This window comes from Cellulosimicrobium cellulans (assembly GCF_016907755.1).
In the GTDB taxonomy this organism is placed as follows: domain Bacteria; phylum Actinomycetota; class Actinomycetes; order Actinomycetales; family Cellulomonadaceae; genus Cellulosimicrobium; species Cellulosimicrobium cellulans_D.
The window spans coordinates 1,490,302-1,547,972 of the sequence record NZ_JAFBCN010000001.1 but is presented as its reverse complement, the minus strand read 5'-3'; the positions used below and the strand labels follow the sequence as shown (position 1 = coordinate 1,547,972).

The window sequence follows — 57,671 nt, the reverse complement described above, 5'->3', positions numbered from 1 at the left end:
CGACGGCTCGGGCGCCGCGACCGCGTCGGCCGTCGCGTCGTCGGCGGTGCCGGACGCGTCCGGGCCGTACGGCGAGGCGGACGACGCGCCGGCGCCCGCGAGCACCTCGGCGCGGTCGGCGTCCTGCACCCGGGCGTCGGCCCGCTCGCCGGCGCGCACGGTCGTCGGCTCGGCGTCCACGCGTCCGGCGAGGCGCGCGAGGTCGATCGCGAACGCCACCAGCGCCACGGTCAGCGCGGTCGCCGCGGCCCAGACGAGGTCCTGGCTCAGCTCGGCTACGGTCATCGGTCAGCCTTTCGTGCGCGGTCGCGCGGTCGGGTCCTGTGCGGGACGCGCGGTGGGACGGGTGCGGTCGGCCGGTGCGCGTCCCGGCGACGAGGTGAGGTCACCCTCACCCGATGGTGCCACGCCCGGGAGCGCGGCGAGAAGCGAGTCCACCTCGCCCTGGAGCCCGGCGTCGTCCCCGCGGGCGAGGCCCGCGACGGCGACGACGGTGCGCTCGCGCGGGGCGTCCTCGCCCGTCCCGGGCACCTCCTCGCGCCACGCGCGCACCCACACGCGGCGGCGCGGGGTGAACAGCGAGACGGCGAGGCCGGTGAGCGCGCCGAGCGCGAACACGAGCACCCACGTGAGCGACGGGTCGTGGCGCAGGTCGAGCGCGACGTAGCGCGGCAGCGAGTCGAACGTGATCGTGCCGAGGCCGTCGGGCAGGTCGACCGTCTCGCCCGGGGCGACGAGCAGCTTCACGCGGTCGCCGTCCTCGTCGACCGACGGCGTGAGGTCGTCGGTGTCGAGGCGGTAGACGTTCTGGGGCAGGCCCTCGTCGAGGCCCAGGTCGCCCCGGTAGACCTCGAGCACGAGCAGGGGGTTGATCGGCTGCGGGTACACCGACGCCGCGGTCTCGCCGTCCTCGCTGAGCTGGGCCGTCGGCAGGAAGTACCCGACGAGGCCGATCTGGTCCAGGCCGGAGGACACGTCGGGCACCTTGATGACGCCGCGCGAGGTGTACATCGTGTCCTCGGGCAGGAACGGCACGCGGCCGGAGAACGCGACCTCGCCGTCGGCGTCGTGCACCGTGACCTCGGGCGCGAACCCGTTGCCCTGGAGGTAGATCTTGGCGCCGCCCGCGGTGAGCGGGTGGTTGACCTTGATGGTCTCCTCGTGGGACTCGCCGTCGGGGTCGCGCACGGTGACCGTCGCGGTGAAGTCGCGCGACTGCGCGAACGCGACGGAGTCCTGGGCGAACTCCGACTCGAACGCGTCGAGCGTCATCGAGAACGGGACGAGGGACGACGGCCGGAACCAGGCGCCGTTCTCGAACGTGTCGTAGTCGACGACCGCGTTCGCGAACCCACGCCCCTCGGTGACGATCGCCTGGCCGCGGTAGTGGAGAAGCTGACCGGTCGCGACGGCGACCAGGAGGCCGACGAGCGACAGGTGGAACAGCAGGTTCCCCGTCTCGCGCACGTAGCCCCGCTCGGCGGACACCGTGCGTGCCGCGGGACGCGCGGCGGCGCGACCCCGTGCCGGGGCCGCCTCCTCGGTGCCCGTGTCGACGCGGAACGTCGGCAGCCGGCGCAGGCGGCCGCGCAGGTGGGTGCTCGCCGCCGCGACGACCTCGTCCGGGGACGCGTCGGTGACGGCGCGCGCCTGCGCGGGGAAGCGGTCGAAGCGCCGCGGCGTGCGCGGGGGGCGCGTGCGCAGGGCCTGCCAGTGCGCCTTCGTGCGCGGCAGGATGCACCCGACGAGCGAGACGAACAGCAGGATGTAGATCGCGGAGAACCACACCGACGCGTAGACGTCGAAGAACCCGAGCCGGTCGAGCCACTCCCCCGTCGTGGGGTTCTCCTGCAGGTAGCGCAGCACGGCCGCCGGGTCCTGCGGACGCTGGGGCAGGACGGAGCCGGGCACCGCCGCGACCGCGAGCAGCATGAGGAGCATGAGCGCGACGCGCATGCTCGTGAGCTGGCGCCAGGTCCAGCGCAGCGTGCCGCGCCACCCGAGCCTCGGGAGCGCCGGGGCCGCACCGGGTGCCCCGTCACCCGGGTTCCGACGACCGCCGTCGTCGCCGCCCGTGGAGAACGCGTCGTCGATGCCCTCGGGGTGGTAGCCCACCGGCCCGCCGGCCTGGTTCCCCGTCTTCTCGGCCTTGCCGGTCCGCTCGGTCATCTCACACCACCGTCACGTATCCGCCGATCCAGCCCTGCAGCGACGTCGTCCACGTCGTCCACAGGCCCGTGACCAGCGCGAGGCCGATGAGCACCAGCAGGCCGCCGCCGATCCGCATGATCGCGAGGCGGTGCCGACGCAGGAAGCCGAGCATGCGCTGCGAGCTCTGCAGCCCGAGCGCGATGAGCAGGAACGGCACGCCCAGCCCGAGGCAGTAGGCGACCCCGAGGACCGCTCCCCGCCCCGCCGACGCCTCGCTCAGCGAGAGCGCCTGCACCGCGACGAGGGTCGGGCCGAGGCACGGCGTCCAGCCGAGCCCGAACACGACGCCGAGCAGCGGGGCGCCCCAGAGCCCGGCCTGCGGGCTGAGGTGCAGGCGCCGCTCGCGCTGCAGGAACGGGACCGCTCCCATGAATGCGAGGCCCATGAGGATCACGACCACGCCGAGCACGCGCGTGATGACGTCCTCCCAGCGGACCAGGTGCACGCCGATCGCCCCGGCCGCGAACATGAGCGCGACGAACACGAGCGTGAACCCGGCGACGAAGAGCCCGACCCCCGCGAGGACCCGGCCGCGGCTCGGCGCCGCGACCCGGGTGGCCGTCGTCGTGCCCCCGGACGCGCCGCGAGCGTTCCCGGCGTTCGCCGCGGCCATGCCGGAGACGTAGCCCACGTAGCCGGGCACGAGCGGCAGCACGCACGGCGACGCGAAGGAGACGAGCCCGGCGAGGACCGCCACGGGGACCGCCAGCAGCATCGACCCGCTCCAGACCGTCGTGGCGAACGTGTCGCCGACGCCGGTCGCGGCGGGGGCCGTGGCGGCGAGGGAGCCGGCGAGGGACACGAGGGTGACCACGGTCAGCCGGCCGCCTCGTCCTCGGCGAGCACGTCGTCGACGAGCGCGCTCAGGGTCGAGCCCTCGGCGAGCCCGATGACGCGCGCCGCGACGCGGCCCTCGCGGTCGAGCACGACGGTCGACGGGACGGCCTGGAGCGGCACGGTGCCGGAGAGCGCCGCGACGACCTCACCGCTGCGGTCGTCGATCGACGGGTACGGCACCTCGAACCGGCGCTGGAACGCCTGCGCGGCGCCTGCCTCGTCGGTCGTGTTGATACCGAGCACCTGCACGCCGTCGTCGGCGCGGTCGTTCGCGAGGGCCACGAGGTCGGGCGCCTCCGCCCGGCACGGCGCGCAGGCGGCGTACCAGGTGTTGAGCACGACGACGTCGCCCAGCCAGGCGCTCGTGTCGACCGCCTCGCCCTCGTAGTCGGTGCCGGTGAGCGCGACGACGTCCCCCCGCTCGCCCGCGTCCCAGGTGCGGACCGAACCGTCGCCGGAGACGTAGCCCTGCCCGACGACGTCGGTCGTCGCCCCGGAGTCCTGGGCGCAGGCCGCGAGGCCGAGCGTCGCGGCGAGCACGACGCCCGCCGTGAGCGCGCGACGGAGGGGCGGGAGGGCGCGCGCGTCACGCGCGCGCGAGCTGGCGGTCACAGCGGCATCACGGGAGGCACCCTGCCCGGGGATCCTGGACGCCACCTGGGAGACGTGACCTCCGCCACTCCCGAACGGGACGGTTCGGGCGTCCGGACGGCGCCGACGGGGCGAGACATGACCGACGTCACGCCCCCGCGACGGTCGCGGCGCCCGGGAGGAGGTCGGCGACCGGCTCGGAGTAGTGCAGGCCGACGAGGCGGTCGTCCTCGAAGTGCAGCGACGTGAGCGACGCGAGCGAGCACTGCCGCTTGCGCGGGTCGTGCCACAGGCGGCGGTTCTCGAAGCTCAGGCGCGTGAGCCACACGGGGAGCTGGTGGCTCACGAGGAGAGCCTCGTGGCCCGCGGCCTTGTCCCGGGCGTCGGCGACCGCGGCGCGCATGCGCGCGACCTGCTCGGTGTACGGCTCGCCCCACGACGGACGGAACGGGTTCCACAGGAAGCGCCAGTGCTGCGGGTGGCGCAGCGACCCGTCCCCGACGCCGAAGGTCATGCCCTCGAAGTGGTTCGCGGCCTCGATGAGCCGGTCGTCGGTGCCGAGCTCGAGCCCGAACGCCTCGGCGGCGGGCGTGGCCGTCTCCTGGGCGCGCTGGAGCGGCGACGCGACGACGACGGTGAGGTCCGCGCGCGGGCGCGACGCGCCGTCGGGCCCGGGCTCGCCCGCGAGGTGCGCGGCAACGCGGCGGGCCATCTCGTGGCCCCGCTCGGAGAGGTGGTAGCCGGGGATGCGGCCGTAGAGGACGCCGTCGGGGTTGTGGACCTCGCCGTGGCGCAGGAGGTGGACGATGGTGGAGACCATGCGCACCAGTGTCCCGCACTCCCGGCCCTGACCGGCACCTGCGGGGCAGCGGCTCCCGGAGCGACCCGGGTCAGGTGTCGCGGTCGGCCTTGCACGCCTCGGCGACGGCCGCCATCGCCTCGCCGAGCGCGCGGAACTGCTCCGGCGTGAGCACGTCGACCATGAACCGGCGCACGGCGGCCACGTGCGCCGGCGCGGACGCCACGAGCACGCGGTAGCCCTCGGCCGTCATCTCGCAGTTGACCCCGCGGCGGTCGCCCGTGCTCGCCGAGCGCCGGACCAGGCCGCGCGCCTCCATGCGCGCCACGGTGTGGGTGACGCGGCTCCGGGACCGGGCCAGCCCGTCCGCGAGCGCGGACATGCGCAGCGTGTGGTCCGGGCTCTCCGAGAGCCGGACGAGCAGCTCGTACTCGTTGAGCGACACGTCCGACCGCTCCTCGTGGTCGCGCCCCAGCGACTCGATGAAGCGCACGGTCCCGTCGAGGTAGGCGCGCCACAACCGCTGCTGCTCGGGATCGAGCCAGCGGGGCTCCTCGCTCGCGGTCGCGGCGGTGCTGCGGGCGGTCGTCGTCGGCTGGGCGTCGACGTCGTTGCTGGTCATAGGTCCTCGGGCGCTGGCGGACGGGGGCGGGTTCAGGGGTGGAACCTCGCCGAACATTGTTCCATCCCACCGGGAATAGACGGATCACCCCCTGCTGTTGATACGCTCGTACGAAGTTGAACCTTCAACCATGTTCGGTCCTCCGGGACCTCGACCCCTTCAGGAGCACCCATGGCCACGCCGCTGCCCGCCGGGCTCAACGCCGGTACCTACGCCCTCGACTCGTCCCACTCGCAGGCGGCCTTCACGGTCCGCCACGCCGGCATCTCCAAGGTGCGCGGCACGCTCGCCATCACGGCCGGCACCATCACCGTGGGCGACGACCTCGAGTCGACCTCCGTGACCGCCGAGCTCGACGCGGCGTCCGTGAGCACGGGCGACGCGAACCGCGACAACCACCTGCGCAGCGCGGACTTCTGGGACGCCGAGAACAAGCCGACGTGGAGCTTCACGTCGACCAGCATCTCGGGCGACGGCGACGACTTCGTCGTGGCGGGCGACCTGACCATCAACGGCGTGACCAAGCCGGTGGAGCTCGAGACCGAGTTCGCGGGCACCGCGACCGACCCGTTCGGCAACCCGCGCGCCGGGTTCGAGGCGAAGACCGAGATCTCCCGCAAGGAGTTCGGCCTCACCTGGAACGCCGCGCTCGAGACCGGCGGCGTGCTCGTGGGCGACAAGATCAAGATCGCCCTCGACGTCTCGGCCATCAAGCAGGCCTGACGACCGTCCCCCGGGACCCTTCCCGGGACGACCGGCACCCCCGGCAGGGGTGCCGCCCCGAGGGGCCGCGTGCGCGAGCACGCGGCCCCTCGTCGTCAGCGGTCCTGGGCCTCCGCGAGCGCGCGGGCCTGGGAGTGGAACGCGAGGATCTGCAGCTCGCTGCCGACGTCCACGCCGCGCACGTCGACGTCCGCGGGCACCTGCAGCGCGCGCGGCGCGAAGTTGAGGATCTCCCGCACGCCCGCCGCGACGACCCGGTCCGCGACGGACTGCGCGTGCGCCGCCGGCGTCGCGAGGACCACGATCGACACCTCCTCGCGCGCCACGACCTCCTCCAGCGCGTCGACGTGCTCGACGACAAGACCCGCGGCCCGCGTGCCGACGACCTCCGGCGACGCGTCGAGCAGTGCCGCGACGTGGAAGCCGCGCTGCTCGTACCCCGAGTAGTTCGCGAGCGCGTGCCCCAGGTTGCCGATCCCGACGATCGCGATCCGGTGCTCGTCCACGAGCCCCAGCGCCTCGGTGATGTACTGCGCGAGCGAGTCCACGTCGTAGCCGACGCCGCGCGTGCCGAAGGAGCCCAGGAAGGACAGGTCCTTGCGGAGCTGCGCCGGACCGACGCCGGAGAGCTCCGCGAGCTCGACCGACGACGTCGTCGCGACACCCCGGGCCACGAGGTCCCGCAGCGCGCGGAGGTAGGAGGGCAGCCGCGCCACCGTCGCGCTCGGGATCCCCGGCGCCGTCACCTCACCGACTACCTGCTCAGCCACCCGTCACCCCGTCGTCCTGGGACCGTCCTCGTCGACGGTCGCGCTCCACCGCGACGAATCATCCCAGGTCCGCGCGCGCCGTCGAAATCCGACCCACCGCACGAGCGAGCCGGCGCGCGTCCACCCGCCAGAACCCCTGCCGGACACCCCCCACCGTGACGACCGGGACGTACTCGCCGTACTGCTCGCGCAGCGCCGGGTCCGCGCCCGGCGCGTCCACGTCCACCTCCGCCCACGCGACCCCCGCCTCGGCGCACACCGCCTCGACGACGGCCCGCGCGTCGTCGCACAGGTGGCACCCCGCGCGGCCGTAGAGGACGACGGGAGGTGCGGGGGCGTCAGAGGTGGTCACGACTCCCAGGGTACGAGGGACCGCCCCCGGGACGGTCCGGCGACCGCCTAGAGTGGGGTCATGGCGACGTCTTCCGGTCCGGGCCCCGTCCCGACCCCCGGGTCGACGGACCCCGAGGACGCACCCACCGCCGGGCGCACGCCGCCCGCTCCCGCGCACCGCACGGCCGCCTTCTTCGACGTCGACAACACCATCATCCGCGGCGCGTCGTCGTTCCACCTCGCCCGCGCCCTGTACCAGCGGCAGTTCTTCTCGACGCTCGACATCGCGCGCTTCGCCGTGCACCAGGCGCGCTACCTCCTGTTCGGCGAGAACAAGCAGCAGATCGACCGCATCCGGTCGCGCGCGCTCGCCCTCATCGCGGGGCGTTCCGTCGCCGAGGTCACCGCGATCGGCGAGGAGGTCTACGACACCGTCCTCTCGCTGCGCATCTACCCTGGCACGCGCCGCCTGCTCGACGAGCACCTCGCCGCCGGCCACCAGGTGTGGCTCGTCTCCGCGACCCCCGTCGAGATCGGCGAGCTCATCGCCCGCCGTCTCGGCACGACCGGTGCCCTCGGCACCGTCGCGGAGCACGAGGACGGCTTCTACACCGGCCGCCTCGTGGGCGACATGATGCACGGCCGCGCCAAGGCCGCCGGGGTGCGCGCGCTCGCCGAGCGCGAGGACATCGACCTCGCGGCGTCCTACGCCTACGGCGACTCGCTCAACGACGTCACCATGATGGAGACGGTCGGCCACCCGTGCCCCATCAACCCCGACGCGCGCCTGCGCCGGCACGCGCAGGACGTCGGCTGGCCCATCCGCGAGTTCCGGGGCCGACGCCGCCGCGTCGCCCGCAGCAGCGTCCGCACCGCGAGCTGGGCCGGAGCCGCGTGGGCGGCCGCGCTCGTCCTGCGGTCGGTCCGCCGCGCCGTCGACCGCCGCATCACCCGCCTCTGAAGGCCTCTCCCCCGAGCCAGCACCCTCGTCCCCGCACGCGAGAAACCTAGCCTGCCGAGGGAGGGGCCTGGCCTCGACCTCCGCCTACCAGGGCTCTCCCTCGGCGACCGTCGGGAGACGCGTCGAGCCCGGTCCCTCGGGAGGGGCCGGGCTCGACGACGGGTCGGCGCGTCAGGACGCGCGCGACGTCACTTCTTGTTGCGACGCTGGTGACGCGTCTTGCGAAGCAGCTTGCGGTGCTTCTTCTTGGCCATGCGCTTGCGGCGCTTCTTGATGACGGAGCCCATACGGTCCTCGCAATGCTCGAGCGGCGTGTCGGTCGGCGACCGGTCGACCGGCCGCGTGTGGTCCACGGTTGATCGGGGCGCCCCGGCGACCACGAGGGCGCCGCGAGCCGACCAACACGAGAGAAATCCGCCCCCTAGACTACCCGCTCGCGCTCGTGCCCCGGTACGCCGCCCGCCGCGCGGGCTCGCACGACGCCACGGCCACCGGGGCGGGGCGACCGCGTCAGTCGAAGTGCGGGTCGAGGCCGAGCAGCGGGAAGACGGCGCGGCGCGTGGCCGCGACGGCCCGGTCGACGTCGTCGTCGGGGTCGTAGCCGCTGCTCCAACGCCGCACGTCGACGGGCGGGCCGAACGCGAGCGGGGCGTCGAACCCGGCGACCTCGGCGACGCGGGCGCGCCACTCGTCGGGGAGCGGCTCGCCCGCCGTCACGGGCCGATGGACGACCTCCCCCACGACCGCCGTCCACACGAGCGGCACGACGCGCGCGATCGCGTACCCGCCGCCGCCGAGCGCGAGCCAGCGTCCGTCGGTGAGCTCGTGCGCGAGGTCGTGCACCCAGGCCAGGGCGGTGCGCTGCGCGTCGACGGACACGTCGAGGTCGGAGAGCGGGTCCTCGCCGTGCGCGTCGCACCCGTGCTGCGTGACCAGGACCTCGGGCCGGAACGCGCGCAGCACCGGCGGCACGACGGCGTCGACCGCGCGCAGCCAGCGCGCGCCGTCCGTGCGGCGCGGGAGCCCGACGTTGACCGCGGTGCCCTCGGCGCCCGCGCCCCCGACGTCGGTCGGGTGCCCCGTGCCGGGGAAGAGCGTCGTCCCGCTCTGGTGGACGGACACGGTGAGGACGCGCGGGTCGTCCCAGAACGCCTCCTCCACGCCGTCGCCGTGGTGGGCGTCGAGGTCGACGTACGCGACGCGCGCGACGCCGTCGTCCAGGAGGCGGCGGATCGCGACGGCCGCGTCGTTGTAGACGCAGAAGCCCGACGCCGCGCCCGCCTTCGCGTGGTGCATGCCCCCCGCGACGTTCACCGCGTGCCCGACGCGCCCCGCGGCGATCTCCCCCGCCGCCTCGTAGGAGCCCGCGACGATCCGGGCGGCGGCCTCGTGCATGCCGGGGAAGACCGGGTCGTCCTCGGTGCCGAGCCCTCGGCGCGGGTCGGGCGTGCCGTGCTCGGACGCGGCCCGCACGGCCGCGACGTACGCCGCCTCGTGCACGAGGCCCAGGACGTCGTCGCTCGCCGGCTCCGGCCGGACGACGCGAGGCGCACCTCGGGGCGCACCGTCGCCGTCGAGCAGGCCGAGCGCGCGCACCAGCCCCATCGTCAGGTCGAGCCGGGCCGGGGACATGGGGTGCCCGGGGCCGAAGTCGTACCCGAGGAGCTCGGGGCTCCACACGACGCAGGATCCGGGCGCCGCGGCACCCGCACCGACGGGGGCGGGCGACGACGTGGGGTCGGTCGTGGGCATGGCTCACGGTAACGCCCGACGGCGCGCACCGGCCCCGACGGACCGGTCGCCGGACCTCGGTGCGGCACGCGCGCCCCGGAAGCGGCATGATGTCCCGGCGCCGGAGCGGCGACATGACGGGGCACCGGGCCCGTGGCAGAGTGACGCGAGTGGTGAGGGAGGCTCCATGCCGACGAGCATGACCGGGCGCCTGTTCAAGGGGCGGGAGATCGTCGACCGCCTCGCCCGGCAGTCGCCCGCACGCCTCGCCGTCACGGTCTTCGCCGCCGTCATCGCCGTCTTCACCGCTCTCCTCATGGCGCCCTGGGCGACGGTGAGCGGACGGGCGGCGCCCTTCGTCGACGCGCTGTTCACCGCGACGTCGGCGGTGTGCGTCACGGGCCTCGTCGTGGTCCCGACCGGCACGTACTGGTCGACGTACGGGCAGGTCGTCATCCTGCTCGGCATCAAGATCGGCGGCCTCGGCGTCATGACGCTCGCGTCGATCCTCGGCATGGCGGTGTCGCGGCGCATCGGCCTCACGCAGAAGCTCCTCACGGCGTCCGAGACCAAGACGACGCGGCTCGGCGAGGTCGGGTCGCTCGTGCGGGTCGTCATCATCACCTCGACGTCGCTCGAGCTCCTCATCGCGCTGCTCCTGCTGCCCCGCTTCATCGTCCTCGAGGAGACGTTCGGGGAGGCGGCGTGGCACGGCATCTTCTACGGCATCTCCGCCTTCAACAACGCCGGGTTCATCCCGACCGAGCAGGGCCTCATGCCGTACGTCGGCGACTGGATGCTGTGCCTGCCGATCATCCTGGGCGTGTTCATCGGCTCCCTCGGCTTCCCCGTGATCCTCAACGTCATGCGCAACCGCAAGCGCGTGTCGAAGTGGAGCCTGCACACCAAGCTCACGCTCACGACGAGCGCGATCCTCGTCGTCGTCGCCACGATCCTCTTCGCGGCGTTCGAGTGGACGAACGACGGGACGCTCGGCCCCCTGTCGCTCGGCGAGAAGCTCCTCGCGTCGCTGTTCGCGGGCGTCATGCCGCGGTCCGCGGGGTTCTCGACCGTGGACACCGGGCAGATGCACGAGGCGAGCTGGCTCATCACCGACGCGCTCATGTTCGTCGGTGGCGGCTCGGCGTCCACCGCCGGCGGCATCAAGGTCACGACCCTCGCCGTCATGGTCATCGCGATCGTCTCCGAGGCGCGCGGCGACCGGGACATGGAGGCGTTCGGGCGGCGGATCCCCCGCGACACCCTCCGGCTCGCCGTCGCCGTCTCGTTCGTCGGCGCGACGGCGGTCCTGCTGTCCAGCCTGCTGCTCCTCGAGATCACCGGCGAGTCGCTCGACGTCATCCTGTTCGAGACGATCTCCGCGTTCGCGACCGTCGGTCTCAGCACCGGGATCACGCCCGACCTGCCCGACATTGGCAAGTACGTGCTCGTCCTGCTCATGTTCGTCGGGCGCACCGGGACCATGACGTTCGCCGCGGCGCTCGCGCTGCGCGACCGTCGCCGCATCGTGCGCTACCCCGAGGAGCGCCCCATCATCGGGTGAGCGGCCCGCCCGCCGCGCCGGACGCCGTCGGGCACCGCCACCGACCCTCCCCGACCACACGAGAGGCCCCACCGTGACCGACCCCTTCTCCCGCGGCGCCGACCCGCGCCCCGCGCCGGTGACCGGGAGGGACGCCCTGACGGCAGACCCCGTCGCGCGGCGCATCGTCGAGCGCGGACGCGCCGAGCGGTCCCGCCGCGACGAGGCGAAGGCGCCCCGCAAGGACGCCGGCGTGCTCGTCATCGGTCTCGGGCGCTTCGGGACGGCCATCGCGGCCACGCTCGACCGCCTCGGCCAGGACGTGCTCGCCGTCGAGCGCGACCCCGAGCTCGTCGCCCAGTGGAGCGGTCAGCTCCCCCTCGTCGAGGCCGACGCGTCCAACCCCGTCGCGCTCGAGCAGCTCGGGGCGCGCGACTTCCCCGTCGCGGTCGTCGGCGTGGGCACGTCGCTCGAGGCGAGCGTGCTCATCACGGGGAACCTCGTCGACATGGGCACGCCCCAGATCTGGGCCAAGGCGATCTCCGCCGAGCACGGGCGCATCCTCCAGCGCATCGGCGCGCACCACGTCGTGTTCCCCGAGGCCGACGCCGGCTCCCGCGTCGCGCACCTGGTCTCCGGCAAGCTGCTCGACTACATCGAGGTCGAGGACGGGTTCACGATCGTCAAGATGCGCCCGCCCAAGGAGGTCCAGGGCTTCACGCTCACGCAGTCCAAGGTCCGCGAGCGCTACGGCGTCACCGTCATCGGCGTGAAGTCCCCCGGCGAGGACTTCCTCTACGCGACCCCCGAGACCCGCATCAGCGCCAACGACCTCCTCATCGTCTCCGGCCACGCCGACCTCCTGGAGCGCTTCGCCGCCCGCCCCTGACGGGCCGACCGGACGCTCAGGACGGTTCAGGACGGCGGGCGGTGCAGGAGGAACAGCCCGCGGTGGAGGGGGCGGTCGAGGCGCTGTTCGTCGGTCGCGACGTACTCGTCGAGGACGGCGAGGATGCGCCGGTCGAGCTCGGCGACGTCGTCGTCGGAGAGGTGGAGGCCGAAGGTCGCGGCCGTCGAGACCGCGTCGGGGCCGGCGGCGAGGGCGTCGTCGAGCGCGGCGGCGAAGGGTCCGAACCGGACGTCGGGCGCCGTGCCGCGCAGGGGGTCGTCGAGCCACCAGGTCGCGCCGGTCGCGCGGTAGGGGCGTTCGAGCGCTCCCCCGGCGCCGGTGCGGACGTCGGCGGGCTCGAGGAGTCCGGCGCGGACCAGGAGCCGGACGTGGTGGAGGGCCGTGCCGGGGGCGACGCCGAGGTGGTCGGCGAGCTCCTTGTTGGTCATCTCGCGCGTGCCGCACTGCCGGACGATGCGCTGGCGCAGGGGGTGGGCGAGGGCCTTCGCCTCGAGCGCCGTGGGCGGACGCCGTCCGGGCACGGCGGGCGGCGTCGCACCCGCGGTCGCTGCTGGCTCCTGCGGCGTGGGCTCGGCGCTCATGGCACCCATCGTACGTCGATCGATCGAGATCCACCGATCGATTGGGATTTCTCGATCACTGTGCCATGCTGGCGCCATGGCCCTCGCACCCCGCCGACGACGGACGGTCGGCACGCCCCTGGGCGGGCCGTTCCGGCGCCTCTGGACCGCGTCGACGGTCTCCAACCTCGCCGACGGCGTGCTCAAGGTCGCGCTGCCGCTCGTCGCGGTCCGCTACACCGACTCCCCCGCGCTCGTCGCCGGGCTGACGTTCGCCCTCACCCTGCCCTGGCTCCTCTTCGCGCTGCCCGCCGGCGCGCTCGCCGACCGGCTCGACCGGCGTCACGCGATGATCGGCGCCAACGTGGCGCGCGCGCTGCTCGTGGTCGCGCTCGCCGCCGTCGCGCTCGTGCCCGACGCCGGGAGCATCGCCGTGCTCTACGTCGTGGCGTTCGGCGTGGGCGTCACGGAGACGCTCTACGACACCGCCGCGCAGTCGATCCTGCCGCAGGTCGTTCCGCGCACCGCGCTCCCCCGGGCGAACGGACGCCTCTACGCGGCGGAGCTCACCGCGAACCAGTTCGTCGGCCCGCCGCTCGGCGGGCTGCTCGTCGCTGCAGGGGCGGCGGTGGCGTTCGGCCTCCCGGGCGCGCTGTGGGCGCTCGCCGTCGGGCTGCTCGTCGGGCTGCCCGGGGCGTACCGCCCCGAGCGCACGGCCCGCACGACGCTGCGGGCCGACATCGCCGAGGGCCTGCGCTTCCTGTGGCACGACCGGATCCTGCGCACGCTCGCCCTGATGGTCGGTGGCATCAACTTCGCGAGCAACGCCGCATTCGCGATCTTCGTGCTCTACGCCGTCGGCCCCGACTCGCCCCTCGGGCTGTCCGAGCCCGCGTACGGCGTCCTGCTCACGACGACCGCCGTCGGCGCGTTCGCCGGGTCCTTCGTCGCGGAGCGCGTGGTCGCGCTCGTCGGCCGGGCGCGCTCGCTGGCGCTGACCGTGCTCAGCACGGTCGCGCTGGTGGGCGTCCCCGCGGTGACGACGGACCCGTGGGTCATCGGTGCCGTCTACGCCGTGGGCGGGGCGGGGATCGCGGTGTGGAACGTCGTCACCGTCTCGCTCCGGCAGCGGATCACGCCCGACGCGCTGCTCGGTCGCCTCAACTCCTGCTACCGGCTCGTCGCGTGGGGGACGATGCCGCTCGGCGCGGCGGTCGGCGGCCTGCTCGGCGAGCTCTTCGGGCTGCGGAGCGTGTTCGTCGTCATGGCGGCCGTGTCGGCGGCGACGCTGCTGGGCATGCTCGTCGTCGACGACCGCGCGATGGACGCCGCGGAGCGCGCCGCCGACGAGCGCGACGCGCTCCAGGAGAGCGAGCCTGCGGCGGACGCGGTCACCGAGGAGTAGGGCCGCCGACTAGGCGGCGGGCTGGTCCTTGTGCGCCCGACGGCGCAGCACGGCGCCGGCCGCGACGGCCAGCCCGGCGAGCACGGCGACCCCGACGAGCCCCGTGCCGGTCGTGGCGAGGCCCCCGGGGCGCGGGGAGGCCGACGTCCCGCCGCCGGTCGTGCCGCCGGTGCCGACGGACGGCGTGCCGCCGGGCTCGTGCGGCTCGCCCGGTGCGGCGAGGACGACGAACGGCTCGGACAGCACGTCGGCGCCCTCGCCCGGGGCGACGAGGCGGATGTGGTGCTCGCCCGGGGCCGTCCCGACGGGGATCGTCGTCACGAGCTCGAACGCGCCGTCGGCGTCGGTCGTGACCGTGCCGAGCAGCACGGGCTCGCTCTCGAGCCAGACCTCGTACGTGGTGTGCGGCGCGAGGCCGGTCCCGCGGACCACGAGCTCGCCGCCGACGACGAACGGGCCGTCGCCCACGACGACGACGCGTGGACCTGCGGGCACCTCCCGCTCGCTGATCTCGACGCTCACGCGCACGCCCTCGGCCGGGTCGGGGACGGCGGCCGTCAGCGCGGTGGCCGAGGCGGCGCCGGCGGGGACGACGAGGGAGCCGGCGATCACGAGGGCGGCGAGCAGCCTGCGGGTGGTCGTCACGCGATGAACCTCTTCGTCCGGCCCGGGGTGGGCGCTGCTGGGTCCCCCCGAACCCGGCTGGACGATCGTCCAGCCGCGATCATCTTGCCATCTTGGACGCTCGAACTGAACATCCGTCCAGGTTGTTCACCCGGCCGTCGTCGTCTCGCCCCCTCCGGCAGCACGAAGCTCGGCCCCCGCCGCTCCGAGGAGCGACGGGGGCCGAGCCGGACCCGGACGGTGCCGGCACACCGCCCGGGGGTCTGTGGTCACCCACCGTGGCGAGGTAGAGGCGTGGTCACGACCGCACCTCTACCTCGCGGCACCGGGGCTCTACCTCGGCGAGGTGGGGCGACGGGTCAGCCGCAGTCGAGCGCGACGAACGGCGCGTCGACCGTGGCGGTCACCTCCTGGGGTCCGTCGGGGCCGTCGACCGTGGTGGTCCCCGTGACGGTCGCGGTGCCGGCCGGGGCCGACGTCGCGCGCGTCGCGAACGACTGGTAGGCGTTCCTGCCGGGCGCCACGTCCGCGAACGCCCTCTCGCCGTACGGCGTGGCGAGCGACACCGACACCGGGACGTCCTCGCCGTTCGTGACGCGCACGGCGACGTACGCCTTGCCGGCGAGGCAACGGGGCGACACCTCGACGTCCAGCGCGAGCTCCGGCTCGTCGCCGAGCGCGGGCAGCACGACCTGCTGGCGCACCTCCTCGTTGCCCGCCGCGTCGGTCGCGGCGAACTCGATGACCTGCGGCTCGTCGGTGAGCGCGCGCGTGAACGGCTCCGTGTACGTGCCCCAGAACGTGCCGGGGCCCTCCCACTGCACCTTGTCCACGCCCGAGCCCGCGTCGGTGGCCGCGAGGGTGATCTCGACGCTGCTGCCGACCTCGCGCAGCGTCGCGACCGTCGCGGGCGCGACCGTGTCCACGCGGAGCTCGCGCGAACCCGTGCCGACGTTGCCCGCCGCGTCCGTGGCGCGCGCCTCGACGGTGCGCACCCCGTCCTCGTCGACCGCGAACGGTCCGTCGTACGCGGTCCACGCGCCGCCGTCGACCGAGACCTCGACCGCCGGGGCCGGGTCGCGGTTGTCGGACGCCACGACCGTGACGGTCGGGTGCTGGACGTACCAGCCCGACGTCGCCGCGCCGGGCTGGGCCGTGACGGTCACCGTGGGCGGTGTCGTGTCCTCGCCGGTGTCCGGCGCGATGACGAACACGACGGCCTCGGCCGGCACGTCCGTCCCCTCGACGTCCCCGTCGACGAAGAACAGCCCGTCCGGCTCGGCGTAGTCGGCCGGGTCCACGGCGTCCCACGTCACGGGGATGCGGCTGTCCTTGGACGCGTCCTCGTACTCGGCCGTGACGGTCGCGGGGAGCGCCGGGGCCGTGCCCGCGAGCGTCACGACGCTCACGTTGTCGACGGCCGTGATCGCGCCCGGCTCGCCGTCGCGCACGTGCACCGTGCCGCTCACCGGCTCGACGAGCTCGTCCGACGTCCCGGTGACCTCGAACGCCCCCGCGGCGGCGACGTCGTCGGGCGTCACGTCCTCCCAGTCCACGGCGACGGTCTCCACGCGGCCGTCGGTGAAGATCGCGTCGATCTCCGCCGGCAGGTCGGGCAGGACGCCGACGTCGGTCGGGACGTGGACCGGCGAGTAGTCGATCGGTCCGTTCGGGTCGACCGGCTCCGGCTCCTCGACGCCACCCGTGCCCCAGACCTCCCACTCCGACACCCCGACGCCCGAGTACGTCGCCGCCGTGGTGCCCCGCAGCGCGTCGAACGTCGCGCGCAGGCGCGTCGTCGTCACCGCGTCGAAGGTCGTCTCGTTGGTCGTGAGGCGCTCGGTCGGGTAGCCGCTCGGGTTCGGGACGTCGACGAACGCGCCGGTGTCCGCGTCCCAGTACTGGAGCTTCCACGACGCCGGGACGCGCACGTTGTCGCCGTTCGCGTCGATGCCGTCGGACCAGAACCGGACGACGGAACGGTCCACCGTGACCGGTGCGGGCCACGAGTACTCGAGCCACTGCGTCGCGGGTCGGTCCCCGCTCCACGTCGCCCAGGTCGCGTCGTGCGCTCCCCCGGTGCTCACGCCCGCGCCGTCGTTCACGGCCTCGACCTTGTTCCACGACGCCGTGTAGCTCGCCTCGGGCGTGCCGAGCAGCGCCACGTTCGACGGCGCCTCGTCGGCCGCCGCCAGGACCTCGTCCCCGGTGCCCGAGGTCGCGGCCCACGCCCCGACGCCCGCGCCCGTGAGGGCCAGGGCGAGGACGGTCGCGGTGGCGACCACGCGCCGTCGGGCCCGGGGTGTCCCCGGCTCGTGCCCGAGCGGGATGAGCACGGCCGAGCCCGCGCCCCGCGATGAGTGAGTGCGCGCGCTCATGCCAGCCTCGCCTTCCCCGCCGTGACCAGGACCTTCTGACCGTCGCGGCGGCTCAGGAGGCCGTCCGCGGTGAACTGCTCGACGGTGCGCTGGACCTTCTGGAGGAAGGCGGCGCGGTCGGCGAACCCGCCGTCGCCCCACACGACGTCGAGGAACGTCGTCCCGTTGGGCCGGGCGGCGTTGGCGACGCCGCTGTCGAGCCCCGCGAAGACGACGCGCGGCTCGGAGCGCTCGACGTACATGTGGTACTGCGTGTCGTCGCCCGACCACGCGGGCTCGAACGTGAGGTCCCCGAGGCGGAAGTACCCGTTCCCGGTGTCCGTGAACGCGCCCTCGAGCGTGCCGTCGAGGCCCATGTGGGCGTAGAGGGACAACTTGAGGTACTCGCGCGACGCGCTGCGCGCGAGGAGGACCGTCGGCCCGTTCTCGATGCTCTGGATCGCGGGGTTGTCGATCGTCGGCACGGCGCGGATGCTCAGCGGCATCGTCACGTCGACGACGTCGCCGGGCGACCACGAGCGCGACACGCTCGCGTACGTCCCCGGGACCGCGTCGAGGTCCTGCTCCACGCCGTTGACCGTCACCGTGAAGCCCTTGCGCACCCAGCCGGGCACGCGCAGGCGCAGGTCGAGCTGCCCGGAGCCGTTCACCGTGAGGCGGGTCGCCCCTACCTTCGGGTACTGCGTCTCCTGCACGACCTCGAAGCCCTTCTCCGCCCACGTCAGGGTGGAGGCGAGGTAGAGGTTGACGTAGAGCACCTCGCCGTCGACCGACCGGAAGTAGACCGAGTCGCGGTACTTCACGTGGTTCTCGAGCCCGGTGCCGCCGCAGCACGTGCCCGTGTTGCCGTACTCGCGGCGCGTGCCCGGGTTGACGCCGTACATGTACGTGACGTCGGGGCTCGTCGTGGACTGCGAGTTCTTCTTCGAGCCGACGACGTGGTTGAGCAGCCCGCGCTCGTAGTACTCCATGTACTTCGGGTCGAGCGAGTGGAAGTACAGGAGCCGCGAGAGCTTGAGCATGTTGTACGTGCCGCACGTCTCGGCGTTGCGCGCGCCGATGTCGCCCGCGACCGTGTTCGGCGGGCCGAACAGCTCGCCCTCGCCGTGACCGCCGTGCGCGTACGTGCGCCCGGGCACGACCATGCCCCAGAAGCCCTCGACGGCGCGGAGGTACCGCTCCTCGCCCGTGAGGTCGTAGACCTTGAGGTACCCCGGGAACTGCGGGATGTGCTGGTTCGCGTGCTTGCCGTTGAGCGTGTCCGTGCCCGCGGCGCTCGCGTCCACGAGCGTGTTGAGGTCGAACAGCTTCGCGGTGGCGACGTACGTGTCGTCGCCCGTGATCGACGCGATGTCGGCCAGCACCTCGTTCATGCCGCCGTACTCGCCCGCGATGTAGATGCCCCACATCCGGTCGAGCTGCGCCTGCGGCAGGACCGACAGACGGCTGTGCACCCACGCCGCCATCGAGGACGCGAGCTCGAGCGCCTGGTCGCTGCCCGCGAGGCGGTACGCCTCGAGGAGTCCCGCCATGATCTTGTGGCACGTGTAGTACGGCGCCCAGATCTCGCCGTACGGCGCGTACTTCTCGAGCTGGCTGAACTGCCACTCGCCGTACGCCGCGAGGAAGCCGGGGTGGCTGAACCGGCCCATGGCCGCGAGCGCCGTCTGGACCTCCGCCAGACCCTCGACGAGATGGTCCACCTTGTCGCGGAACACCGTCTCGCCCGTGCTCGCGTACGCGAGCGACACCATGGACAGGAAGTGCCCGCCGTAGTGCCCCCGCAGGAGGTTCGCGGTCTGGGTGTTCGCGCGGCCCGGGTAGTCGTCGGGGCCCCACGGCTGCTCGTTGGCGTGGCCGAAGCCCTCCCAGCCGCCGGGCGCGGACGCGCCCTTGGTGTCGAGCCCGGCGTTGCGCCGGAACACCGCGAGGACGCGGTCCACGGGGTACTCGCGCGCGAGGTGCAGGATCTGGTCCTGCGAGCGCGTCGCGACGCTCGGGGCGAGCGTCACGTCGGACATCGGGAACGGCTCGGCGGCCCAGCCGTCGAAGGTCACCGAGCGGTCGAGGGACCGCAGGAAGGCCCGGCTGACGGGCGGTCCGCTCGGGACCGTCAGTGCCGGGACCGGCGGCGCGGCGAGCGCGCTGCCGCCGCCCGCGAGCGCGACGGCGCCGGTCGCCCCGGCGGCCAGCGCCCCGAGCCGCAGGACGGCCCGCCGCGAATATCTGGAGTCGTGCACGTGCATGAGCTGTCGCTCCTTCTCACTCGTCGTCGAGTGGTGGAAGCGTCGTCGGCGGCAAGGAGGGAAGCCCCGCGTCCGACGCTCGTGCTGGTTCCGCCCGGCCGCCACGTCGCCGAGGGAGAGCTCTGGTCCGTCGAGGGAGAGGCGTGGTCGTGACCACGCCCCTCCCTCGCGGTACCTCGCCTCTCTTCCTCGGCGGGGTGCGACCTCGCGGGTGTCAGGCGCAGTCGAGCGCGTCGACCTGCGCCTCGCGCGTGGTCGTCACCTCCTTCCCGTCGAGGGTCGCGACGCCGGTCACCGTGACGGTCCCGGCCGAGACCGTCGTCGCGCGCGCCGCGAACGACTGGTACGCGTTCTTGCCCGGCGCGACGTCGGCGACGGTCTTCTCGCCGTACGGCGTCGCGAGCGTCACGGTGACGGGGACGTCCTCGCCGTTGGTCGCGCGGACCGCGACGTACGCCTTGCCGGCGAGGCAGCGCGACGTCGCCTCGACCGCGAGGTCGAGCTCCGGCGCCGGGGGCTGCTCGCCGTAGGCCGCGAGCAGCGCGGCGTGCTCGGCGGCCGTGATCGGCAGCACCGTGCCGTGGCGCGGGCTGCTCGGCAGGTGGGCGTCGACCGACGTCCACACTCCCGAGTCGAGGTCGGTGGACTCGAGCGGCAGGTAGCCCTGGCCGCCGTGGTAGCTCGGCTGGTCGACGAAGAGGTACCACTTCTCCTCGGTGTTCGACTTGAAGACGGTCGGCCCCTCGCCCGCGGTGAGCGTGCCGCCCCACGGGTTGGGCTGGCCGTAGCCGATCTTCTCCGCGACCAGGTCCCAGTCGGTCGAGCGCAGGTCCGTCGACTTCTCGAGGCGCGGGATCATGTACGCCTCGTCCTTGGTGAACCGGTAGTACGTGCCGTCGTGCTCGACGATCGACGAGTCGATCATCCCGAGCCCGTTGCCGCGCTTCTCGTCGATCCACACCTGCGGCTCGGAGAACGTCACGAAGTCGCGCGTCGTGGCGTACATCATGCGCTGGTAGCTCGTGGAGATCTGGCGCCCGTCGGTCGAGGTGGTCGGGTAGAGCGCCGAGGCCCAGTAGACGATGTACTCCCCGCGCTGCGCGTCCCAGAACGCCTCGGGCGCCCACGTGTTGCCCGCGTACGCGCTCGACACCGTGACCGAGCGCTGCTCGGACCAGTGCACGAGGTCGGTCGACTCCCAGATCATCAGCGCACGCGACCCGCGCTCCTGCGCGTTGCCGAAGTTGTTGCCGCCGTAGATGCGCAGGTCGGTCGCGAGGAGGAAGAAACGGTCGCCCTCGGGCGAGCGGATGATGAAGGGGTCGCGCAGACCCTTCTCGCCGAGCGTCGACGTGAGCACCGGCTCGCCGTCGTTGAGCTCGACCCAGTCGAGCGGGTCGTTCCCGTTGCTCGCGCTGAAGTACACCGACTCGCCGTCCGCGGTGCTCTCGCCCTCGAAGTACGGGAAGAAGTAGCCCTCGTAGTCGGCCTCCGCGGGCAGCGGGCGGACCGTGGCGTCGTACGTGTGCGTCGCGGTCGCGCCCTCCTTGGTCGCGGTCACGGTGAGCCGCACGACGGCGGCCGGCTCACCGTGCGCGGGCCGCGTCACCTCGCCGGTGGCCGAGACGGTCGCGGGGTCGGAGCTCTGCCACGTGAGCGCCGAGCCGTTGGCGCCGTCCACGGGCAGCGTGAGGTTGCCGCGCACGTCGTCGAGGTGCGGCACGACGGCGTGGCTCGCGTCCCACGCGACCGCGTCGGCGGGCGCGAGGTGGGCCAGGACCGTGACGTCGAACGTCGCGGTGCGGGCGACGGCGCCGCGCGTGACGAGCGCGGTGAGCGTGACCGTCGCGTCGTCCGCGCCCGCGGCGGGCCGGGTGACCGCGCCGGACGTCGAGACGACGGCCGCGTCGGACGACGTCCACGTGACGAGCGAGCCCTGGGCGCCGGTCGTGGGCAGCACGAGGTTCCCGGTCACGGCGCTCGTGTCGCCGAGGTCGAGCGCGGCGAGGTCGGCGTCCGCGGCGGCCGTGGAGGTCCGGGCCGCGAGCTCGCCCGCCTCGGCCGCGCTCAGCGCACGGTCGTAGAGGCGGAAGTCGCGCACCTGGCCCTTGAGGTAGCGGTCGCCGGAGTAGAGCGAGCGGCCGACGTAGTTCGCCGTCGTCTGCCCGCCGCCGATCTGGCCGGGGTCGGTCGTGACGTTCGTGGCCTGCTTGACCTGCACGCCGTCCTCGTAGAGCGTCGCGGTCGTGCCGGTGAGCGTGTAGGTGAGGGTCTTCCAGACGCCGCGCTGGAGGTTCGCGCCCTTGGTGACGGTCTGCTCGGTGGTCCAGCTCCCGGTGGCGATCGAGGTCCGGTAGGCGTTGCCGGTCGTGAACAGGTACCCGTTGCCGTTCGACCCGCTCGTGTTCCCGAGCCCGTACACGAAGTACGGCGTGCCCTGGTCCTGGCTCACGAGCACGTCGAGGCTCACCGTGGCGTCGGTGAGCCCGGCGAGCAGGTGGTCGGGCAGGTCGACGTAGTCGTCCGTGCCGTCGAGCGTCGTGCCGTCGGCGGTCGCCGTGCCGCCCACCAGCGTGGCCGGGCCGAACGCCGACCCCTCGGCGCGGTTCGCCGTCGTGCCGCCGGTCGTGCTCGCGGCGTCGAGCGGGTACCACGCGACGAGCCCGTCGTCGGTGGGGCCGCCGACGTCCGCCGCGGCGGGCGCCGCGACGGCCGCGACGGCCGCGACGGCCGTGGAGACGGCGAGCGCCCCCACCAGCCCGGCGGCGAGCGTCGAGCGTGCTCGGTGTGTCAGGTCCATGGGTTCCTCTCCTCGTCGAGATGCAGATCGTGCTCGCGAGATAGAACCTGCGGTCGCGAGGTAGAGCTCCGAGAGCTCTACCTCGCGACGTGCGGCTCTACCTCGGCGGGGTGGGGTCAGCCGCAGGTGTGCGCGGCGTACGCGACGTCGTACGTCGTCGTGGCCGGGGTGCCGTCGAGCGTCGCCGTGCCGGTGACGGTCACCGTGCCGGCCTCGACCGACGTCGCGCGGGTCGCGAACGACTGGTACGCGTTCGCCCCCGGGCCCACGCCCGCGAACGTCTTCGTGCCGTACGGGGTCGTGAGGGTGACGTCGGCGGGCACGTCGCCCGCGTTCGTCGCCCGGACCGCGACGTAGACCTTGCCCGCGAGGCACCGCGGGGTGGCCTCGACGGTCAGCTCGACCACCGGGGCGGGCGAGACGTCGACCGGGTCCACGCTCTCGAGCGTCGGCACGACCTTCTGGATGAGGCCGTCCTCGCCGAACGTGAGGCGGTCGATCGTCGTCTCGCGGTTCGTCCCGTTGCCGCCGGGGATCGCGAACCGGTGGTACGCGATGTACCAGTCGTCCGTGCCCTCGACGTGGAGGATCGAGCTGTGCCCCGTCCCGAGGATGCCCTGCGAGACGTCCTTCTCGAGGATCACGCCGCGGTACGTCCACGGTCCGTCGATGCTGTCCGACGTCGCGTAGCCGACGCGGTAGTTCTCCGACCCCGTGTCGTCGATCGAGTACGTGAGGTGGTACGTCCCGTCCCGGTAGTTGAGGAACAGGCCCTCGCGGAAGTCGGTCAGGCCGGGGATGCGCCGCAGCGTGTCCTGCTTGATCGACGTCATGTCGTCGTTCAGCTCCGCCATGACCGGCCCGTTCGACGGCCCGCCGTTGCCCCACAGGAGCCAGTACTTCCCGGTCTCCGGGTCACGGAAGGCCGCCGGGTCGATGGCCTGTCCCGAGGTGACCGCCTCGCCGTTCGTGATCATCGCCGTCGGCTGCGCGGTGAACGGGCCCTCGGGGCTGTCGGCCACCGCGACGCCGATCGTCTTCCGGTTGTACGTCGGGTTGTGGCCGGAGAAGTAGAAGTAGTACTTCCCGTCCCGCTCGATGATCGTGGGCGCCCACGCGTTGCCGGTCGCCCACGGGACGTTCCCGTCCGCGCCGTCGAGCGTGAGGAACGGCTGCTCCGAGCGCTCCCACGTCACGAGGTCGGTCGACTTCCAGACGTAGAAGTCCTTGCCGCCCCAGCCCGGCGTGCCGTCGGTCGTGGCGTAGAGGTAGAACGTGTCGCCGAACTGCGCGATGTTCGGGTCGGCGTACTTCCCCGGCAGCACGGGGCTGCCCATCTGCTTCGCCTGCACGGTCCACGTGCGCGACGACCCGTCGGGCCCGGTGACGGTGTACTCCACGGGCTGCGTGAAGTCCTGCACCGAGCCGTTGGCGGGCGTCACCGTCGCGCGCGGCGACACGGTGAGCACCGGCGCGAGCGCCGAGACGTCCGTGCCCGGCACGACGGGGAGGGTGACGGTCGAGCTCGCGCCGTCGACGATCGCGGGCACCTTGAGCGCGTCGAGCTCCGCCCCGGTGACCGCCGTGTGGTCCGCGCCGACCTGGTAGACCTCGTCCGCCGTGAGCGCGCGGTCGTAGACCCGGAAGTCGCGCACGGAGCCCTTGAGGTAGCGGTCGCCCGAGTAGAGCGAGCGGCCGATGTAGTTGGCGAGCGTCGAGCCGTTGCCGATGTCCTGCGGGTCGGTGGTGACGCCCGTCTGGCGGCCCACCTCGACGCCGTCCTCGTAGAGCACGGCCGTCGTGCCGGACAGCGTGTACGTGAGGTGCTTCCACACCCCGCGCTGCAGGTTCGCGTTCTTGGTGACCGTCTGCTCGGTCGTCCAGTTCCCCGTCGCGATCGACGTGCGGTACGCGTTGCCCGTGGTGAACAGGTACCCGTTCCCCGCCGTGCCGCTCGTGTTGCCCAGGCCGTAGATGAAGTACGGCGTCGCCTGGTCCGTCGCGACCTTGACGTCGAGCCCGACCGTGACGTCGGTGAGCCCGGAGAGCAGGTGGTCGGGCAGGTCGACGTAGTCGTCCGTCCCGTCGAGCCGGACGCCCTCCCCGGTGCCCGAGAACGCCGCGCCGTTGGCGAGCGTCGCCGGGCCGAACGCGGACCCGGGCGCGGTGTTCGCCGCCGCCGTGCCGCTCGTCTCGTCGAACGCGTACCGCACGACGAGGCCCGGGATCTCCGTGGTCACCTCGACCGCGACGTACGCGGTGTGCGATCCGTCCGCGGTCGTCGCCGTGACGAGCGCGTGGCCCTCGCCGACGCCCGTGACGACGCCGTCGGCCGAGACCGTGGCGACGTCCGCGTCGTCCGACGCCCACGTGATCGCGCGCGCCGTCGCGTTGGCGGGCGTGACGGTGGCGGTGAGCTGCCGCGCGCCGCCGACGCCCACCTCGAGCGACTCGGGGGTGACGCTCAGGCCCTCGACAGGGACGACGTCGTCGGTCACGGTGACGACCGCGCGGGCGCGGACGCTCACCCCGCCGCCCAGCGTGCCGGCGACCTCGAACGAGCCGGCCTGCGCGTACGACGCCGGGTCGACCGCGTCCCACGTGACGTCGGCCGGGCCGGTCGACCCGTCGGCGTAGTGGGCGGTGACGGTGGCGGGCAGCAGGGGCGTGGAGCCCGTCTGCACCGTGACCGCGACGTCGTCGACGGACTCGACGAACGCGTCGGGCTGGTAGGTGCTCAGCAGGCGGTCGTACTCGGCCTGCGTCACCGGGAGCACCGTGCCGTGGCGCGGGCGCGACGGCATCTGGTAGTCGGTGGACATGGTCCACTCGGCCGCGTCGAGCGAGGTCGACTCGAACGGCACGTAGCCGCGGCCGCCGAACTCGTCGATGAAGAGGTACCACTTCTCCTCGGTGTTGGACTTGAAGATCGTCGGGCCCTCGCCCTGGTTGATCCCGCCGCCGAGCGAGTTCGCCTTGCCGATGCAGTCGGTGATGAACTCGTAGTCCGTCGAGCGCAGCTCGGCCGACTTCTCGCCGAGGATGAACTTGGAGCACGGCGTGGACGACGTGTTGTTCCGCTCGTCCTTGGTGAAGCGGTAGTACTGGCCGTCGTGCTGCGTCACGGTCGAGTCGATGACCGAGTAGCCCGGGTCGACCCACACCTGCGCCTCGCTGAACGTCACGAAGTCGCGCGTCGTGGCGTACATCATGCGGTTGTAGGTGTTGCCGGTGTGGCCCGGGTCGTCCTCCGCGTAGAGCTTCGAGGCCCAGAACACGACGTACGCCCCGATGGTCTCGTCGTAGTACGCCTCCGGCGCCCACGTGTTGCCCGCGGTGTCGGGCGAGACCTGGACGAGGCGCTGGTCGGTCCAGGTCACGAGGTCCGTGGACTCCCACACCATGATCGACTTCGAGCCCGTGCGCTGGGACGCGTCCCAGTTCCCGTTGCCGTAGATCTTGAGGTCGGTCGCGATCTGGTAGAACTTGTCGCCCTCGGGCGAGCGGATGATGAACGGGTCCCGCAGGCCCTTCTCCCCCAGCTCCGACGTCAGCACCGGCTGGTTGTCGTTGAGGTTCTGGTACTTCAGCGGGTCGTTGCCCTGGCTCAGCCCGAAGTAGACCTGCTCGCCCGTCGCCGTGCCCTCGCCGACGAAGTACGAGAAGAGGTAGCCCGCGAGGTCCTCCTGCGCGGGCAGCGCGGGGACGTGCGCCGCGAGCTCGCGCGTGGCGGAGGCCGCGCCCACGGTCACCGTCGCCGTGAGCGTCACGGTCTCGGCGTCCTCGCCGTGCGCGGGGCGCGTGACCTCGCCCGTCGGGCTGATCGTGCCCGACGACGTCGCCCACGCCACGCTCGCGCCGTGCAGCCCCGCGGTGGGCAGGGTCAGGTTGCCGCGCACGTCGTCGAGGTTCGTCACCTCGAGCGCGGCGGCCGCGGCGTCGGCCTTGGCCTGGTCGCCGTCGCCCGGCAGGACCGTGACGTCGAACGCGCGGGTCTCGGTCGCTCCGCGCAGCGCCACCGTGGCGGTGAGCGTCGCGGTCGCCGGCTCGTCGCCTGCGGGGCGCGTGACCGCGCCGCTCGCGGAGACGACGGCCTCGTCGGAGCTCGCCCAGGTCACCGCCGAGCCGCCGACGCCCTTCGCGGGGAGCGCGAGGTCGGTGACGACGGCGGTCGTGTCGCCGAGGTCGAGCGCGGCGGCGTCGGCCGCGACGGCGTCCTGCGCGGAGGCCGCCGCGACGTCGGCGACCTCCTGCGCGGTGAGAGCGCGGTCGTAGAGCCGGAAGTCCTTCATGCGGCCCTTGAAGAGGTTGTCGGCGGCGTAGGCCGACCTGCCGAGCGCGTTCGCGGTCGTCGTGCCGCCACCGATCGCGCCGGGTGTGATGGTCACGGCCGTGTTCTGCCCGACCTGGGTGCCGTCCTCGTACAGCCGCGCGGTGCCGCCGCCGAGGGTGTACGTGATCGTCTTCCAGACTCCGCGCTGGAGCGCGCCCGCGGGCGCCTTGGCGGTGTTCTGCTCGCGGCCCCACGCGAGGTCGGAGATCGTCGCGCGGTAGTTCGCGTTGCCCGTCGAGAACAGGTAGCCGTTCCCCGACTGCGGGCTGCCGACCGCCGGGTTGCCGAGGGTGTAGAAGAAGTAGTTGCCGCTCAGCGACGCGTCGACCCACACGTCGGCGCTCACCGTCACGGCGTCGTACCCGGCCAGGAGGTCGTCGGGGAGGTCGACGTGGTTCGACCCGCCGAAGGTCAGGCCCTGACCGGGCTGCCAGCCGCCGCCGGAGCCCGTGAGGGTCCCGTCCATCCCGTTGCCGGACGCGTCGTGCGCGACAGTACCGGCGGTCTCGTCGAGCGGGAGCCAGAGCCGGAGCCCCTCCGCGCTCGGCTCGGCCGCGGCCGGGACCGGCGCGGGTGCCGCGGGCATCGGGCCGGCGGCCGCCGCGCCCACGGGCGCGAGCGGTGCGACCAGCGCGAGCCCGAGGAGCGCCGCGAGCGAGCGGCGTCGGCGTCGGGCGCGGGGCTCCGCGAGCGTCGGGGGTGGTTCGTGGCGTGAGGTCATCGGTGACTCCTCGTCGTCGTGCCCGGCGACAGCGCCGGTCGCAGGTCCGCCGTCGGACGCGCGTGTGAACGCTAACATGTGAGCGCAAACATGGCGAGGGTCGGAGGCGATCAACTCCGCCGAAACCGTTATCGAGTTTCGTCCGGGGAGCTGTCCGGGGCGAACGATGCGTTTCCGTTCGAGTGATGCGCGTAGACGCGCATCACTCGAACGGAAACGCATCACTCGACGCACGCGGGCAATCCAGCGCCAGAGCGGGCCGGCGTCCGCGACGCCGGCCCGCTCACGGGACGTCCGGGCGCGACGTGCGCCCGTCCGTCCTCAGCCCCCGCAGGCGAGCGCGTCGAACGCGACCTCGTACGGCGTGCTGACGTCGGCGCCGTCGACCGGCGCCGTGCCCGTGACGGTCGCGACCCCGGCCGCGAGCGACGTGGACCGCGCCGCGAACGACTGGTACGCGTTCGCGCCCGGAGCGACGTCGGCCACGACGCGCGTGCCGAACGGGGTGGCGAGCTCGACGTCGGCCGCGACGTCGCCCAGGTTCGTCGCGCGCACCGCCACGTAGGCCTTGCCCGCGAGGCAGCGTGCGGACGCGGTCACGTCGAGCTCGACGGCCGGGCCTGCGGCGTCGGCCGCGAACTCCCACGTGTCCACCTCGACGAGGTCGACGCCCGCGGGGCCGGCGAACGTGAAGTACACGTCGTGGACGCCGCTCACGCCCTCGAGGGCGGCGGTCACGTCCGCCCACTCGCCCACCGGGGTGTCGAGGTCGAGCGTGCCGACGACGGCACCCTCGCGGTCGTCGAGGCGCACCTCGACCGTCGCGCCCTCGACGAGCGGCCTGACGCGCGCCGTGACGCTCGCGGCACCGTCGCCGAAGTCGACCGACGACAGCGCCGACCAGTCGCCGGCGTCGACGTCGCGGACGACGAGGTTCGGCGCCTGGGTGCCGAACTGCGCCGAGCCGCCGTCGACCTTCGCCGTGGTGAGCCCCTGCTGCCACGCGAAGGTCTCCGCCTCGAGCACCTGGAACGGGTCGAGGTCCTTGACCTGGTCCACGCCCGCGTAGTCGCCCACGACCTGCTGGACCGTGCCGTCCGCGTTGAACGTCAGCTCCTGGATGTGCGGGCTGCGGTAGCCCTGCGTGGTGCTGCCGTTGATGCGCTTGTTGAGCGTGGGCGCGTGGTACGTGAAGTAGTACTTGCCGTCCAGCTCGAACACCGACTGGTGGTTGTTGCCACCCGTGCCCGCACCGAAGAACTGCGACTGGTTCGGGAACATCACGCCGGCGTACGTCTCCTTGGGGAACGACATCGGGTCGTCGGAGATCATGTAGCCGATCTGCCCTCCGCCCGGGTACCCCGGGAGCGTGGCCTGGTTGCCGCCGAAGTCGTTGCCGCCGAAGTGCGACGAGTACGACAGGTAGTACTTGCCCTCGCGCTCGAAGACCTGCGCCGCCTCGAACGCCACGGGCGCGTCCACGACGGCTGCCGTGCCCTTCGTCGAGACCATGTCGTCGCCGAGCTCGATGACGCGGATGTTCTTCGGGTTGTTGAACCGCTCCGCCGCGGGCATCGACGTCGACGCCGGGCCCCCGCCGAAGTAGAGGTACGCGCCGTCGTCGGTGACGAGCGGCGCCGGGTCGAACTTCCAGGCCACGGCCTCGGCGCCCGGGGTGCGCCCGTCGATGAGCGTGCTGTCGCGCTCGCTCGTCCACGGCCCGAGCGGCGAGGCGCCCGTGATGACGTTCGACGACCCGCCGCCGTTGGCGTAGTAGAGGAAGTACTTGTCGACGCCGTCGACCGTCTTCTTCGCCATGCCCGGCGCCCACGAGTTGTTCGTGAAGGGCGCGACGCCCTGCGGCCCCGCGACCTGGATCTCGCCGTGGTCCGTCCAGTTCACGAGGTCCTCGGACGAGATGAGCGTGATCTGGTTGATGCTGCCGTAGTTGATCTGCGGCGAGACGCCCGTCACCGGGTCGGGCGCGTAGCCCTGGGTGTCGTTCGTCATGTACATGTACACGCGGCCGTCCTCGACGAACCCGAACCCGTCGGCCCCGAACTTGTGGGAGATGAGCGGGTTGTGCTCGCCGGGCAGCTTGCCGAGCACCTCGATCGTCTTCGAGGGCGGCCCGGGCGGGGGCGCGCCGACGACGGAGACGTCGTCGAGCACGAAGTCCATGAGGTGCGTCGCCGGGTCGGCGGACGGGTTGCTCGTCCACGGCGTCTCGAAGAACAGCCGCGCGGTGCCGACGTTCTGGTCGGCCGGGATCGTGAACCGGCCGTCGAGCGTCGCCCACTGGCCCTTGGTCGCGGTGACGCTCACCAGGTTCGTGTACGTCCCGCCGCCGTAGTGCATCGTGGCGAAGAACTGCTTGGTGGCCGGGGCCGCGGCGTCGTCGTACCGGATCTTCGCGGTCAGCTCGTACGTCTCGCCCGCGCGAACCTTGCCGCTGAGGTCCTGCATCGGACCGGAGCCGGTCGTCGCGCGCGCGGTGGTCAGGGCTGCGGCCTCGCCCGCGAACGCCTGGTCGGTGGTCGACAGCACGGCCTTGTCGGTCGCGTTGCCGTTGTTGACGAACCAGCCGGTCGTGCCGTCCTCGAAGCCGCCGTTGACGACCAGCTCCTCGTCCGCGGCGTACGACGGCAGCGCGGCGAGCGACGCGGAGAGCAGCGTCGCGAGCGCGGCCCCGGCGACGGCGCCGCGCAGGCGACGTCGTCTGCGGTGGTGCGTGTCCATGGATCCTCCTCGATCGATGTGGGTGTCCTGCGTGTCCGCGCACCTCGCGCGGACGGTCGTGCCCCGACGGCGGTGTCGCGCCGTCGTCCTGCGTCCTCCTCTCGTCCGGCACCGGCGGGCCGCCCGGGCGGCCCGCCGACGGATCAGCGGCAGGGTCAGCTGCCGTACGCGACCGTGCGGGTCGCGGTGGACCCGTCGGTCGAACGGGTGACCGAGACCGTCACCTCGCCCGCCGGGACGCTCGTGAGGCGGCTCGCGAACGCCTGGTACGCGTTGCGGCCCGGCTCGACGTCGGCGAACGACCGGCTGCCGTACCGCGTGGTGACGACGACGTCCACGGGCACGTCCTCGTCGTTCGTCACGCGCACGGCGACGTAGTCCTTCCCCGCCAGGGCGCGCACGCTCGCCTCGGCCGTGAACGCGACCTCGGCGGTGTCGGCCCGCACGAGGGACGCGACGGCGAGCGCGAGCGCCCGCGCGGGTGCGTCCGCCTCGTTCTGGGTCGACGGCGCGGTCGTGGCCCGCGCCGACGCGAGCCCCTTCGTGACGGCAGACCACGACTCGGTGGTGTAGTCCGCAGGGTCGAGCCCCTCGGCCTCGGCGACGACGGCGTCGAGCGCCGTCCGGTCGGCGCCGCCGTCGGCGTCGAGCACGTCGCTGAGGAGGAAGTGGTCGAAGTCGACGTGCCCGCCGGTCTGCTCCTTCGCGTAGGAGAAGAGGCCGAACCGGTACCCCATGAAGTGGGACAGGCTCCAGTCCATGACGAGCGGCCCCTGGCGCGCACCGAGCGGCTGCCAGGTCCGACCGTCGAGGCTGTAGGAGTACTGCACCCAGAGCTGGCCGTTCGGCGAGGCGAAGTCCGCGTCCGCCTTGAGGTGCACGTCCGCGTGCTCGCCCAGCGGGACCTGCGACCCGGGGACGAACGACTCGACCGCCTCGCGGTCGATCGTGTCGGTGAACGGCTGGAGCCGGGTGACGAGGCCGAGCGTGCGCTCGCCGTCGACCTGCTGGATCCCCGCGTACGCGAAGCTGCGCCCGTAGACGGCGAGGCCGGCGACGTCGCCGTCGAGCATCCCGGAGACGTCGATCCTCGTCTGGGCCGACGACGTCGGGCCGAACGTGCGCTGACCGAGGGTGTTGCGCGCCTCCTCGAGATACGTGAGGTCGCGCCCGGGCGCCTTCGTGTACTCCGCCTCGCCGGTCACGACGTGCCCGTTGGTCAGGCGCAGCCAGCCCTCGCGCTCGGTGAGCGACCAGTACCGGTTGTCCGGCGCGTGGTTCCACTGCCAGGCGAGGTCGAGGTCCGAGCCGTTGTACGACACCTCCTCGAGCGTGGGCGTCTCGACGTCCGGCGCGCGGCCGACCACGGACACGTCGTCGAGCAGGTACTCGACGCTCGACGACGGCGGCTGCGGATTGCCCCACGGCGTCTCGACCGCGAGCTTGAAGGTCCGGACGTCGGCGTCCCGCGGGACGGTGTAGGTGCCCCGCACGGTCGTCCACTCCCCCGGCGTGGCGTTCGCCCACGCGAGCGTGGTGACGCCCGCGCCCCAGTCTCCGACGAGGTTGAAGCGGACCTGCGCCGGCCCGGCGGCGTAGCGGACCCGGGCCGAGACCTCGTAGGTCGCGCCCGCCTGGATCTTCCCGCCGAGCTGCTGGTTCGGCCCGGAGCCGTTGAGGGTCCGGCCCGCGACGCGCAGCGCGCCCGTGCCCGACGCCGTGCCGCTCGTCTCGCGCGACAGCGTCGCGCCGAACTGCGCGGCCCACGGCGCGGTCGTCGGGTCCTCGAACCCGGGGTTGGCGACGAGCTCGACGCCGAGCAGGGACTCGTCGTACGTCGGCGCGTCGGGGACCTCCCAGACGGTGTCGCTGAACGCGCGGTGCTCGGCGTCGTTCGCGAAGTCGTCGGAGGCGACGATGCTCTTCAGCCGCTCCCGGCGCTCCGTCGCCGGGTCCAGCACGATCGGCTTGGCGAACGTGTCGCCGACGCGGACGACGCCGTCGTCGCCGAACGTCGGCCAGCCGTCCTGCCACGTCGCGGGGATGAGCGCGGGGATGCGGCCGAGGGGGTAGGTGTCGCGGAAGAACATCCCCCACCACTCGTAGCCGCCCGCGCCGTCGGGCACCTCGACGAGCCCGCCCTGGGCGAAGCCGTCGGAGTTCAGCGCGCTGCGCGCCTCGTACGGGTTCGACCCGTCGGCGGTCTCGTAGCGGCCCAGCAGGTGCGGGGAGCGTAGAAGCACCTCCTGCCGGTTCTGGCCGCTGGGCCACGTGATGATCGCGACGTAGTACTCGCCGTCGATGTAGTGCACCTGCGCGCCCTCGAACAGCCCCCCGACGAACGGCTCGCCCGCGTAGTCCTCGGCACGGAAGATGTTCGGGAAGTCCTGCTCGATCCGGGTGAGGCCGGCGTCGAGCCGGACGGCGCTCGTCCCGCCGGAGCCGTAGAAGATGTACGGCGTCCCGCCGTCCGCCTCGTCGAAGAACAGCGACGGGTCGTGCAGGCTCCGGCCGAGCGGCGTCCGCTCCCACGCGCCGCCCTCGACGTCGTCCGTCCGGAAGAGGTACGACCCCCCGAGGTCGTTGGTGTTGAACACCACGTAGAACGTGCCGTCGTGGTACCGCAGCGAGGAGGCCCACTGCCCGTTGCCGTACCCGTTCTGCCCGTTGCGCAGCGACGACACGTCGCCGACGCCGAGCCGGTCGTAGACGTACCCGACGATCTCCCAGCTCACGAGGTCGTACGACTTCATGATCGGGGCACCGGGCGCGAGGTGCATCGTCGTGCTGATCATGTAGTAGACGTCGCGGCCTTCGTCGTTCTCGGCGGCGGGGACGCGCGTGACCGAGATGTCGGGCACGTCGCTGCGCAGCAGCGGGACGTCGTAGGTCCCGTCGCCGCGGTCCGTCGTGGTCAGCCCGGTGAGGGCGGTCGCCGCCGGGGGCTCGTCGTCGGCCGTCGCGGTGGCGTGCGCCGCGGGCAGGCCGGCCCCGAGCGCCAGCACGCCCGCCACGATCGTCGCCGCGGCTCGTCGTCTCCGGTGTCTGCTCATGTCGTTCCTCCTCGTCGAGGTCATGCTGTGGTGTGGTCCAACTCGGCGATATCGATGTCGGTACCGATATCGACGGACGTCGCGTCGCTGCTGTCCGGCGTCCTCGCGGCCCGTCGGACCGACCGCGAGGACGCCGGTGCGGCGTGCGGGTCGCTCAGCCGCAGGTGCGCGGCTCGATGTCGACGTCGTGGGTCGTGGTGACCGGGGCGCCGTCGAGCACTGCCGTCGCGGTGACCGTCGCGGTGCCGGCGGGGACCGACGTCGCGCGCGTCGCGAACGACTGGTAGGCGTTCGAGCCCGGGGCGACGGCCGTGAACGACCTCTCCCCGTACGGCGTCGCCAGGGTGACGTCCACCGGGGTGGCGCCCGTGCTCGTCGCCCGGACCGCCACGTAGGCCTTGCCGGCCAGGCAGCGCGACGAGACCTCGACGTCGAGCGGGACGACGGCCGTCGTCCCCGGCACGATCTCGACCCGGTAGGTCGTGGCCGTCTCGTGGTCCTGCGCGACGCCGACGACCTCCACGGTCCGGGCGCTCCCGTCCGCCGGGAGCGGCACGACGCGACCCTGCGTGTCGTCGATCAGCACGCCGTCGACGCGGACCAGGCCGCTCGGCACGTGCGGGTCGGCGTCCAGCACGACGCTCGTCGTGCCCACGGGCACGGCCAGCGTGTAGTCCGTGACCGCCGGGTCGAACGCAGGGGAGAGCGACCCGGTGCCGAACGCGAGCGCCGCGAGCCCGGGCGTCGCGTCGTACGACGCCGCGCGGTCGACCCGGACGCCGAACACTCCCCCGGCCCAGCCGCCCGTCGCCTGGAAGCGCACGGTGACCACGGGGATGCGCTCGCCGTCCTCGTCGAGCACGTACTCGCCCGCGCTGTCGACCTTCCACCGCGTGCCCTCCCCGATCTCCAGGTACTTCGCCGGGAGCTGCGTGGTGTCGACGTAGAACCCCTGCTCGTCCTTGGTCGGGGCGTTCGCGACCGTCGTGATGGTCTTGAGCTTCTCGTCGTTGACGTAGACGTCGAACACGCGGCCCTGGTCGCCCGAGTAGAGCGTGACGCCCAGGTGGTTCGAGGCCGACGCCGGGTCGACCATGAGGTCGTAGCTGAACCAGCCCGTGCCGTTCGCGTGGCGGAACTGGCGGCCGGAGAACGTCCCGACCGACGACCCGCTCTGCTTGAGGTTCTTCGCGTTCTCGAAGTTGTTGTTGTCGAAGCTGGTCAAGCTGTCGACGGTGCGGTCGGCGTCGCGCAGCGCCTCCTTGGCACGCAGGATGCGCTCCTGCGACGCCGCGGAGTCCGGCTCGTCGAGGTTGAGGTAGAGCCCGTAGGTCACGTCCCAGTTGGTGTGGTGGGGCGTGAAGACGAGGTCGCCGCCGTCGGCGGTGTTCCGCAGCTCGAGCTGGACCCGACCCTCGGCGTCGTCCTCGACCCGCACGAGGTTCTCGGCGATGCGCTCCTTCCACTCGTCGGCGCCCATGGTCGCCGCCGTGATGGTGGTCTGCGCGTCGGCGTCGCGCGTGGCGGAGCGGACGAGGATGCCCGTGCCCTGCCACGCCGGCTCGGGGACCTCGCCGAGGGTCGCGGAGAGGACGACCGGCCCGTACCGGAAGGCCACGAAGTACGGGTTGTCCGGGGTGTCGACGACGGACGCCGCCATCGGCATCGTGTACCGGACCACGTCGCCCGCGGCGACGGGCAGCACCACGTACCCGCGCGACACGACCGGCTCGACGGCGGCCCCGTTCACCTCCAGGCCCGGGTCGCCCGCGATCCACGACGGCACGCGCAGGCGCAGCGTCGCGTCCTCGGCGACCGCACCGCCGTCGAGCGCGTCGACACGGAAGGTCACGGTGTCCTCGTTCGGCAGGTTCGCCTCCTGCGTGAGCCGCAGGTTCTGCTCGGCGTGCTCGACCGTCGAGGAGAAGAACAGGTTGACCCACAGCGAGCCCTGCCCCGTGAAGTACATCGAGTCGCCGAGCTTGGAGAAGCTCTCCATGCCCGTGCCGGTGCAGCACCAGAACTCGGTGAACGGCAGGTTGTACACGCGGTGGTAGCCCGACGCCATGGGGTTGAAGTACGTCGTCGTCCCGGTCTCCGGGTTCTGCGACGCGAGGATCGTGTTGATGAACGCGTTCTCGTAGTAGTCCGCGTACCGCACGTCCTTGCTCAGCGTGAACAGCTCGCGCGCGAGCTTGAGCATGTTGTACTCGTTGCACGTCTCGGCCGTCTCGGCGTTGCGTGCGGTGCCCCGCTCGTCGGCGCGCTCGTGCAGCGAGCCGGGCGCGTGGAAGTGCTCCGCCTGGCTGTTCGCGCCGGTGACGTACGTGTGGTCGCGCACGACGATGTCGAAGAAGTTCTCCGCGGCCGCGAGGTACATCGGCAGCTCGTCCTTCTCGGCCGGCGTGAGCAGGTCGTAGTACTCCGGGTTCTGCGTGAACACCTGGTAGCGCTTGAGCGCCCCGAGCAGCTTGGGGATCTGCGTGTTGGCGTGCTTGCCCGGCAGCACGTCCTGGCCCGCGGCGAGCTGGCGGAAGAAGGTCACCTCGTCGAACGCCTCGGCCGCCTCCTTGATCCGGGCGTCGCCCGTGAGGTCGAACAGCTCGTACAGCGCCTCGTTCATGCCGCCGTACTCGGTGCGCAGCATGACGTCGGTGTTCGGCAGCTTCGCCACGCGCCCCTGCACGTAGAGCCCGAACTCGGTCGCGACGGCGAGCGCCTGGTCCCCGACGGGGCCGTCGACGTACTCGGCGACGTCGAGCAGACCGGCGAGCACCTTGTGCAGGTTGTACCAGGGGACGATGACGTTCTCGTCCGACGTCCCGGTGCCCTGCACCTGGTCGAGGATCGACTCGCGGAACGCCGAGACGTACCCGGCCGAGCCGGGGTGCGCGGCGGCGTACGCGTCCTGCACGCGGGCGAGCCCGCCCACGCCCTCCTCGATCTCGGTGAACAGCGCGTCCTTCGTCGCGGGGTCCTGCGTCGAGGACCACGACATCGCGAGCGCCGAGAGGTAGTGCCCGAACGCGTGGCCGCGGAAGTTCACGGCGTTGCTGCGCTCCCAGCCGCCGTACCCGGCGGAGGTGGTCGGGGTGAGCCCGCCGACCTTGTAGAACTCGTAGAGGAACGTCTCGGAGTCGAGGCTCAGCAGGTACTCGTGCTCCTTCGCCGCGGCGTTCTGGAGGAAGTCGTCGGAGAGCAGCACGGACGGCAGCGCGGTGTCCTCCAGCGGCGTCTCGTCGACGAGCGCGGGCACGACGACCTCCAGGTCGCGGGTCACGGGCTCGCCGTCCAGGTAGCGCACGGTCGCGGTGAGCGTGACGTGCGCGTCGTCCTCCCCGATCGTCGGCCGGACCACGGTCCCGTCGGTCGCGACGATCTCGGGGTGCGACGACCGCCAGGTCACGGTCGACCCGCGCGAGCCCGTCGTCGGCAGCACGAGCGCGACGGTCGCGCGCTCGGGCAACGACAGCGCGTCGGCGTCGTCCTGGGCGATCGCGTCGCGGTCGACCGTGCGCCCGCTCTCCTCGTAGAGCCCGACGACGTCGCCCAGGTCCGCCACGGCGTCGTACAGGCGGTAGTCGTCGAGCGCGGCATTGAGGTAGGCGCCGTTGTACTGCGGCCCGTTGAACCCGATCGTCTTGGGCAGCGCCGGGTCGGAACGCAGGACGCCCGTGGCGTCGCCGCCGACGGCGTTCGCGACGGCGGACGGCACCTGCTCGCCGTTGCGGTAGAACGCGACGGCCTTCGTCACGTGGTCGTACGTGACGACGACGTGCGTCCACTCGTCCGCGGGGAAGAACGCCGCGCGGTCGGAGCTCGCGACCCGCACCTTGTACGGCTGGCCCGACGCCGGCCCCACGGACAGCGCGAGCGGCACCGTGTCCGACTCGGACGACAGGTACCAGCCGTCCGAGTTGTAGGCCCGCTTGTTCCACGTGATGACGTGCTCGCCGGACAGCTTCCCGCTGGGCTCCACCCAGAACGAGAGGGTGAGGTCCTCGGGCTGGAGCGCCGTCGACGACCCGAGGTCGAGGTACGTGCTGCCGCTCAGGCGCAGGGCCTGCCCCGCCCCGTCGACACCGTCGACGTAGGAGTAGCCGGTCGGCGCGGAGCCGGTGTGGCCGCGCAGGGCCACGGGGTGGGCGAGGGGGCTCGCGTCGGCGACGTCGCCGTCGAACGCGAGGTCGAGGACGGGTGCGGGCAGGGCGTCGGCCGCGACGGCGGACGGCGCCCACGCGGTGAGGGCGAGCGCGGCGGCAGTCGCCACGGCGGCCAGCCGGGCCGCGCCGCCGGGTCGACGGCGGACGCCGTCGGTCGGTCGGGGGTGCATCGGTGCTCCTCTGGTCGGCACGGGCGTCGTCGCCCGCGCGTCGAGACGTGCGGTGTCGTGCGAGGGCGGCCCGCGCACGACGCGCGGGCCGCGCCCTCGTGGCCCGCCGGACCGGCCACGAGGGAAGCGGGCTCCCGCGAGGTAGAACCGGCGGTCGCGAGGTAGAGCGCGGAGGCTTCTACCTCGCGACCTGCGGTTCTACCTCGGGGTCAGCCGCAGTCGAGCGCGTCGTAGGCGACGGTGACGGTCGCCGTGACCTGTTCGCCGTCCACCGTCGCCGTGCCCGTCACCGACGTGGTGCCCGCCGGGGCCGACGTCGCGCGCGCCGCGAAGGACTGGTACGCGTTCTTGCCCGGCGCGACGTCCGCGAACGTCTTCTGCCCGAACGGCGTCGTGAGCGTCACCGAGACCGGGACGTCCTCGCCGTTCGTCGCGCGCACGGCGACGTACGCCTTGCCCGCGAGGCAGCGCGGCGAGACCTCGACCGCGAGGTCGAGCTCGGGCGCCGCGTCGGACGCGTGCAGCCGGACGAACGTGATCGAGTGCGCGGGGAACTCGTAGGAGAACTCCTCCCCCACGCCCGTCAGCGTCCGCTCCACCGGGACGACCCGCTCCGGGTCGGCCTTGGTGTTGGTGTCCGACGGCGCACCCACCATCTCCGTGACCGTCGCCTCGGACGCGATGCCCGTGCCGGCCCCGAGCCCCTCGACGTGCACCTGCGTGCGCGCCGCGGTCGCGGTGGGGTTGACGACCTTGACGACGACGTCGCCCGTGACGTCGTCGCGCGTGACGACCTGGTAGAGCGACTTGGTCGACGGCTGCTCGTAGGACATCTGGAGCTCGCCGTCGAGGTAGAGCTCGATCGTCGAGCCCTCGACGACGACCTTGACGTGGTACGGCTGGCCGTCCTCGATGCGGCTGTTCTCGACCGCCTTCACCTCGTTCGCGCTCCCGCCCGACGCGCGCTGGAGGGCCTGGCGGGAGTTGTTCCACCCGCCGAGGTTCCACCAGTAGTAGTCGTTGGGGCCGCCGGCGGCGAAGCCGACGAGGAAGCCCTCGGCGCCCGACGTCTTGCGCGCGTCGAGCTCGAGCGTGTAGCTCGACCAGTCCTTCGCGTACGCCCCCGCGACGATCGACCGGGCGTCGGTGACGTTCGTCGCCGACTGGACGTAGGCGCCGTCCTGCGCCGCCCACGTGCCCGACTGCGGCTCCCACTGCGACGCGCCGGACTCGAAGTCGTCCGAGAAGAGCACGTCGCCGCTCGCGTTGTCGGTGACGCGGACGTTGTCGTACTGCGCGGCCGTGTTCCACGTCGAGAGGAAGATCCCGCCGTCGAGCGTCGCGTCCGCCGCCGCCGGACCGGCGTGCGTGCTCGGCACGACCTCGTCGCCGGCGTTCGCGGAGAACATCTGCTGGACGTAGTAGTTCACCGAGCCCCACGACTCGTCGTTGTCGAACCAGATCGCGTCGGGCGACCACTGGACGTACGACTCGTTGGCCAGCAGCGGCGCGTACGACGCGAGCCGCACGACGTCGGAGTTGCGCTCCAGGCCCGTCATGAACGACGCCTCCGCGAGCGCGTTGGCGAACGTGTTGCCGCGCGACGCGTACTCGCCGAGGAACACGTGCGGCCCCTCGCGGTCGTAGGAGTCGTAGCGCTCGTCGTTCTCCAGGAACCACTGCGGGTCGTTGTAGTAGTGCTCGTCGACGAGGTCGACGTCCTGCTCGCGGTTGAACTCCCAGAGCTCGTCGAAGCGCTGGCCCGTGTCGTCCGGACCGGAGTTGGAGATGATCTGGACGTCCGGGTAGGCGGCCGCGATCGCGTCGCGGAACGCCGGGAAGTTGGCCTCGAACGTCTTCGTGTTCTCCTCGTTGCCGAGCCCGAGGTACTTCAGGCCGAACGGCTCGGGGTGACCCAGCTCGGCGCGCACGGCGCCCCACTCGGTCGTGACGTCGCCGTTGGCGAACTCGACGAGGTCGACCGTGTCGTCGACCCAGCGCTGGATCTGCGCCGGGTCCGTCATCTCGGGGATCGTGCTGCCGCAGCCGTTGGCCCCGACCGACACGACGGGCAGCGGGGTCGCGCCCAGGTCCTCGGCGAGCTCGAAGTACTCGAGGTAGCCGATGCCGTACGACTGGTTGTAGCCCCAGAAGTTCCAGTTGGTCGCACGCTCCTCGACCGGGCCGATCGTCTCCTTCCACTGGTACGTGCGGCGACGGTCGGTGAAGCCCGACTCCTCGTACGTGCGGAACGTGCCGACGTTCGTCACGCAGCCGCCGGGGAAGCGCAGGAACTGCGGCTCGAGCGCCTCGATCTTCTCGGCGAGGTCCTTGCGGAGCACGGACCTCCCGTTGACCGGGCCGACCCACGTGTCTTGCGGGAAGAGCGACACCTGGTCGAGCGCGAGCGTGCCCGCCGCGCCGGAGAGCAGCGCGAGCCGCCCGGCGTTCGTCGTGCCGGTCGCGGTGAGCGTGACGTCGTACTTCTTCCACGCGTTCGAGCCGTCGACGACGACCTGGCCGGTCGCGTACGCCGTGGTCCCGGCGGCGTCCTCGACGCGCACAGTGACGGTCTGCGCCGTCGCCGACCGCGCCCAGACGGAGAAGTCGTACGACTCCCCCTCCTCCACGAACAGACCCGTGTTGTACCCGCCGTTGCGCACCCCGGCGCCCGCGGCGGTCGTCGTGAGGTTCAGGTAGGTGCGGTTCGTCGCGTTGAGCCGCCCGGCGTCGTTCACGACCTGTGTCGTCGCCGTCGCGCCGGCACGGTTCGCCGTGCTCCACGCGGTGAGCCCGGTGAACGACCCGTTGTCCTGGGTGGTGAACTCGAACGACCGGTTGCGCACGAGCTCGGCGTACAGCCCGCCGTCGGCCGCGTAGTTGATGTCCTCGTAGAAGATGCCGTAGAGCTCGTCGCTCATCGCGGTGCGCTCGCCGGCGAGGTCCACGGTGATCTCGTGGTCGGCGCTCGTGGCAGGTGTGATCGTCAGCTTCGTGGCCGCGTCGCGCGGGCCGAGGACGAGCGCGCCGTCGGACGCGCGCACCCCGGCGTACTGCTCGGGGTCCGCCGCGCTGCGCAGCCAGACCTTCCCGCCGCCCGCGTCGGTGAGCCGCAGGGTCGCGGCCTCCTCGCCCGCGGCTCCGAGGGAGAGCCGGGACGCGTCGGAGACGACGACGGGCCGGTCGCCGACGGCGAGCGTCACCGGGGACGTGCCCTCGGCGCCGTCGACCGCCGTCGCGTCGAGCGCGACCGTCGTCGCGGGGCGCTCGTCGTCGAGGGCGAGGCCGTCGTCGGTCCCGACGAGGTACCGGGCCTCGCCCGGGCCCGCGAGCGTGAACGCGCCGTCGGGCACCTGGTCGGCGCCCTCGGCGGCCTGGAGCGCGACGTAGTCGAAGGCCGCCGTGTGCGACGTGCCGTTCTGCGCGGCGAGCGCGTAGAGGCCGACCTGCGTCGTCGGGAAGTCGACGGTCACGGAGCCCGCCGGCTGCCACGCGGTGCCGTCCCAGTAGGACGTCGCGATGGTGTCGCCGGTCCGCTGCATGCGCAGCGTCTCGCCCGTGGACCCCGGGCGGTCGGTGAACGCGGCCGCGGTGAAGACGCCGCCGCTCTCGACGTCGTTCTCGATCGCCCGGCCCGAGGGCGACAGGCTGCCGACGAACGTCAGGCCGGACCGGACGTAGTTGTCCATGTCCTGCCACGCGACGAGCCCCGCGCCCTGGTAGACGGAGGCGACCGGAGCCTCGAGGTGGGTGACGACCGTGAAGTCGCCGGCGGGCACGTCGAGCAGCACGACGTTCTTCGCGCTGTTCGCGTCCTGGTAGGTGTCGCCGGGCTGCGACGCGAGCGTGAGCTTCCCGCCGCCGACGGACAGCGCCTCGGGCACGGGGTTGACGACGGTCCAGTCCGCGCCGAGCGCGGCACCGTCGAACGCGTCGACCCACGCGCCGTCGGGCAGGTCGGGCTCCGCGGCGGAGGCGGGCACCGACGTCGCGAGCGCGACCGTGCCGACCAGGCCGGTCACGACCGCGAGCGCGACCGCGCGTCGGCGGTGGACCGTTCGGTGCCGTGGCGGGTGAAGGGACGTATCCATGGGCTTCCTCTCATCGTCGAGAGACACGCACCGTTGCGTGTGAGCGTTAACAGGATCGTGGCCGAGCCTAGTGTGAACGCTCACATTCGACAAGGGTCATGTCGTGACACACCGCCGGTCGAGCACGCGCCCGACCGACCCAGGGGTGCCGGCCCCCGTCCAGCTCCGGTGATCCCCGGGCGAGGCGCCCGGGCAGACGGCCGTGGTGCCGGGCCCGGCCGGTGCGGCGTCACGAGGACGACGCGCCGGCCGGGCCGGGCACCACCGGCTCACCTCCGCCTGACGACGAGCACGCGCTGCAGGATCACGAAGACCAGGAGCAGCACGCCGATGACGATCTTGGTCCACCACGAGCTCAGCGTGCCCTCGAAGGTGATGATCGTCTGGATGAGGCCGAGCACGAGCACGCCCAGCACGGACCCGAGCACGAAGCCCGTGCCTCCCGTGAGCAGCGTGCCGCCGATGACGACCGCGGCGATCGCGTCGAGCTCCATGCCCACGCCGGTGAGCGAGTAGCCGGACCGCGAGAACATCGCGAACAGCAGGCCGCCGATGCCGGCGCACGTACCGCTCACCACGTACACGAGCACCTTGGTGCGCGCGACGGGCAGGCCCATGAGCATCGCGGACTGCTCGCCGCCGCCGATCGCGTACACGGTGCGGCCGAACTGCGTGTAGTGCAGCACGTAGAAGGCGATCGCGACGACGACGAGGGAGATGATGACCGCGGTCGTGATGCGCCACCCGTCGCCGAACTGCTGGCTCCAGCCCGCCAGGGCGACGAACGACTCGTCGGTGATCGGGATCGACTGGAGCGAGATCACGTAGCAGAGACCGCGCGCGAGGAACATCGCGGCGAGCGTCGCGATGAACGGCTGGATGTCGAAGACGTGCACCATCAACCCGACCGCGAGGCCGAGGACGGTCCCGATGAGGACCGAGATGAGGAGCACGACGGCGACGGGCCAGCCGCTCTGGAGCAGGGACGCCGTCGTGATGCCCGAGAGCGCGACCACCGCGCCGACCGACAGGTCGATGCCGCCCGTGAGGATGACGAAGGTCATCCCGACGGCGAGCACGATGAGGAACGAGTTGTTGATGAAGAGGTTGGAGATGACGCGGGCCGAGAGGAAGTTCTCGTACCGGCTGCCGCCCACCACCAGCATGAGCGCGAGCACCGCGAACGTGCCCAGGACCGGGAGGTAGCGCCGGTCGAGGCGGAAGCGGCTCGTGAGACGCTCGGTCATTCTCGGGCCTCCGGGGGTGACGGTCTCGGCGCCCCGGGGGTCGGGGGGCGAGGTCGGGGCAGGGGTCTGCACGGCGGACATCAGGCGCTCACCTCCGCGGCCGCGGCGGCCGTCGGGGCCGCGCGACGTCGTCGGGCGGCGACCACGTCGCGCACCTTCGGGGACTGCGCGAGGCAGACCGCGATGACGACGATCGCCTTGAACAGGGGCGTGACGGACGGCGAGATGCCGAGCATCGTCACCGTCAGCGTGAGCGTCTGGATGATGAGGACGCCGACCAGGGTGCCCGAGAGCGAGAACTTGCCGCCCGCGAGCGACGTGCCGCCGATGACGACGGCGAGGATCGCGTCGAGCTCGATGAAGAGACCGGCGTTGTTGGCGTCGGCCGCCATGGTGCTCGAGGAGATCATGAGGCCCGCGAGGCCCGCGAAGAGCGCGCACACCGCGTACACGGTCCAGATGATGCTGCGGGACTTGACGCCCGCGAGGCGGCTCGCCTCGGGGTTGATGCCGACGGACTCGATGAGCATGCCGAGCGCGGTGCGGCGCGTGAGCAGCGCGACCGCGGCGAACACCAGGCCCGCGAGCACGACCGCCACGGGGATCCCCAACCAGAAGCCGGAGCCGATCGCCTTGAACGGCGCGCTGTTGACGGTCGTGATCTGGCCGCCCGTGATGAGCATCGCGACGCCGCGGCCCGCGGTCATGAGCACGAGCGTCGCGATGATGGGCTGGATCCCGAGGACCGAGACCAGGAAGCCGTTCCACACGCCGAGGACGAAGGACAGCGCGAGCGCGATCCCCGCGGCGACCAGGACGGTCGTCAGGCTGTCGGGCGAGGGCGACGACGCGATGAAGCTCAGCGCCACGGCCCCGGAGATCGCGACGACCGCGCCCACCGACAGGTCGATGCCCCGCGTCGCGATGACGAGCGTCATGCCGAGCGCGACGAGCAGCAGCGGCGCGCCGTTCTTCAGCAGGTTGACGAGCGAGCCGAACAGGTGCCCGTCCTGGAGCCGGATCGACAGGAAGCTCGGCCGGTTGATGGTGTTGACCGCCAGCAGCACGACCAGCGCGACGATCGGCCAGAAGAGCCGGTGCTGGACGGCGCGCTGCCACGCGGGTGCCGTGGTGCTCATGACTCCTGCCCTCCGCTCGCGATGAGCTCGACGACGTCCTCGACCGTGACGTCCTCGTCGTTGGTGATCTCGGCGACCTTGACGCGGTCGCGCATGACGGCGATGCGGTGGCTGAGCCGCAGCACCTCCTCGAGCTCGGCCGAGATGAACACGACCGACATGCCCTCGCCCGCGAGCTGGGCCACGAGCTTCTGGATCTCGGCCTTGGCACCGACGTCGATGCCGCGCGTCGGCTCGTCGAGGATGAGCAACCGGGGTGCCGTCGCGAGCCAGCGCGCGAGGAGCACCTTCTGCTGGTTGCCGCCCGAGAGGTTCTTGATGAGCGCGTCCGGGTTGCCGGGGCGGATCGCGAGCGCCTTGATGTAGGTCTCGACGATCTCGTCGACCTGCTTCTTCGGCAGCCGCCGCGCCCAGCCGCGCTCCGCCTGGAGCCCGAGCACGATGTTCTCGCGGATCGTCAGGTCGCCCACGATGCCCTCGGCCTTGCGGTGCTCCGAGGAGAACGCGATCTTGTGCTGCATCGCGCTGCGCGGCGTGCGCAGGCGCGCGGGCGCGCCGCCCACGCGCACCTGGCCGGAGTCGGCGCGGTCCGCGCCGGCGAGCAGGCGCGCGAGCTCGGTGCGGCCCGAGCCGAGCAGGCCGGCGAGACCCACGACCTCGCCCGGGTACACGTCGAGGTCGAACGGCTGCACCGAGCCCTTGCGACCGACGCCGAGAGCCTGGACGAACGGCGTCGCCTCGCGGTCGGCCACCGAGCGCTTGGGCGCCTCCTCGAGCTCCTCGAGCACCTCGAGCGAGGTGCCGATCATCTTGGAGACGAGCTCGAGCCGCGGGAGCTCGGCGGTCACGTACTCGCCGACGAGCTTCCCGTTGCGCAGGACCGTCATGCGGTCGGAGATCTCGTAGACCTGCTCGAGGAAGTGCGAGACGAAGAGGATCGCGACGCCCTCGTCGCGCAGCCGCCGGACGACGGCGAAGAGCTGGGCGACCTCGTCCGCGTCGAGGCTCGAGGTCGGCTCGTCGAGGATGAGGACCTTGCACTCGACGACGAGCGCGCGGCAGATCGCGACGAGCTGCTGCACGGCGAGCGAGTGGGCCGCGAGCGACGAGGCCGGGTCGATGTCGAGGTTGAGGCGGGCGAGCATCTCGCCCGCGCGGCGGCGGGTCGCGCGCCAGTCGATCGCGCCGAGCCGGCGCGGCTCGTGGCCGAGCATGATGTTCTCGGCGACCGAGAGGTTCTCGCAGAGGTTGACCTCCTGGTACACCGGCGAGACACCGGCGGCCTGGGCCTCGCCCGGGCCCGAGAACGTGTGCTCGGCGCCGTCGACGACGATGCGACCGGAGTCGATCGAGTAGACGCCGGTGAGCGCCTTGATGAGCGTCGACTTGCCGGCGCCGTTCTCGCCCATGAGGGCGTGGACCTCTCCGGGCCGGAGCGTGAGGTCGACTCCGTCGAGCGCCTTGACGCCCGGGAACTCGATCGAGATCCCGGTCATCTCGACGACGGGTCGACCGTCGGGGACGGCGGTAGTCATGGGTGACCTTCCGTGCAGCGGTGGCGACGGGGCTGCCGGGCCCCGGGGCGCCTCAGGACGCCGGCGACGTCGGCATGCCGGCGGTGGTGCGTCGGCCGCGCGCCGGGGAGACGTGCTCTCCCGGCGCGCGACCCGTCCGTGGTGGCGGACCGGTCGGCGTCGACCGGACCTGCCGGGCGGGCGGCCGTCCCGGATCGCTCCGGGACGGCCGCTCGGCGCCGGTCAGTACTCGCGCGTCGGGAGCGCCTCGACGGCCTGCTCCTGCGTGAAGGACTGGTCCTCCACGACGATGCGCTTCTCGACCTCCTCGCCGGCGACGACCTTCTTGATGATGTCCGCCAGGTCCGGGCCGAGGAGCGGGTTGCACTCGACGATGAAGTTGATCTTGCCGTCGGCGAGCGCCTGCATGCCGTCCTTGACCGCGTCGACGGTGACGATCTGGATGTCCTCGCCCGGGACGAGGCCCGCCGCCTCGATGGCCTCGATGGCGCCGAGGCCCATGTCGTCGTTGTGCGCGTAGACGAGGTCGATGTCGTCGTGCGCCTGGAGGAAGCCCTCCATGACCGTCTTGCCCTCGGCGCGCGTGAAGTTGCCCGTCTGGGAGTCGATGATCGTGACGTTCGGGTTGTCCTTCGTGGCGTTCTCGAACCCGGTCTTGCGGTCGATCGCGGGCGCCGCACCGGTGGTGCCCTGGAGCTCGACGACGTTCATCGGCTCCGTCGCGGCCTCGGAGACCCAGTCGCCGGCCATCTCGCCCTCGAGGATGAAGTCCGAGCCGATGAACGACTCGTACAGCGTCTCGTCCTCGGAGTCGACCGCGCGGTCCGTGAGGATCACGGGGATCCCGGCGTCGCGGGCCTCCTCGAGCACCGCGTCCCAGCCGGACTCGACGACCGGGGAGAACGCGATGACGTCGACGCCCTGCGCGATGTAGGAGCGGATCGCCTGGATCTGGTTCTCCTGCTTCTGCTGCGCGTCGGAGAACTTGAGGTCGAACCCGTTCTCGGCCGTGAGCGTGTCCTGGATGGACTTGGTGTTCGCCGCGCGCCAGCCGGACTCGGCGCCCACCTGCGAGAAGCCGACGACGATCGCGTCGCCGCTGCCGCCGTCGCCACCCGCGTCGTTGCTGCTGTCGTCCGTGCTGCCGCCCCCGCTGCTGCACGCCGCGAGCGCGAGGACCGCCACGCCGGCGAGGACACCCGTCAGACGCGTGCGCGCCTTGGTCGTGCTGAACATGCTCTCCTCCTTGAGATGCGACCTCGGCGCCGTGCCGAGGGTCGTCGGGTCGTGCCAGTCCACCATCGGACTGTTGACTCTTGTTGATACATGTTTGCTTGTGTCAATGTCTAGCGGTGTCAGTGCCCCTCCCGCAAGTCCCGACCCGACATTCCGCATAACCGTTCGGTAACCGTTGTGGTCACCGCCCGACACTGCGGCGTGCCGTCCGTGCGGAGCCTGTCGAGGCAGTGAGCCCCAGACCTGCGGATGTGATCGCTCACACCCTCCCGAGAGACGATGTTAGCGCTCACACGCGCGGAGGGGAAGCCGCCACCCGTCACGGTTCGGTCACGGCCACCGGGCCGCGCTCGGACCTGCGCAGACGGCTCCCCCGAGCCCGTCAGAGGCCCTGCGCGACGCGGTAGAACACCTGGTTCCACCGCACCTGGTCGCGGAACCCACGGCGCGTCGTGCCCTCGTCGATGACCAGGAGCTCGGTGCGCGCGATGTCGGCGAACACCTCGAACGCGTCGATGCCCGCTGCGGTGGAGAGCACCGTGTGGTGCGCGCCGCCCGCGGTGAGCCACGCCTCGGCGGAGGTCGCGAAGTCGGGGCGCGGCTCCCACACCGCCCGCGCCACGGGCAGGTGCGGCAGCGGCGCGCTGGGCGCGACGACGTCGACCACGTTGGCGGTGAGGCGGAACCGGTCGCGCATGTCCGCGAGGGACACGACGACGCCGACGCCCGGGTCGGCGTCGAACACCATGCGGACGGGGTCCTCCTTGCCGCCGATGCCGAGCGGGTGGATCTCGACCCGCGGCGTCGAGGTCGTGAGCGACGGGCAGATCTCGAGCATGTGCGCGCCGAGGATCTTCTCGCTGCCGGGCGTGAGGTCGTAGGTGTAGTCCTCCATGAGCGACGCCCCGCCGGGCAGGCCCGCGCCCATGACCTTCGCGGCGCGCACGAGGACGGCCGTCTTCCAGTCGCCCTCGGCGCCGAACCCGTAGCCCTTGGACATGAGGCGCTGGACGGCGATGCCGGGGAGCTGGCGCAGGTCGCCGAGGTCCTCGAAGTTCGTCGTGAACGCCTTGGCGCCCACGGACTCCAGGAACGTCTCGAGCGCGATCTCCTGGCGGGCCGCGTACCGCAGGGACGCGTGCCGGTCGCCGTCCTTGCGGAGCTCGGGGACCACGTCGTAGAGGTCCTCGTACTCCGCGACGAGCGCGTCGACGTCGGCCTCGGAGACCTCCTCGACCGCGCGCACGAGGTCGTTCACGCCCCACGTGTTCACGCTCACACCGAACCGGAGCTCGGCCTCGGTCTTGTCGCCCTCGGTGACCGCGACGTTGCGCATGTTGTCGCCGAAGCGGGCCAGGCGCAGCTCGTGCGTCGCGGCCCAGCCGGCGGCGCCGCGCACCCACGACCCCACGCGCGCCGTCACGGCGGGGTTCGACACGTGCCCGACGACCGTCGTGCGCGCGACCCCCAGGCGCGTCGCGACGTACGCGTACTCGCGGTCGCCGTGCGCGGCCTGGTTGAGGTTCATGAAGTCGAAGTCGATGGTGTCCCACGGCAGCTCGACGTTGGCCTGCGTGTGCAGGTGCAGCAGCGGCTTGCGGAGCTGGTCGAGGCCCCCGATCCACATCTTCGCCGGGCTGAACGTGTGCATCCACGTCACGACGCCCAGCACGCGGTCGTCCGCGTTGGCGTCGAGCATCGCGCGCCGGATCGAGCCGGCGTCCTTGAGCACGGGCTTCCAGACCACGTTCGCCGGGACGTCGGGGGACGCGTCGAGCGCGCGCGCGACCTCCTGGGACTGCTCGGCGACCTGCCGGAGCGTCTCCTCTCCGTACAGGTCCTGGCTCCCGGTGAGGAACCAGATCTCGCGGTCCGCGTAGGGCTTGCTCATGTCGGTCCACATCTCTCGTGTCGTGGGCGGGTCCCGCACCGCTGCGGCCCCTCCCGGGGTGGTCGTGCTGCTGTCGTGCCGTGCGCGCGGCGTGCCGGTGCGCCCGGGCTCGGTGCCGGGCGTGCACCGGGCGCGTGCCCGCTCGTGGTCAGCGCGGCTCCGCCGCGGGCTGCTGCCCGTAGACGTGCTGGTACCGCGCGTAGAGCGAGTCGACGTCGTCCTGCGCGATGCGCGCGGGCTCGCCGAGCTGGCGGCTGACGTGCACGGTCCGGGCGACCTCCTCGCACATGACGGCCGCCTTGACCGCCGCGCGCGCGTCGGTGCCGATCGTGAACGGGCCGTGGTTGCGCATGAGGACCGCGGGGCTGCGGGACTCCCGCAGCGTCTCCACGATGCCGCGCCCGATCGAGTCGTCGCCGATGAGCGCGAACGGCCCGACGGGGATGTCGCCACCGAACTCGTCGGCCATCATCGTCAGGACGCACGGGACGGGCTCGCCGCGCGCCGCCCAGGCGGTCGCGTACGTCGAGTGGGTGTGCACGACCCCGCCCACCTCGGGCAGGTGCCGGTACACGTAGGCGTGCGCCGCCGTGTCGGACGACGGCGACCGGTCGCCCTCGACGAGGGCCGCGTCGAGATCGCACACGACCATCGCCCCGGGCGTGATGTCGTCGTACGCGACGCCGGACGGCTTGATGACGAGCAGGTCGCCCGAGCCGTCGGGCCGGGTGGTGTCGCGGACCCGCTCGGACACGTTGCCCGCGGTCCACACGACGAGCTCCCACCGCGGGAGCTCGGCGTGCAGCGCGGCGACGCGCTCCTTGGCGGCGTCGACGGCGTCGCGCAGGTGGGCGGGCACGACGGGCTCGGCGGGTGCCGCGACGTCCGCGGCCGGGGTGGGCGTGGTCATGCGGGGTCCTCTCCTTCGGTGCGGGCGGGCAGCGCGGTCACGGCGGCTCGCTCGACGGCGAGCCCCGCGGCGTAGCGGTCGAGGTAGGCCGCGAACCCGGCGACGTCCGCCGGGTCGGGCGCGACGGTCTCGACCTGGGCCGACGCGAACACGTGGTCGCGCAGGTACGCGCCGAGGTCGCGGGCGGCGCCGCCGTCCGTGGACCCGGACGCGGTGCCCGACGACGCACGGTCGCGCGCGAACCCGGCGAGGACCGCGATGCCCCACGCGCCGCCCTCGCCTGCCGTGCGCCCGACGCTCACCGGCGCGTCGATCGCCGCGGCGAGCAGCCGCTGCGCGACGCCCGCGGTGCGGAACATGCCCCCGTGCGCGAGCATCCCGTCGAGCCGGACGCCCTCGCCCGCGAGGACGCGCATCCCGAGCGCGAGCGTCCCGAACGCGCCGTAGACCTGGGTGCGCGCGAAGTTGGCGAGCGTCAGGCGGCTCCCGGGCGTGCGCACGACGAGCGGCCGCCCCTCCGCGAGCCCCGTGATCGGCTCGCCCGCGAGGTAGTTGTAGGCCAGCAGCCCGCCGCCGTCCGCGTCACCGTCCAGCGCGGCGCGGAAGAGGGCGCCGAACACGTCGTCCGGTCTCGCGTCGCTGCCGACGGCCGCGGCCAGCTCGCCGAGCAGGCCCGCCCACGCGTCGAGCTCGCTCGCGCCGTTGTTGCAGTGGACCATCGCGACGAGGTCGCCCGCGGGCGTCGTGACGAGGTCGAGCTCGTGGTGCACGCTGCCGAGCGGGCGCTCGAGCACGACCATCGCGAAGATGCTCGTGCCCGCGCTGACGTTGCCGGTGCGCGGCGCGACGGCGTTGGTGGCGACCATGCCCGTCCCGGCGTCGCCCTCGGGCGGGCACAGCAGGACGCCGGGTGTCAGGGTGCCCGACGGGTCGAGCCAGGCGGCGCCCTCGGCCGTGAGCCGACCGGCGTCCGCACCCGCCACGAGGACCTCGGGCAGCAGCTCCGCGAGCTTCGGACCCGCGCGGTGCGTCGCGGCCCGCTCGTCGACGAGCGCGAGGAGCGCGTGGTCGTAGTCGCGCGTCGCCGGGTCGACGGGGAACATGCCCGACGCGTCGCCCACGCCGAGCACGTGCCGTCCGGTGAGCCGCCGGTGGACGTACCCGGCGAGCGTCGTGAGCGACGCGACCTGCGGGGCGTGCGGCTCGGCGTCGAGGATCGCCTGGTACCAGTGCGCGACCGACCAGCGCAGCGGGACGTTGTACGCGAGCAGCCCGGTGAGCTCGGCGGCGGCCGGCCCCGTCGAGGTGTTGCGCCACGTACGGAACGGGACGAGCAGCTCGCCGTCGGCGTCGAACGCGAGGTAGCCGTGCATCATCGCGGACACGCCGAGCGCGCCGTAGGTCGTGGGCCGCACGCCGTACCGCTCCTCGACGTCGTCGACGAGGCGCGCGTAGCAGTCGCGCAGCCCGGCCTCGACGGCGTCCAGCGAGTACGTCCACGTGCCGTCCTCGAGCTGGTTCTCCCAGGCGTGGCTGCCGCTCGCGAGCGGCGTGCCGTCGGCGTCCACGAGGCACGCCTTGATCCGCGTCGACCCGAGCTCGATCCCGAGCGCGGTCTCCCCTGCCACGACGGCCGCCCGACGGCGACCGACCTCGTCCTGCTGCACCATTGCTGCTTCTCCTCGTCGCGGCGTCGCGCCTCGGTCGTGACTGTCTTCTCGAATGTTAGCGCTCACAACCGACGAGGCCAACTCCCCCGGCGCGGGTTCTCGCAGAGGTCTCGCGGGCGGGAGCGCGACGTCAGCCGCGTGGCGCCGCCGTGCTCTCGCGGACCATGAGCTCGGGCGGGATGGAGACGGGCCGGACGGTCGCGCCGGACAGGGCGTCGATCATCATCCCCATGCACCGCCGCCCGAGCGAGCCGAACGGCTGGCGCACCGTCGTCAGCGGCGGGATGAAGTGCCCCGCGCCCGCGACGTCGTCGAACCCGACGACCGAGACGTCCGACGGCACCCGCACGCCCTGCTCCCAGAACGCCCGGAGCAGGCCGAGCGCGAGCTGGTCGTTGCCGGCGAAGACCGCGGTCGGCCCGTCGCCCGCGCGGACCGCGTCCGCGAGCTCCTTCCCGACGGCGTAGCCGCGGTCGGAGGACCAGTCGCCGCGCACCGGCTCGGGCACCGGAGCGCCGCGCTCCTCCAGCGCCGCGCGCCAGCCCGTCTCGCGCTCGCGCGCGTCGAACCAGTCGAGCGGGCCGGACAGGTGCAGCACCGCGCGGTGGCCCAGGTCGAGCAGGTGCTCGGTGGCGAGCCGGGCGCCGAGCCGCTGGTCGACCGCGATCGCGAGGATCGCGCCCGGGGCGCCCAGCGCCCCGGCGCTCGGGCGCACGACCTCCGCGGCCTCGCCCTCGCCCGGATGGTCGCGCGCCGCGATCATGATGACCGGCACCGGCGCGCGGAACGAGTCGACCGCCGCCGCGACGTCCGTCTGCGGCGCGATGACGACGATGCCCTCGACGCCCTGGTCCATGAAGTGCTCGAGCACGCGGTGCATCGTGTCCGCGTCGTAGCGCCGGATGGTCGCGACGCTCACGAAGTACCCCTGCTCGCGCGCCGCCTCCTCGACCGCGATGAGGGTCGACGTCGGCCCGTACAGCGCGGAGCCCGTCGTCACGACGCCGATCGTCCCCGAGCGCATCGTGACGAGCGCACGGGCCGCGCTGTTGCGGCGGTAGCCGAGCGTCGCGATCGCGTCGAGGACCCGGTCGCGGGTCTCCGGCCGCACGCTGGGGTGGTCGTTGAGCACGCGCGAGACCGTCTGGTGCGACACGCCGGCGAGCCGCGCGACGTCGGACATCGCGGGCGGGCGGGTGCGCGGCGACGGCCCGTCGCTCACGACCCGGTCCCCTCGGGGTCGCGACGCGGCGCGGGCGCGGCCGCGAGCGCCGCGGCGAGCTCGGCCGACCGGTCGCGCGCGGCCTCGAGCGCGTCGAGGAACGCGGCGCGCACGCCGCCCGCGTCGAGGCGCCGCAGCGCGGCGACGGTCGTCCCGCCGGGCGAGGAGACCTTCTCGCGCGCGATCGCCGGGTGCTCGCCGGTCTCGCGCAGCATCGTCGCGGCGCCGTGCACCGTGGCGGTCGCGAGCTCGAGCGCCGTGGCGCGCGTCAGGCCCAGCAGGACGCCCGCCTCGGCGAGCGCGTCGATCACGTAGAAGACGTAGGCCGGGCCGGAGCCCGAGAGCGCCCCGACCGCGTCCTGGTCCTTCTCCGCGACGCGCACGACGAGCCCCGTCGCGGACAGCAGGCGCTCGACGAGCGCGACGTCGTCGTCGTCCGCGGCGGCACCGCCGCTCACGGCGCTCACCCCGGCGCCCACGACCGACGGCGTGTTCGGCATGACCCGCACGACGGCGGTGCCCGCCGGGAGCCGGTCCTCGTAGAAGGACGTGGGGAGCCCGACGACGACGCTCACCACGACCGTCCCCGCGCCGACGGCGTCGTGGACCTCGTCGAGCAGCGCGGCGACGTCCTTCGGCTTGACCGCGACGACCACCACGCCGGCGCCGCGCACGGCCTCGACGTTGTCCTGCGTCGTCCGGACCCGGTGGCGCGCCGCGAGCTCCTCGGCGCGCTCCGGTCGGCGCACCGTCGCGACGACGTCGGCGGGGTCCCAGCCCGACGCGAGCGCGCCCGCGAGGACGGTCTCGCCCATGACGCCCGTGCCGAGGACGGCGAGCGGGCGCGCAGGGGCGGACGGGGTCGGACGGTCGGTCATGGGCGATCAGCTCCCGGTGGTCGGTGAGGGCATTCTCGCGCACCCGGCGCGTGCGCGGGACCGCGGGGCGGCCGCCGCCGCGCCGCGCGCCCCGGGGAGGGCGCTCGCACGGCGTCGGGGCGGCGTCAGCGCGGGGTCACAGCGGGTGTCAGAGGGGAAAGGCGGAGTACACGTCGGTGACGACGTCGGCGGGCCCCGTGGCCTGGAGGACCGCGGTGCCGTTGCGCCAGGTGACGGTCGCCTGCCCGTCGGCCGCGGGGGTCACCGCGTACGTGCCGGCGACCTCGCCCGCGACCTCGACGTCGCCCGTGTCCGTGGGCTCGCCGGCCGCCGCGACGAGGTCGCTCGCGGCGGTCTCCGCCTCCGCGACGGTCGGCCACTGCCCGGCGACCACCGTGACCGTCGTGGCGTCCTCGCCCTCGCCGTCCGCGTACACGAGCTCGTACGCCTCGAGGGCCCGCTCCGTGGACCACGCGTCCGTCGCCGAGTCGCTGCGCAGCACCAGGTCGAGCACCGTGTCCGGGAGCGCCTGCGCGAACGCGGTCGTCCCGGTGCGCGCGACGGGCTCGAGCGTCGGGGTCGGCGGGTCCGCCGTCACGGTCACCGTGGGCGCGGGCTCCGCGTCGGCGCGGGCGAACCCCGGCCAGACCCAGGCGAGCAGCGCGACCACGAGCCCGACGACGAGCACCAGGGCGACGAGCACGACCAGCCGCCGGCGGCGGTACACGGCCGCCGAGGAGGGCCGCGAGTGGCGGCGGTCGCTCGCGCCCACCGCGTCGCCGGGGCGGCGCGCGGCCGGGCCCTGCCCCGGTCGCGCGGGTGCGGGCGCTCGTCCCGTCGGGCTCCCGCCGGGCGACTGGCTCATCGCGCCTACCTCCGCTGCTCTCGGTCCTCGCGGGCCCGGTCCTCTCGGCCGGGGCTCTGCGGCCAAGAGTAGGACGCGCGCGTGCCCGACCCCTCGCGCTGACGCGGGGTGTCGGGCACGCGCGGACGGGTTCACCCGCCCGTCATCCCCGGGGCGGGGTCGGGATCGTCACCCGCAGCCCAGGGCGGCGTACTCCGCCCCGGTCTCCGTCGTCACCTCCGTGCCGTCGACCGTGCCGGTCGCGCGCACGACCACGGCGCCCGCCTCGACGACCGCCGCGCGGACGGCGAACGACTGGTAGGCGCTCTTCCCGGGCGCCACCGCGGGGAACGACCGCGTCCCGTACGGCGTCTCGACGACGACGTCGACGGGCGCGTCGTGGTCGTGGGTCGCGACCACGGCGACGTAGGCCTTGCCCGCGAGGCAGCGCGCCTGCGCGGTGACGGTGACCGGGAGCTCGGGCTCGGGGCCGCCCGTGCCCGGGTCGTCCGCGAACGCGCGCCACTCGGTGACGGCGACCGCGGAGTACGTCGACCCGTTGCCGTTCGCCGCGAAGGTCGCCCGGAGGCGCGACGTGGTGACCGGGTCGAACGTCACGGTGTTGAAGGCGGTCGTGCTCGTGCCGTACCCGGACGGGTTCGCCACGGGGGCCCAGGCCTGCGCCGCGTCGTCCCAGTACTCCAGCACCCAGGAGTCCGGGCGGACGACGCCGTCCCCGCTCCCCGGGTCCGAGTCCCGCCAGAACTTCAGCTCCGCGCCCGTGAGGCGGATCGGGCGCGACCAGTCGTACCGGACCCACTGCGTCGCCGGCCGCGTCCCGGACCACGTGCCCCAGATCTGGGCCTGGCTCGGGTTCGCCGGGTCGGCGCCGTCGTTGAGGGCGCCGACGCTGTTCCACCCCGCGGTGTACGACGCGCTCGCCGTGGCGATCGGCGCGACGTTGCCCGCGAGCGGTCCGGAGACGTCCGCGGGGACCGTCACGACCTTCGGCGTCTCGGCGTTGCCCGCGGCGTCGACCGCGCGGAACGACACCCGGTGCTGGTTCGCGTCCGGGGCGGCCACGGGACCGCCGTACGGCTGCCACGCGCTGGTCCCGATCGCGTACTCGACGCGCGCGACCCCGGAGGTCGCGTCGGTCGCGGTGACCGTCACCGTGCGCGCCGCCGGGTCGAGGACGCCCGTGCTGACCGGCGCCACGCGGTCGATCCGGACGTCGAGGGCCGCCTCCGGCGAGACGTTGCCCGCGCGGTCCGCGGCCGTCGCGACGACCCGGTGCTCGCCGTCGCCCGCGACCGCGACCTCGGTCGACCGGGTCGGCTCCGTGGTGACGGGCGCGCCGTCGTCGACGGTCGTCGTGAGGACCACGCGCCCGCCGGAGTCGTCGGCGCCGTCGACCCGGACGCGCACGTCGGAGCGGAACCAGCCGTCGCTGCCGGCGCTGCCCAGCGGCGTGAGCGTCACGGTCGGCGCGGTCTCGTCGCCGTCGGCCGCCTCGGCCGGGATCACGGTGACCTCCGTGCTCACGCGACCGCCCGCGTAGCCGAGCACGGACCCCTCGACGGCGAACGTGCCGGGGGCTGCGACGTCGTCCGCGGCGACCTCGTCCCAGAAGGCGGGGACCTGCAGCGTCTCCCCGCCGGGGAACGTCACGGGCACCGCGCCCGGCAGGTCGGTCTCCCCGACCTCGACCGTCACCCCGGGCGGCTCGACGGCGTCGGGCTGCTCGGCGAGGACCTTCCACTCCTCCACCGCCACGGCCGAGTACGTGCTGCCGTTGGTCGAGGCGTCGAAGACCGCGCGGACCTGGGTCGTGGTGACCGGGTCGAACGCCGTGTCCTGGAAGCCGTTCGTCGCCGTGCCGTAGGCGCTGGGGTTCGGCACGTCGACCCACGCGCCGCCGTCGGACGCGTCCCAGTACTGGATGCGCCACGACGCCGGGGCGGCGACGCCGACGCCCGTGCCCTGCGGCTGGTCGTTCCAGAACTCGATCTGCGAGCCGGCGAGCCGCATCGGCTGGTCCCACGTGTACTGCACCCACTGCTGCGGCGGGTTGTTCCCCGTCCACGTGCCCCACATGTCCGGGGGCAGCGGGTTGGGCCGCACGATCTCGTCGTTGAGCGCCTTCTTCCAGTACTGGGTCGGGACGGGCTCGTTGGAGACGGTGACCGTCGCCTCCTGCGCGACGTTCGCGCGCGGCGTCGTGTCCGTGACCTTCGCCGGCGTCGTGACGACCTGCTTCATGCGGGGCGGCGACTGCGTGTCGTCCCACTCGACGCGGTCGATCGCGACCGAGCGCCGGAAGTGGTTCCCGCCCTCGGCGTCGGCCGTGTGGTAGGCGATCCACCACTCGCCGTCGAACTCGAGGATCCCCGGGTGGCTCGTCGTCGAGGAGACCGGCGCGAGGACCGTGCCGCGGTACGTCCACGGCCCCTCGGGCGAGGTCGCCGTCCCGTACGCGATGCACGCGTGGTAGTTCGCCGGGGTGCACGACGACGTCGGCCCGGCGTTGTTCCCCGCGTACGCCATGTAGTAGGTGCCGTTCCGCTCGAACGCCCACGCCGCCTCGAAGAACCCGGTGAGCCCGGTGACCGTGCGGACCTGACCGACCGGGGTCTTCATGTCCTGCGCGAGCTCGAGCATGCGCAGGTTGGAGAAGCTGCCCCACCAGACGTAGACGCGGGCGTCGTCGCCCTCGCCGTCGACCAGGATCGTGGGGTCGATGTTGTGGATCGTGTTCGGGGTCGGGACGCGCTGCGAGATGATCGGCCCGCCGACGTGGTCGGTCCACGGGCCCGTCGGGGTCTCGGACACCGCGACGCCGATGCCGAACGCGTCGCTCGCCGTGCTGCCCGCCTCGTGCACGGGGACGTACCAGTAGTAGCGCCCGTCGACTCCCTGGACGACCTGCCCCGCGTACGCGCGGCCCGGCGTCGCCCAGTCGAACACGTCCTCGGGCCGCATGAGCGACGGGTGGTGCGTCCACTCCCCCGCGTCGACGTCGCTCGTCACGAGCGCGCCCCACTCGTTCATGACGAAGTCGTTGCGCGTCGGGCCGGCCTCGTCGTGACCCGTGTAGACGTACAGCTCGTCCTCGCCCGTCGCGTTGCCGGGCGCGCCCGCGGGAACGACGAGCGGCGCCGGGTCGGCCGAGTAGTAGCTGCCGTCGCCGAGGATCGGGTTCTCGGTGCTCGTGAAGGTGTACGGGTCCGCGGCGGCGGCCGGGGCCGCGGTGGCCGCGAGCCCGGTGAGCGCCAGGCCGGCGCTGAGCACGCTCGCGAGCGCGCCGCGCGCGGGGCTCCGCCCGCGCGACGATCGGGTGGTCGGTCTGTCGGTCATGGGCTGCTCTCCTGACGGTCGGGTCGCTCTCGTACCTGCACGGAGCGGGCCAGCGGTTCCTGCGTGGAGGTCGTGCACCCCGGGAGTTCCCTCGGCCCCCGGGGCGCACGGTCGTGGAGCCCGTGCCGGCGGGCAGGGCGGCCGTGTGCCCGGCTGACGGGCGGTGACGCCCCCGCGGGCGGGGGTCGGACGCGTCACCGCCGTCGTCACGGCACCGTCGTCGTGCGCGGGGTGGTGGCCGTGCCGGGCGGGCCGACGGCGGCGCGCACCTCAGGGGTGCCGCGTGCGGGCCGTCGTCGCGCTCGCGTCGTCACGGGCGTGCACCTCTCGTCGTCGAGCCGGTCGTCCGGTGCCGACCCTGCCACAGACAGAAACGCTATCGCAATGGTTTTCGGTCATTCGGCTCCGGGCATGCTCGCACGTCGGTG

The 57,671-nt window shown here is 73.1% G+C and carries 36 protein-coding genes (1 of these 36 running past the window's edge); 5 read left to right on the top strand and 31 right to left on the bottom strand.

The features are described from left to right. The 6 genes from ccsB to JOE63_RS06580 all read right to left on the bottom strand — a co-directional run. Positions 1 to 285, bottom strand: partial view of a c-type cytochrome biogenesis protein CcsB gene (gene ccsB / locus JOE63_RS06605; protein ID WP_204540101.1) — the beginning only. Its footprint begins 768 nt before the window's first position; 285 of the gene's 1,053 nt are visible here — the first part of the coding sequence; it begins with the start codon at positions 283 to 285; its stop codon lies beyond the left edge, outside the window. A 3-nt stretch (positions 286 to 288) separates the two neighbouring features. Then, positions 289 to 2,169 carry a cytochrome c biogenesis protein ResB gene (resB, locus tag JOE63_RS06600; RefSeq protein ID WP_087471237.1) on the bottom strand — a complete coding sequence of 627 codons (1,881 nt, stop codon included), beginning with the start codon at positions 2,167 to 2,169 and terminating at the stop codon, positions 289 to 291. 1 nt (position 2,170) lies between these two features. Beyond that, entirely contained in the window at positions 2,171 to 2,926 is a 756-nt protein-coding gene (locus tag JOE63_RS06595; protein ID WP_087472802.1) for a cytochrome c biogenesis CcdA family protein, read from the bottom strand. Between the two features lie 101 nt (positions 2,927 to 3,027). Next, positions 3,028 to 3,660, bottom strand: a complete 633-nt coding sequence (locus tag JOE63_RS06590) for a TlpA family protein disulfide reductase (RefSeq protein ID WP_087471236.1) — start codon at positions 3,658 to 3,660, stop codon at positions 3,028 to 3,030. Positions 3,661 to 3,787: 127 nt separating this feature from the next. Continuing rightward, positions 3,788 to 4,459 carry a histidine phosphatase family protein gene (locus tag JOE63_RS06585; protein WP_087471235.1) on the bottom strand — a complete coding sequence of 224 codons (672 nt, stop codon included), beginning with the start codon at positions 4,457 to 4,459 and terminating at the stop codon, positions 3,788 to 3,790. A gap of 70 nt (positions 4,460 to 4,529) precedes the next feature. Next, positions 4,530 to 5,060 (bottom strand): MarR family winged helix-turn-helix transcriptional regulator, encoded by a 531-nt coding sequence (locus JOE63_RS06580; protein WP_087471234.1) that lies wholly within the window; start codon positions 5,058 to 5,060, stop codon positions 4,530 to 4,532. Between the two features lie 171 nt (positions 5,061 to 5,231). Between JOE63_RS06580 and JOE63_RS06575 the strand changes: the two genes are divergently transcribed. Beyond that, complete coding sequence (locus JOE63_RS06575) at positions 5,232 to 5,783, top strand: YceI family protein (RefSeq protein WP_087471233.1); 552 nt, start codon at positions 5,232 to 5,234, stop codon at positions 5,781 to 5,783. Positions 5,784 to 5,878: 95 nt separating this feature from the next. Here the strand turns inward: JOE63_RS06575 and JOE63_RS06570 are convergent, their stop codons facing one another. Together JOE63_RS06570 and JOE63_RS06565 are read right to left on the bottom strand one after the other, a co-directional pair. Next, entirely contained in the window at positions 5,879 to 6,553 is a 675-nt protein-coding gene (locus tag JOE63_RS06570; protein ID WP_204540098.1) for a redox-sensing transcriptional repressor Rex, read from the bottom strand. 58 nt (positions 6,554 to 6,611) lie between these two features. Further along, entirely contained in the window at positions 6,612 to 6,905 is a 294-nt protein-coding gene (locus JOE63_RS06565; RefSeq protein ID WP_374058999.1) for a glutaredoxin family protein, read from the bottom strand. Positions 6,906 to 6,965: 60 nt separating this feature from the next. Here JOE63_RS06565 and JOE63_RS06560 point away from each other — a divergent pair, with 60 nt between their 5' ends. Then, positions 6,966 to 7,847 carry an HAD family hydrolase gene (locus JOE63_RS06560; protein ID WP_087471231.1) on the top strand — a complete coding sequence of 294 codons (882 nt, stop codon included), beginning with the start codon at positions 6,966 to 6,968 and terminating at the stop codon, positions 7,845 to 7,847. Between the two features lie 188 nt (positions 7,848 to 8,035). Here the strand turns inward: JOE63_RS06560 and JOE63_RS06555 are convergent, their stop codons facing one another. Then, positions 8,036 to 8,134 (bottom strand): 30S ribosomal protein bS22, encoded by a 99-nt coding sequence (locus JOE63_RS06555; RefSeq protein ID WP_003792170.1) that lies wholly within the window; start codon positions 8,132 to 8,134, stop codon positions 8,036 to 8,038. A gap of 223 nt (positions 8,135 to 8,357) precedes the next feature. Then, positions 8,358 to 9,599: an acetoin utilization protein AcuC gene (locus tag JOE63_RS06550; RefSeq protein WP_204540096.1), complete on the bottom strand. Its 1,242-nt coding sequence runs from the start codon at positions 9,597 to 9,599 to the stop codon at positions 8,358 to 8,360. A 166-nt stretch (positions 9,600 to 9,765) separates the two neighbouring features. On the opposite strand from JOE63_RS06550, the gene JOE63_RS06545 reads away from it, so the two are divergent. Next, the gene (locus tag JOE63_RS06545) at positions 9,766 to 11,142 is read left to right on the top strand and encodes a TrkH family potassium uptake protein (RefSeq protein WP_204540094.1); all 1,377 of its coding nucleotides are present in this window, start codon (positions 9,766 to 9,768) and stop codon (positions 11,140 to 11,142) included. 163 nt (positions 11,143 to 11,305) lie between these two features. Then, a complete protein-coding gene (locus JOE63_RS06540) occupies positions 11,306 to 12,010 on the top strand; it encodes a potassium channel family protein (RefSeq protein ID WP_087472801.1) in 705 nt (234 codons plus the stop codon). A gap of 26 nt (positions 12,011 to 12,036) precedes the next feature. Here JOE63_RS06540 and JOE63_RS06535 read toward each other — a convergent pair whose 3' ends face one another. Further along, positions 12,037 to 12,612, bottom strand: coding sequence for an ArsR/SmtB family transcription factor (locus tag JOE63_RS06535; RefSeq protein WP_204540092.1), 576 nt, complete (start codon positions 12,610 to 12,612; stop codon positions 12,037 to 12,039). Positions 12,613 to 12,688: 76 nt separating this feature from the next. Between JOE63_RS06535 and JOE63_RS06530 the strand changes: the two genes are divergently transcribed. Next, a complete protein-coding gene (locus JOE63_RS06530; protein ID WP_204540089.1) occupies positions 12,689 to 13,996 on the top strand; it encodes an MFS transporter in 1,308 nt (435 codons plus the stop codon). Between the two features lie 9 nt (positions 13,997 to 14,005). Here JOE63_RS06530 and JOE63_RS06525 read toward each other — a convergent pair whose 3' ends face one another. The 20 genes from JOE63_RS06525 to JOE63_RS06415 form a co-directional block, all read right to left on the bottom strand. Further along, positions 14,006 to 14,641, bottom strand: a complete 636-nt coding sequence (locus tag JOE63_RS06525) for a hypothetical protein (RefSeq protein ID WP_204540087.1) — start codon at positions 14,639 to 14,641, stop codon at positions 14,006 to 14,008. Between the two features lie 338 nt (positions 14,642 to 14,979). Then, the gene (locus tag JOE63_RS06520) at positions 14,980 to 16,998 is read right to left on the bottom strand and encodes an Ig-like domain-containing protein (protein WP_204540084.1); all 2,019 of its coding nucleotides are present in this window, start codon (positions 16,996 to 16,998) and stop codon (positions 14,980 to 14,982) included. Then, complete coding sequence (locus tag JOE63_RS06515; protein ID WP_204540082.1) at positions 16,995 to 19,244, bottom strand: glycoside hydrolase family 127 protein; 2,250 nt, start codon at positions 19,242 to 19,244, stop codon at positions 16,995 to 16,997. Before JOE63_RS06515 ends, JOE63_RS06520 begins: the two co-directional genes overlap by 4 nt. A gap of 214 nt (positions 19,245 to 19,458) precedes the next feature. Next, on the bottom strand, positions 19,459 to 22,044 hold the full coding sequence (locus JOE63_RS06510) for an immunoglobulin-like domain-containing protein (RefSeq protein ID WP_204540079.1): 2,586 nt from the start codon (positions 22,042 to 22,044) through the stop codon (positions 19,459 to 19,461). Between the two features lie 116 nt (positions 22,045 to 22,160). Next, on the bottom strand, positions 22,161 to 27,098 hold the full coding sequence (locus tag JOE63_RS20920) for a family 43 glycosylhydrolase (protein ID WP_239576642.1): 4,938 nt from the start codon (positions 27,096 to 27,098) through the stop codon (positions 22,161 to 22,163). Between the two features lie 321 nt (positions 27,099 to 27,419). Continuing rightward, a complete protein-coding gene (locus tag JOE63_RS06485; protein WP_204540077.1) occupies positions 27,420 to 29,837 on the bottom strand; it encodes a family 43 glycosylhydrolase in 2,418 nt (805 codons plus the stop codon). A 155-nt stretch (positions 29,838 to 29,992) separates the two neighbouring features. Then, positions 29,993 to 32,890, bottom strand: coding sequence for a family 43 glycosylhydrolase (locus tag JOE63_RS06480; protein ID WP_239576640.1), 2,898 nt, complete (start codon positions 32,888 to 32,890; stop codon positions 29,993 to 29,995). A 154-nt stretch (positions 32,891 to 33,044) separates the two neighbouring features. Beyond that, the gene (locus tag JOE63_RS06475; RefSeq protein WP_204540072.1) at positions 33,045 to 37,223 is read right to left on the bottom strand and encodes a beta-L-arabinofuranosidase domain-containing protein; all 4,179 of its coding nucleotides are present in this window, start codon (positions 37,221 to 37,223) and stop codon (positions 33,045 to 33,047) included. Between the two features lie 209 nt (positions 37,224 to 37,432). Then, complete coding sequence (locus JOE63_RS06470; protein WP_204540069.1) at positions 37,433 to 41,314, bottom strand: alpha-L-arabinofuranosidase C-terminal domain-containing protein; 3,882 nt, start codon at positions 41,312 to 41,314, stop codon at positions 37,433 to 37,435. A gap of 269 nt (positions 41,315 to 41,583) precedes the next feature. Further along, entirely contained in the window at positions 41,584 to 42,561 is a 978-nt protein-coding gene (gene yjfF / locus JOE63_RS06465) for a galactofuranose ABC transporter, permease protein YjfF (RefSeq protein WP_087471219.1), read from the bottom strand. Between the two features lie 80 nt (positions 42,562 to 42,641). Further along, positions 42,642 to 43,700 (bottom strand): ABC transporter permease, encoded by a 1,059-nt coding sequence (locus JOE63_RS06460; RefSeq protein WP_204540067.1) that lies wholly within the window; start codon positions 43,698 to 43,700, stop codon positions 42,642 to 42,644. Continuing rightward, positions 43,697 to 45,235, bottom strand: coding sequence for a sugar ABC transporter ATP-binding protein (locus tag JOE63_RS06455; RefSeq protein WP_204540065.1), 1,539 nt, complete (start codon positions 45,233 to 45,235; stop codon positions 43,697 to 43,699). The genes JOE63_RS06460 and JOE63_RS06455 overlap by 4 nt, the downstream gene beginning before the upstream one ends. Before the next feature lie 222 nt (positions 45,236 to 45,457). Continuing rightward, positions 45,458 to 46,471 (bottom strand): ABC transporter substrate-binding protein, encoded by a 1,014-nt coding sequence (locus JOE63_RS06450; protein WP_087472799.1) that lies wholly within the window; start codon positions 46,469 to 46,471, stop codon positions 45,458 to 45,460. Between the two features lie 382 nt (positions 46,472 to 46,853). Continuing rightward, positions 46,854 to 48,362: an L-arabinose isomerase gene (gene araA, locus JOE63_RS06445; protein WP_087472798.1), complete on the bottom strand. Its 1,509-nt coding sequence runs from the start codon at positions 48,360 to 48,362 to the stop codon at positions 46,854 to 46,856. A gap of 148 nt (positions 48,363 to 48,510) precedes the next feature. Continuing rightward, a complete protein-coding gene (locus JOE63_RS06440) occupies positions 48,511 to 49,272 on the bottom strand; it encodes an L-ribulose-5-phosphate 4-epimerase (protein ID WP_087471216.1) in 762 nt (253 codons plus the stop codon). After that, positions 49,269 to 50,942, bottom strand: a complete 1,674-nt coding sequence (locus JOE63_RS06435; protein ID WP_204540063.1) for a xylulokinase — start codon at positions 50,940 to 50,942, stop codon at positions 49,269 to 49,271. The genes JOE63_RS06440 and JOE63_RS06435 overlap by 4 nt, the downstream gene beginning before the upstream one ends. A 130-nt stretch (positions 50,943 to 51,072) precedes the next feature. Then, a complete protein-coding gene (locus tag JOE63_RS06430) occupies positions 51,073 to 52,125 on the bottom strand; it encodes a LacI family DNA-binding transcriptional regulator (protein WP_204543515.1) in 1,053 nt (350 codons plus the stop codon). A 35-nt stretch (positions 52,126 to 52,160) separates the two neighbouring features. Beyond that, positions 52,161 to 53,042 carry a pyrroline-5-carboxylate reductase gene (proC, locus tag JOE63_RS06425; RefSeq protein WP_087471215.1) on the bottom strand — a complete coding sequence of 294 codons (882 nt, stop codon included), beginning with the start codon at positions 53,040 to 53,042 and terminating at the stop codon, positions 52,161 to 52,163. Positions 53,043 to 53,190: 148 nt separating this feature from the next. Continuing rightward, positions 53,191 to 53,907, bottom strand: a complete 717-nt coding sequence (locus JOE63_RS06420) for a hypothetical protein (RefSeq protein ID WP_087471214.1) — start codon at positions 53,905 to 53,907, stop codon at positions 53,191 to 53,193. 168 nt (positions 53,908 to 54,075) lie between these two features. Further along, complete coding sequence (locus JOE63_RS06415) at positions 54,076 to 57,243, bottom strand: family 43 glycosylhydrolase (RefSeq protein ID WP_204540061.1); 3,168 nt, start codon at positions 57,241 to 57,243, stop codon at positions 54,076 to 54,078. Positions 57,244 to 57,671 lie beyond the last annotated feature (428 nt).

Coding starts and splice junctions, on each gene's coding strand:
- JOE63_RS06580 (WP_087471234.1), bottom strand. CDS start 5,060: ATGACCAGCAACGACGTCGACGCCCAGCCGACGACGACCGCCCGCAGC.
- JOE63_RS06575 (WP_087471233.1), top strand. CDS start 5,232: ATGGCCACGCCGCTGCCCGCCGGGCTCAACGCCGGTACCTACGCCCTC.
- JOE63_RS06545 (WP_204540094.1), top strand. CDS start 9,766: ATGCCGACGAGCATGACCGGGCGCCTGTTCAAGGGGCGGGAGATCGTC.
- JOE63_RS06475 (WP_204540072.1), bottom strand. CDS start 37,223: ATGCACCCCCGACCGACCGACGGCGTCCGCCGTCGACCCGGCGGCGCG.
- JOE63_RS06555 (WP_003792170.1), bottom strand. CDS start 8,134: ATGGGCTCCGTCATCAAGAAGCGCCGCAAGCGCATGGCCAAGAAGAAG.
- JOE63_RS06560 (WP_087471231.1), top strand. CDS start 6,966: ATGGCGACGTCTTCCGGTCCGGGCCCCGTCCCGACCCCCGGGTCGACG.
- JOE63_RS06460 (WP_204540067.1), bottom strand. CDS start 43,700: ATGAGCACCACGGCACCCGCGTGGCAGCGCGCCGTCCAGCACCGGCTC.
- JOE63_RS06515 (WP_204540082.1), bottom strand. CDS start 19,244: ATGCACGTGCACGACTCCAGATATTCGCGGCGGGCCGTCCTGCGGCTC.
- JOE63_RS06415 (WP_204540061.1), bottom strand. CDS start 57,243: ATGACCGACAGACCGACCACCCGATCGTCGCGCGGGCGGAGCCCCGCG.
- JOE63_RS06550 (WP_204540096.1), bottom strand. CDS start 9,599: ATGCCCACGACCGACCCCACGTCGTCGCCCGCCCCCGTCGGTGCGGGT.
- JOE63_RS06470 (WP_204540069.1), bottom strand. CDS start 41,314: ATGGATACGTCCCTTCACCCGCCACGGCACCGAACGGTCCACCGCCGA.
- yjfF (WP_087471219.1), bottom strand. CDS start 42,561: ATGACCGAGCGTCTCACGAGCCGCTTCCGCCTCGACCGGCGCTACCTC.
- JOE63_RS06480 (WP_239576640.1), bottom strand. CDS start 32,890: ATGAGCAGACACCGGAGACGACGAGCCGCGGCGACGATCGTGGCGGGC.
- JOE63_RS20920 (WP_239576642.1), bottom strand. CDS start 27,098: ATGACCTCACGCCACGAACCACCCCCGACGCTCGCGGAGCCCCGCGCC.
- JOE63_RS06440 (WP_087471216.1), bottom strand. CDS start 49,272: ATGACCACGCCCACCCCGGCCGCGGACGTCGCGGCACCCGCCGAGCCC.
- JOE63_RS06535 (WP_204540092.1), bottom strand. CDS start 12,612: ATGAGCGCCGAGCCCACGCCGCAGGAGCCAGCAGCGACCGCGGGTGCG.
- JOE63_RS06485 (WP_204540077.1), bottom strand. CDS start 29,837: ATGGACACGCACCACCGCAGACGACGTCGCCTGCGCGGCGCCGTCGCC.
- JOE63_RS06450 (WP_087472799.1), bottom strand. CDS start 46,471: ATGTTCAGCACGACCAAGGCGCGCACGCGTCTGACGGGTGTCCTCGCC.
- JOE63_RS06520 (WP_204540084.1), bottom strand. CDS start 16,998: ATGAGCGCGCGCACTCACTCATCGCGGGGCGCGGGCTCGGCCGTGCTC.
- JOE63_RS06430 (WP_204543515.1), bottom strand. CDS start 52,125: ATGTCCGACGTCGCGCGGCTCGCCGGCGTGTCGCACCAGACGGTCTCG.
- JOE63_RS06435 (WP_204540063.1), bottom strand. CDS start 50,942: ATGGTGCAGCAGGACGAGGTCGGTCGCCGTCGGGCGGCCGTCGTGGCA.
- resB (WP_087471237.1), bottom strand. CDS start 2,169: ATGACCGAGCGGACCGGCAAGGCCGAGAAGACGGGGAACCAGGCCGGC.
- JOE63_RS06595 (WP_087472802.1), bottom strand. CDS start 2,926: ATGCTGCTGGCGGTCCCCGTGGCGGTCCTCGCCGGGCTCGTCTCCTTC.
- JOE63_RS06530 (WP_204540089.1), top strand. CDS start 12,689: ATGGCCCTCGCACCCCGCCGACGACGGACGGTCGGCACGCCCCTGGGC.
- JOE63_RS06585 (WP_087471235.1), bottom strand. CDS start 4,459: ATGGTCTCCACCATCGTCCACCTCCTGCGCCACGGCGAGGTCCACAAC.
- JOE63_RS06510 (WP_204540079.1), bottom strand. CDS start 22,044: ATGGACCTGACACACCGAGCACGCTCGACGCTCGCCGCCGGGCTGGTG.
- araA (WP_087472798.1), bottom strand. CDS start 48,362: ATGAGCAAGCCCTACGCGGACCGCGAGATCTGGTTCCTCACCGGGAGC.
- JOE63_RS06420 (WP_087471214.1), bottom strand. CDS start 53,907: ATGAGCCAGTCGCCCGGCGGGAGCCCGACGGGACGAGCGCCCGCACCC.
- proC (WP_087471215.1), bottom strand. CDS start 53,042: ATGACCGACCGTCCGACCCCGTCCGCCCCTGCGCGCCCGCTCGCCGTC.
- JOE63_RS06455 (WP_204540065.1), bottom strand. CDS start 45,235: ATGACTACCGCCGTCCCCGACGGTCGACCCGTCGTCGAGATGACCGGG.